This is a genomic window from Gemmatimonadaceae bacterium, from assembly GCA_035533015.1.
GTDB lineage: Bacteria > Gemmatimonadota > Gemmatimonadetes > Gemmatimonadales > Gemmatimonadaceae > JAGWRI01.
The window spans coordinates 57,045-109,387 of record DATLUQ010000058.1; the positions used below are offsets into that span (position 1 = coordinate 57,045).

Annotated in this window: 50 protein-coding genes, 2 tRNA genes, 1 pseudogene and 1 riboswitch (1 of these 54 only partly in view); of the genes and pseudogenes, 3 read left to right on the plus strand and 50 right to left on the minus strand. The window is 68.7% G+C overall.

From position 1 onward, the window contains the following. The 4 genes in view from VNF92_12515 to pyrR are tightly spaced (at most 3 nt apart) and all read right to left on the minus strand, a layout consistent with a single transcriptional unit that may run on beyond the window. On the minus strand, positions 1-9 hold the 5' end (the start) of the coding sequence (locus VNF92_12515) for a class II aldolase/adducin family protein (protein ID HVA58699.1). Its footprint begins 639 nt before the window's first position; only the first 9 of its 648 coding nucleotides appear in the window; the start codon lies at positions 7-9; its stop codon lies beyond the left edge, outside the window. A gap of 3 nt (positions 10-12) precedes the next feature. Continuing rightward, positions 13-1,305, minus strand: coding sequence for a dihydroorotase (locus VNF92_12520; protein HVA58700.1), 1,293 nt, complete (start codon positions 1,303-1,305; stop codon positions 13-15). Then, positions 1,302-2,264, minus strand: coding sequence for an aspartate carbamoyltransferase catalytic subunit (locus tag VNF92_12525; GenBank protein HVA58701.1), 963 nt, complete (start codon positions 2,262-2,264; stop codon positions 1,302-1,304). Before VNF92_12525 ends, VNF92_12520 begins: the two co-directional genes overlap by 4 nt. Continuing rightward, positions 2,261-2,812, minus strand: a complete 552-nt coding sequence (pyrR, locus tag VNF92_12530; GenBank protein HVA58702.1) for a bifunctional pyr operon transcriptional regulator/uracil phosphoribosyltransferase PyrR — start codon at positions 2,810-2,812, stop codon at positions 2,261-2,263. Before pyrR ends, VNF92_12525 begins: the two co-directional genes overlap by 4 nt. A 104-nt stretch (positions 2,813-2,916) precedes the next feature. On the opposite strand from pyrR, the gene VNF92_12535 reads away from it, so the two are divergent. After that, a complete protein-coding gene (locus tag VNF92_12535; protein HVA58703.1) occupies positions 2,917-3,729 on the plus strand; it encodes a DUF3108 domain-containing protein in 813 nt (270 codons plus the stop codon). 32 nt (positions 3,730-3,761) lie between these two features. Here VNF92_12535 and VNF92_12540 read toward each other — a convergent pair. From VNF92_12540 to VNF92_12710, 35 genes are all read right to left on the minus strand, one after another. Continuing rightward, positions 3,762-3,849: transfer RNA gene (locus tag VNF92_12540), tRNA-Ser, on the minus strand. Between the two features lie 58 nt (positions 3,850-3,907). Continuing rightward, positions 3,908-3,994: transfer RNA gene (locus VNF92_12545), tRNA-Ser, on the minus strand. 58 nt (positions 3,995-4,052) lie between these two features. Continuing rightward, positions 4,053-4,556 carry a tRNA adenosine(34) deaminase TadA gene (tadA, locus tag VNF92_12550; protein HVA58704.1) on the minus strand — a complete coding sequence of 168 codons (504 nt, stop codon included), beginning with the start codon at positions 4,554-4,556 and terminating at the stop codon, positions 4,053-4,055. Continuing rightward, positions 4,553-7,168, minus strand: coding sequence for an ATP-dependent chaperone ClpB (gene clpB, locus VNF92_12555; GenBank protein HVA58705.1), 2,616 nt, complete (start codon positions 7,166-7,168; stop codon positions 4,553-4,555). Before clpB ends, tadA begins: the two co-directional genes overlap by 4 nt. Before the next feature lie 227 nt (positions 7,169-7,395). Beyond that, positions 7,396-7,860 (minus strand): hypothetical protein, encoded by a 465-nt coding sequence (locus VNF92_12560; GenBank protein HVA58706.1) that lies wholly within the window; start codon positions 7,858-7,860, stop codon positions 7,396-7,398. Positions 7,861-8,004: 144 nt separating this feature from the next. Further along, positions 8,005-9,861 (minus strand): selenocysteine-specific translation elongation factor, encoded by a 1,857-nt coding sequence (gene selB / locus VNF92_12565; protein HVA58707.1) that lies wholly within the window; start codon positions 9,859-9,861, stop codon positions 8,005-8,007. Then, entirely contained in the window at positions 9,858-10,640 is a 783-nt protein-coding gene (recO, locus tag VNF92_12570; GenBank protein ID HVA58708.1) for a DNA repair protein RecO, read from the minus strand. The genes selB and recO overlap by 4 nt, the downstream gene beginning before the upstream one ends. Positions 10,641-10,655: 15 nt before the next feature. Next, a complete protein-coding gene (locus VNF92_12575; protein ID HVA58709.1) occupies positions 10,656-12,620 on the minus strand; it encodes a TonB-dependent receptor in 1,965 nt (654 codons plus the stop codon). Then, a complete protein-coding gene (locus VNF92_12580; GenBank protein HVA58710.1) occupies positions 12,617-13,441 on the minus strand; it encodes an ABC transporter ATP-binding protein in 825 nt (274 codons plus the stop codon). Before VNF92_12580 ends, VNF92_12575 begins: the two co-directional genes overlap by 4 nt. After that, positions 13,438-14,415 (minus strand): iron ABC transporter permease, encoded by a 978-nt coding sequence (locus tag VNF92_12585; protein HVA58711.1) that lies wholly within the window; start codon positions 14,413-14,415, stop codon positions 13,438-13,440. The genes VNF92_12580 and VNF92_12585 overlap by 4 nt, the downstream gene beginning before the upstream one ends. Next, positions 14,412-15,317, minus strand: coding sequence for a helical backbone metal receptor (locus tag VNF92_12590; protein HVA58712.1), 906 nt, complete (start codon positions 15,315-15,317; stop codon positions 14,412-14,414). The genes VNF92_12585 and VNF92_12590 overlap by 4 nt, the downstream gene beginning before the upstream one ends. Positions 15,318-15,404: 87 nt before the next feature. Continuing rightward, positions 15,405-15,573, minus strand: a riboswitch (cobalamin riboswitch). Between the two features lie 8 nt (positions 15,574-15,581). Next, positions 15,582-16,799 (minus strand): hypothetical protein, encoded by a 1,218-nt coding sequence (locus VNF92_12595; protein HVA58713.1) that lies wholly within the window; start codon positions 16,797-16,799, stop codon positions 15,582-15,584. A gap of 22 nt (positions 16,800-16,821) precedes the next feature. After that, positions 16,822-17,328, minus strand: a complete 507-nt coding sequence (locus tag VNF92_12600; protein ID HVA58714.1) for a bifunctional nuclease family protein — start codon at positions 17,326-17,328, stop codon at positions 16,822-16,824. Between the two features lie 16 nt (positions 17,329-17,344). Then, on the minus strand, positions 17,345-18,517 hold the full coding sequence (gene metK / locus VNF92_12605) for a methionine adenosyltransferase (protein ID HVA58715.1): 1,173 nt from the start codon (positions 18,515-18,517) through the stop codon (positions 17,345-17,347). Positions 18,518-18,615: 98 nt separating this feature from the next. Next, on the minus strand, positions 18,616-20,364 hold the full coding sequence (ptsP, locus tag VNF92_12610) for a phosphoenolpyruvate--protein phosphotransferase (GenBank protein HVA58716.1): 1,749 nt from the start codon (positions 20,362-20,364) through the stop codon (positions 18,616-18,618). Further along, positions 20,364-20,630 (minus strand): HPr family phosphocarrier protein, encoded by a 267-nt coding sequence (locus tag VNF92_12615; GenBank protein ID HVA58717.1) that lies wholly within the window; start codon positions 20,628-20,630, stop codon positions 20,364-20,366. The genes ptsP and VNF92_12615 overlap by 1 nt, the downstream gene beginning before the upstream one ends. Then, complete coding sequence (locus VNF92_12620) at positions 20,630-21,400, minus strand: PTS system mannose/fructose/sorbose family transporter subunit IID (protein HVA58718.1); 771 nt, start codon at positions 21,398-21,400, stop codon at positions 20,630-20,632. Before VNF92_12620 ends, VNF92_12615 begins: the two co-directional genes overlap by 1 nt. After that, positions 21,397-22,080, minus strand: coding sequence for a PTS sugar transporter subunit IIC (locus VNF92_12625; protein ID HVA58719.1), 684 nt, complete (start codon positions 22,078-22,080; stop codon positions 21,397-21,399). The genes VNF92_12620 and VNF92_12625 overlap by 4 nt, the downstream gene beginning before the upstream one ends. Further along, complete coding sequence (locus VNF92_12630; GenBank protein HVA58720.1) at positions 22,077-22,565, minus strand: PTS sugar transporter subunit IIB; 489 nt, start codon at positions 22,563-22,565, stop codon at positions 22,077-22,079. Before VNF92_12630 ends, VNF92_12625 begins: the two co-directional genes overlap by 4 nt. After that, on the minus strand, positions 22,562-22,954 hold the full coding sequence (locus tag VNF92_12635; protein HVA58721.1) for a hypothetical protein: 393 nt from the start codon (positions 22,952-22,954) through the stop codon (positions 22,562-22,564). The genes VNF92_12630 and VNF92_12635 overlap by 4 nt, the downstream gene beginning before the upstream one ends. After that, positions 22,944-23,939 carry an HPr(Ser) kinase/phosphatase gene (gene hprK / locus VNF92_12640; GenBank protein ID HVA58722.1) on the minus strand — a complete coding sequence of 332 codons (996 nt, stop codon included), beginning with the start codon at positions 23,937-23,939 and terminating at the stop codon, positions 22,944-22,946. Before hprK ends, VNF92_12635 begins: the two co-directional genes overlap by 11 nt. Continuing rightward, on the minus strand, positions 23,936-24,241 hold the full coding sequence (locus VNF92_12645) for an HPF/RaiA family ribosome-associated protein (protein HVA58723.1): 306 nt from the start codon (positions 24,239-24,241) through the stop codon (positions 23,936-23,938). The genes hprK and VNF92_12645 overlap by 4 nt, the downstream gene beginning before the upstream one ends. After that, entirely contained in the window at positions 24,241-25,350 is a 1,110-nt protein-coding gene (locus VNF92_12650; GenBank protein HVA58724.1) for a glycosyltransferase family 4 protein, read from the minus strand. Before VNF92_12650 ends, VNF92_12645 begins: the two co-directional genes overlap by 1 nt. After that, entirely contained in the window at positions 25,350-25,760 is a 411-nt protein-coding gene (nusB, locus tag VNF92_12655) for a transcription antitermination factor NusB (GenBank protein HVA58725.1), read from the minus strand. The genes VNF92_12650 and nusB overlap by 1 nt, the downstream gene beginning before the upstream one ends. Further along, a complete protein-coding gene (ribH, locus tag VNF92_12660; protein ID HVA58726.1) occupies positions 25,750-26,229 on the minus strand; it encodes a 6,7-dimethyl-8-ribityllumazine synthase in 480 nt (159 codons plus the stop codon). The genes nusB and ribH overlap by 11 nt, the downstream gene beginning before the upstream one ends. After that, entirely contained in the window at positions 26,230-27,435 is a 1,206-nt protein-coding gene (locus VNF92_12665; protein HVA58727.1) for a bifunctional 3,4-dihydroxy-2-butanone-4-phosphate synthase/GTP cyclohydrolase II, read from the minus strand. It lies immediately after the preceding gene. Next, the gene (locus tag VNF92_12670) at positions 27,432-28,034 is read right to left on the minus strand and encodes a riboflavin synthase (GenBank protein ID HVA58728.1); all 603 of its coding nucleotides are present in this window, start codon (positions 28,032-28,034) and stop codon (positions 27,432-27,434) included. Before VNF92_12670 ends, VNF92_12665 begins: the two co-directional genes overlap by 4 nt. Beyond that, complete coding sequence (gene ribD / locus VNF92_12675; protein HVA58729.1) at positions 28,034-29,122, minus strand: bifunctional diaminohydroxyphosphoribosylaminopyrimidine deaminase/5-amino-6-(5-phosphoribosylamino)uracil reductase RibD; 1,089 nt, start codon at positions 29,120-29,122, stop codon at positions 28,034-28,036. Before ribD ends, VNF92_12670 begins: the two co-directional genes overlap by 1 nt. A 3-nt stretch (positions 29,123-29,125) precedes the next feature. Continuing rightward, positions 29,126-30,106: a hypothetical protein gene (locus VNF92_12680; GenBank protein ID HVA58730.1), complete on the minus strand. Its 981-nt coding sequence runs from the start codon at positions 30,104-30,106 to the stop codon at positions 29,126-29,128. Continuing rightward, on the minus strand, positions 30,103-31,146 hold the full coding sequence (purM, locus tag VNF92_12685) for a phosphoribosylformylglycinamidine cyclo-ligase (protein HVA58731.1): 1,044 nt from the start codon (positions 31,144-31,146) through the stop codon (positions 30,103-30,105). Before purM ends, VNF92_12680 begins: the two co-directional genes overlap by 4 nt. Beyond that, positions 31,143-32,066: a PfkB family carbohydrate kinase gene (locus tag VNF92_12690; GenBank protein HVA58732.1), complete on the minus strand. Its 924-nt coding sequence runs from the start codon at positions 32,064-32,066 to the stop codon at positions 31,143-31,145. The genes purM and VNF92_12690 overlap by 4 nt, the downstream gene beginning before the upstream one ends. Then, on the minus strand, positions 32,063-33,718 hold the full coding sequence (gene argS, locus VNF92_12695) for an arginine--tRNA ligase (GenBank protein ID HVA58733.1): 1,656 nt from the start codon (positions 33,716-33,718) through the stop codon (positions 32,063-32,065). The genes VNF92_12690 and argS overlap by 4 nt, the downstream gene beginning before the upstream one ends. A gap of 485 nt (positions 33,719-34,203) precedes the next feature. Then, a complete protein-coding gene (locus VNF92_12700; protein ID HVA58734.1) occupies positions 34,204-35,805 on the minus strand; it encodes a methylmalonyl-CoA mutase family protein in 1,602 nt (533 codons plus the stop codon). Positions 35,806-35,999: 194 nt separating this feature from the next. Then, a complete protein-coding gene (fbp, locus tag VNF92_12705) occupies positions 36,000-37,163 on the minus strand; it encodes a class 1 fructose-bisphosphatase (protein HVA58735.1) in 1,164 nt (387 codons plus the stop codon). After that, positions 37,160-37,621: an Lrp/AsnC family transcriptional regulator gene (locus VNF92_12710; GenBank protein ID HVA58736.1), complete on the minus strand. Its 462-nt coding sequence runs from the start codon at positions 37,619-37,621 to the stop codon at positions 37,160-37,162. Before VNF92_12710 ends, fbp begins: the two co-directional genes overlap by 4 nt. 82 nt (positions 37,622-37,703) lie before the next feature. Between VNF92_12710 and VNF92_12715 the strand changes: the two genes are divergently transcribed. Beyond that, positions 37,704-38,930 carry a PLP-dependent aspartate aminotransferase family protein gene (locus VNF92_12715; GenBank protein HVA58737.1) on the plus strand — a complete coding sequence of 409 codons (1,227 nt, stop codon included), beginning with the start codon at positions 37,704-37,706 and terminating at the stop codon, positions 38,928-38,930. A 44-nt stretch (positions 38,931-38,974) separates the two neighbouring features. On the opposite strand, the pseudogene VNF92_12720 reads toward VNF92_12715, so the two are convergent. From VNF92_12720 to alr, 10 genes and pseudogenes are all read right to left on the minus strand, one after another. Beyond that, positions 38,975-41,080 (minus strand): annotated as a pseudogene (locus VNF92_12720) (DNA internalization-related competence protein ComEC/Rec2). Positions 41,081-41,125: 45 nt separating this feature from the next. Beyond that, complete coding sequence (locus VNF92_12725; GenBank protein HVA58738.1) at positions 41,126-41,419, minus strand: late competence development ComFB family protein; 294 nt, start codon at positions 41,417-41,419, stop codon at positions 41,126-41,128. Beyond that, on the minus strand, positions 41,416-42,759 hold the full coding sequence (miaB, locus tag VNF92_12730; GenBank protein HVA58739.1) for a tRNA (N6-isopentenyl adenosine(37)-C2)-methylthiotransferase MiaB: 1,344 nt from the start codon (positions 42,757-42,759) through the stop codon (positions 41,416-41,418). The genes VNF92_12725 and miaB overlap by 4 nt, the downstream gene beginning before the upstream one ends. Positions 42,760-42,789: 30 nt before the next feature. Further along, entirely contained in the window at positions 42,790-44,037 is a 1,248-nt protein-coding gene (locus tag VNF92_12735) for a MiaB/RimO family radical SAM methylthiotransferase (GenBank protein ID HVA58740.1), read from the minus strand. Then, the gene (locus tag VNF92_12740; GenBank protein ID HVA58741.1) at positions 44,034-45,236 is read right to left on the minus strand and encodes an ATP-binding protein; all 1,203 of its coding nucleotides are present in this window, start codon (positions 45,234-45,236) and stop codon (positions 44,034-44,036) included. The genes VNF92_12735 and VNF92_12740 overlap by 4 nt, the downstream gene beginning before the upstream one ends. Before the next feature lie 9 nt (positions 45,237-45,245). After that, positions 45,246-46,394, minus strand: coding sequence for a hypothetical protein (locus VNF92_12745; GenBank protein HVA58742.1), 1,149 nt, complete (start codon positions 46,392-46,394; stop codon positions 45,246-45,248). Beyond that, the gene (locus VNF92_12750; protein HVA58743.1) at positions 46,391-47,695 is read right to left on the minus strand and encodes a hypothetical protein; all 1,305 of its coding nucleotides are present in this window, start codon (positions 47,693-47,695) and stop codon (positions 46,391-46,393) included. Before VNF92_12750 ends, VNF92_12745 begins: the two co-directional genes overlap by 4 nt. A 19-nt stretch (positions 47,696-47,714) precedes the next feature. Further along, positions 47,715-48,167, minus strand: a complete 453-nt coding sequence (locus VNF92_12755; protein ID HVA58744.1) for a cytidine deaminase — start codon at positions 48,165-48,167, stop codon at positions 47,715-47,717. Continuing rightward, positions 48,164-49,336, minus strand: a complete 1,173-nt coding sequence (locus VNF92_12760; GenBank protein HVA58745.1) for a phosphopentomutase — start codon at positions 49,334-49,336, stop codon at positions 48,164-48,166. Before VNF92_12760 ends, VNF92_12755 begins: the two co-directional genes overlap by 4 nt. Beyond that, positions 49,333-50,424, minus strand: coding sequence for an alanine racemase (alr, locus tag VNF92_12765; protein HVA58746.1), 1,092 nt, complete (start codon positions 50,422-50,424; stop codon positions 49,333-49,335). Before alr ends, VNF92_12760 begins: the two co-directional genes overlap by 4 nt. Before the next feature lie 53 nt (positions 50,425-50,477). Here alr and mazG point away from each other — a divergent pair, with 53 nt between their 5' ends. Next, positions 50,478-51,251, plus strand: coding sequence for a nucleoside triphosphate pyrophosphohydrolase (gene mazG / locus VNF92_12770; protein ID HVA58747.1), 774 nt, complete (start codon positions 50,478-50,480; stop codon positions 51,249-51,251). Between the two features lie 391 nt (positions 51,252-51,642). Here the strand turns inward: mazG and VNF92_12775 are convergent. Continuing rightward, positions 51,643-52,343 (minus strand): amino acid--tRNA ligase-related protein (locus VNF92_12775; GenBank protein ID HVA58748.1); only part of this gene is annotated, 701 nt, incomplete at its 5' end.

The window sequence follows — 52,343 nt, forward strand, 5'->3', positions numbered from 1 at the left end:
GCCGGCCACCCTTCACCCCGCAATCCGGTGAATCACGCGCCCGTCGACCAGCGTGTAGTGGACCCGGCCGGTGAGGGTCATACCGGCATACGGCGAGTTCCTCCCTTTGGACCGGAACTTGGCCGGGTCGACCGTCCACTCCGCCACGGGATCGAACACCGTGACGTCGGCCGGGCTGCCGCGGCGGAGCGTGCCACCCGGCAGGTGGAAGATGCGCGCCGGTGCCACGGCCATCCGGTCGATGAGCAGGGGCACGTCGATGATGCCGGGCTTCACCAGCCAAGTGACGTTGACGGCGAACGCCGTCTCCAACCCGACGATACCGTTGGGGGCATCGGCGAACTCACGTTCCTTCTCGTCGTAGTGGTGGGGGGCGTGGTCGGTCGCGATGACGTCGATCGTGCCATCGCGCACCGCGTCGCGTAGCGCCTCGACGTCGTCGGCCGTGCGCAGCGGCGGATTCATCTTGGCATTCGTGTTGTACGCCCCGACGGCCTCCTCGGTGAGCGAGATGTGGTGCGGGCACACCTCGGCCGTGACGTTGATGTGGCGCTCCTTCCCCCACCGGATGAGGTCCACCGACCCGCGGGTGCTCATGTGGCACAGATGGATATGGCCGCCGGTGCGGCGGGCCAGCAGAATGTCGCGGATGGCCATGATTTCCTCGGCCTCCGAAGGGATGCCCTTGAGCCCGAGCTTCGCGCTCATGAGTCCTTCGTTCATCGCGCCGCCCTGGGCGAGCGTCGGCTCCTCGCAGTGGTCAGCCACCGGGATGCCGAAGTTGCGGGCGTACTCGAGCGCGGTGCGCATCAGGTGCGCGCTCACCACGGGTTTGCCGTCGTCGCTCACCGCCACCGCGCCGGCGCCCACCATCTCTCCGAACTCGGCGAGCGAGATCCCCTTCTGGCCCACCGAGATGGCGCCGATCGGGTAGACGCGGGCCGCGTCGGCCCGCTGGGACTGGCGAACGATGAACCCGACCGCCGCCTGGTTATCGGTCACCGGATCGGTGTTGGGCATGGCGCAGACGGCGGTGAATCCGCCGACGGCCGCCGCCCGGGCGCCAGTGGTGATCGTCTCCACGTCCTCGCGGCCCGGCTCGCGCAGGTGGCAGTGCACGTCGATGAATCCAGGAGCGACGACCAGTCCAGCGCAGTCCACGATCTCCGCCGAGGGGGCGCCCTCGGCCACCCTCGGCCCAACCTCGGCGATGGTGCCGTCGGCGATCAGCACATCGGCCGTGGCGTCGAGCCGCTGCGACGGATCCACCACGCGGCCACCGCGCAGCAATATCAGTTTACTCATCGGCCGCCCCCGTGCTTGGCGGCTTCGGCCAGCTCCGGGCGACCGCCCGACAGCAGGTAGAGCACGGCCATGCGGACGGCCACGCCGTTGGTCACCTGATTGAGAATCACGCTGAACGGCCCGTCCGCCACGTCGGAGTCGATCTCGACGCCGCGGTTCATGGGGCCGGGGTGGAGGATGAGGATGTCGCGGCCCGCACGCTCCAGCCGCTCGCGCGACACGCCGAACACGCGATTGTACTCGCGCAGCGAGGGGATGTACCCCGCCGTCATGCGCTCGAGCTGCAAGCGAAGGATGTTGAGCGCGTCGGCCCAGCCGATGGCGTCCTCGATGTGATCGAAGATCGTCACGCCCATTTCGTCGATCGCGTTGGGCAGCAGCGACCGCGGGCCGCACACTGCCACTTGGGCGCCCATCTTCGTGAGCCCCCAGATGTTCGACCGCGCGACCCGCGAGTGCAGGACGTCGCCGCAAATGCAGACCTTGAGCCCCTCGAGCTTCTTGAAGTGGTCGCGGAGGGTGAGCAGGTCGAGCAGCCCCTGCGTGGGGTGCTCATGCGTACCGTCGCCGGCATTGATCACGTTGGACTCGATGCGGTCGGCCAGGAACTGGGCGGCCCCAGAAGCCCCGTGGCGGATGACCACCATGTCGATGCGCATCGCCTCGAGGTTCCGCGCCGTGTCGACCAGCGTCTCCCCCTTGGAGACGCTCGATCCCGAGGCCGCCACGTTCACCGTATCGGCCGACAACCGCTTCTCCGCGAATTCAAACGACACGCGCGTACGGGTGGAGGCTTCGAAAAACAGATTGACGATCGTGGCGCCGCGCAGCGTGGGCACTTTCTTGATCGCACGCTCACTGATCTCCTTGAACGGTTCGGCCGTGTCGAGGATCAATGCGATTTGTTCGCCGGTGAGCGGCTCGAGCCCGAGAAGGTCCTTCCCGAGCGGCCCGGTCATGTGCCGGCTTCCGGCCGGATCTGCACGACGGCATCGCGGCCATCGAGTTCGGTCACCATCACGTCAATGCGCCCGCCGGGCGCGACGTCGAGCGTCTTCCCGACGACATCGGCGTGGATCGGCAGCTCGCGGCCGCCCCGGTCGATGAGCACCGCAAGGGCGATGCGCTTGGGCCGCCCGAAGTCGGCCAACTCGTCGAGCGCCGCGCGCACCGTGCGCCCGGTGTACAGCACATCGTCCACGATCACCACGTGTTTGCCATCGATGTCCCACGGAATGTCGGTCGGCCCGACCACGGGTCGGGGCCCCACCGTCTGCAGGTCGTCGCGGTACAGCGTGATGTCGAGCGCGCCCTGCGGGACCGTGACGTGCTCGCGTTCGGCGATCATCGATACGATTCGCGCCGCGAGTTGAACTCCGCGGCGCTGAATACCAACGATGAGCAGATCGTCCGTGCCATCGTTCAACTCGACGATTTCGTCGGCCATTCGACGGAGGGTTCGTTGGAGCGATCGCGCGTCGAGAATGGTGAGAGGGGAGGCGGGCATCGCCACCCAATATGGCGAATCGCCGCGAGAAAATGAAGCGCGGGGGAACATCAAGGGGCCGGACAGGGTTGTTCTGTTGGCACCACTCACTCAGCTTTCTATACATGCGCTGCCGTTACTTGCCGTTCTTCGTCTTCGCCCTGACCGTGCCCGCGGTGATGCAGGCCCAGGCCGCCGGTCCACCCGTCCACGCCGATTCGACCGGCCCGGGGGCGCCCCAACATTGGCCCTTCTCCGTCGGGGAGAAGATGATTTTTCAGGGCAAGTTCGGGTTCCTGCCCGTAGGCCGGGCCGAGGTCGTGCTCGAGGACCGCGACACGGTGCGCGGCCACGAAACCTACCGGGTGCGGTTCTCCGTCAACGGCGGCCCGTCGTGGTTCGGAGTGCACGACAACTATACCAGTTGGTTCGATGATCAGACGCTGGTTTCGTATCGCTACCACCAGGACATCCACGAAGGGCGATACAAGCGCAACACGATGTACGACATCTTCCCAAGTCAGGGAGTCTATACCAAGAACGGCACGGACACGAGCATCACCGTCCCGGCTCCCCTCGACGACCAATCGTTCATCTACTTCGTGCGCACTCTGCCCCTCGCGGTTGGCCAGCACTACGAGTGGAACCGGTACTTCGTGGCCGACAAGAATCCGGTGATCGTGGATGTCGAACGGCGAGAGGAAGTCGAAGTGCCGGCAGGCAAGTTCATGTGCCTGGTGCTCAAGCCCACCATCAAGACTTCGGCGCTGTTCAGTCAAGGCGGCCACGCGGAGATCTGGATCAGCGACGACGACCGCCGGCTGATCGTGCAGATGAAGTCGGGTCTTCCTTTCGGATCGCTCAACCTCTACCTGCAGAGCTTCACCGAGGGCACCGGAAAGCCGACCACCACGGACCCCGGCAAAGCCAAGCCGTAACTCCGCGGCTCACCTGTTCCGGGCGAAGCCTACGGATGGGGTGGGATTCGAACCCACGGTACGCTTTTGACGTACACACACTTTCCAGGCGTGCGCCTTAAACCACTCGGCCACCCATCCAGGAAACGGCGCGCCGGCAGACCTGGGACTGCGGCAGCGCGCCGAGTATTTCGAGCAGCGGACAGGGTGAGATTCGAACTCACGATACCGTTGCCGGTATGCCGGTTTTCGAGACCGGTGCCTTCAGCCACTCGGCCACCTGTCCAAGAGCCTCGAAAAGTAGACCGCAAGTCGCGATGTGTCAACGCGATGCGCCGCGGAATCTACGGCGAGGAGGATCCATCACGCCGGGCCGCGAAGAACTCCCTGAGCATCGCGCCGCACGCGAATTCCTCCACCCCGGCGCGCACCGCCACATGATGGTTCAGCTTGGGATGCCGTACGAGGTCGCCCACAGACCCCACCATGCCGGCTTTCTCATCCCACGCTCCGAACACCAGCCGATCGATGCGCGCCAGCACGAGCGCACCGGCGCACATCGCGCACGGCTCGAGTGTGACGTACAGGGTACAGTCGATCAGCCGCCAGTCGCCGAGGGCCTGGGCGGCCTGGCGAATGGCAAGCACCTCGGCATGCGCCGTCGGATCCTGATCGCGCACCGTGCGATTGCCGGCGCGCGCCACAACCACGCCGCGGCGCACGATCACCGCCCCGACGGGAACGTCGCCCGCTTCGGCGGCCGCCCGCGCCTCGGCCACCGCCTCGTTCATCCAGGATTCGTCCGCTCCCGGCGCGGGGCCGGGCACGCGAGGCGCGTCCGAGTTCACGCGGTCGCGGCGGCCGCGACGACCGGGTGACCGCGCTCGAACGCGATACCGCCGTCGGCTCCCAGCGTGACTACAACCAGATCACCCTCCGCGAACTTGTCTTCGAGCACGGCCATGGCCAGGGGATTCTGCACCAGGCGCTGGATGGCGCGCTTGAGGGGGCGCGCACCGAAGGCCGGGTCGTACCCCTCTTCGGCCAGCAGGCGCTTGGCCTCGGGCGTCACTTCCAGTGTGAGTTTGCGATCGGCGAGGAGCTTTTCGAGGTGGGCCAACTGCAGGTCGACGATGCGCACGATCTGCTCGCGGCCCAGCGGCCGGAACACGACCACATCGTCCACGCGGTTGAGAAACTCGGGGCGGAAGTGCTGCCGTAGCGCCTGGGTCACCTCGCGCTCGGTCTCCGCCCAGTCACCGCCGGTGTGCTCCAGGATGTAATGGCTGCCGATGTTGGACGTCATGATGATCACGGAGTTGCGGAAGTCCACCGTGCGACCCTGCGAATCGGTGAGCCGCCCATCATCGAGGATCTGCAGCAGGATGTTGAAGACGTCGGGATGCGCCTTCTCGATCTCGTCGAACAGGATCACCGAATACGGGCGGCGGCGTACGGCTTCGGTGAGCTGGCCGCCCTCCTCGTACCCCACGTACCCCGGCGGCGCCCCGATGAGCCGCGCCACGGCGTGCTTCTCCATGTACTCGGACATATCGATGCGCACCATCGCGCGCTCGTCGTCGAACAGGAACTCGGCCAGTGCGCGGGCGGTTTCCGTCTTGCCCACGCCGGTGGGACCGAGGAAGATGAACGAGCCGATGGGCCGGTTGGGGTCCTGCAGGCCCGCGCGCGAGCGCCGCACCGCATTGGCCACAGCCTGCACGGCTTCGTCCTGCCCCACGACGCGCTCGGCCAGTTCGTGGTCGAGCTTGGTGAGGCGTTCACGTTCGCTCTCGAGCATGCGCGAAACCGGGATTCCGGTCCAGCGCGCCACGACTTCGGCGATATCGTCGGCCGTCACCTCTTCCTTGAGAAACTGCGGGCGCCCGCCCTGGCTGGCGAGCTTGCCCTCGGCGTCCTTCATGTTGCGTTCGAGTTCGGGAATGCGGCCGTACGTCAGCTCCGCGGCTTTCGTGAGATCGCCGGCGCGCGTGGCCTGCTCGGCGGCCGTGCGCGTCTGTTCGATCTCCTGCTTGATCTTTCCCACGTTGCCGAGCGTCGCCTTCTCCTGCTGCCACTGGGCCTTCATGCCCGAACTCTTCTCCTGTAGATCGGCCAGCTCCCGCTCGATCGCCTCGCGGCGCTCGACGGACGCCTTGTCTTTCTCCTTCTTGAGCGCGGTCCGCTCGATCTGGAGCTGCACGATGCGCCGCTCGACCTCATCGATTTCCTGGGGCATCGAGTCGATCTCGATGCGCAGGCGCGACGCGGCCTCGTCCACGAGGTCGATGGCCTTGTCGGGGAGAAAGCGGTCGCCGATGTAGCGATGGGAGAGCGTGGCGGCGGCGATGACCGCGCCATCGGTGATGCGTACGCCGTGGTGCGCCTCGTAGCGCTCCTTGAGCCCACGCAGGATGGCGATCGTGTTCTCGACACTCGGTTCGCCCACGTACACCGGCTGGAAGCGCCGTTCGAGCGCCGCATCCTTTTCCACGTGCTGGCGGTATTCGTCGAGCGTCGTCGCGCCCACCACGCGCAGTTCGCCGCGGGCGAGCATGGGTTTGAGCATGTTGCCGGCGTCCATCGAGCCCTCGGCTTTGCCGGCCCCGACGAGGTTGTGTAGCTCGTCGATGAACACGACGAACTGCCCTTCGCTCTCCGTGAGTTCCTTGAGCACGGCTTTGAGCCGCTCTTCGAATTCACCGCGGAACTTGGCGCCGGCGATGAGCGCGCCGAGGTCCAGCGCCACGAGCCGCTTGTTCTTGAGTCCCTCGGGCACGTCGCCGTTCACGATCCGTTGCGCCAGGCCTTCGACGATCGCCGTCTTGCCCACGCCCGGTTCGCCGATCAGCACGGGGTTGTTCTTGGTGCGGCGCGACAGGACCTGGATGACGCGGCGGATCTCCTCGTCGCGGCCAATGACCGGATCGAGCTTGCCGCGACGCGCCGCGTCGGTAAGATCGCGTGTGTAGCGCTGCAACGCCTGATACTGGTTCTCCGGACTCTGGTCGGTCACGCGGTGCGTGCCGCGCACCGCGGCCAGCGCCGCGAGCAGTGCGGCTCGCGTGGCACCGGCGGCATTGAGAATGCGCTTGCTCTCGGTACTCTTGGCGTCGGAGAGCGCCACCAGCAGATGCTCGGTGGACACGTATTCGTCGCCGAGCGCCTTGGCTTCGTCCTCCGCCTTGTCGAACACGCTGCTCAACTCGCGCGACACGTTGGGCTGCGCGTCGCTCTGCTTGGGCAGGCGGCCGATCTCCTGCGCGGCCTGTTCGCGGATGGCGGTCACGTTGGCGCCGAGTTTCTGCAGGACGGGCACCACGATTCCCTCATCCTGTGCGAGCAGCGCGATGAGAACGTGCAGATCATACACCACCGGATTGCCCGCCCGTCGCGCATCGGCAACGGCGCTGTTCAATGCTTCGGCGGCTTTGACGGTCAGTCTATCTGGATTGATCATGGCGTGGCGTTCTCCGATGGGGCACCCACATGGCGTGCCACCGAAATCTGATCGCAATCCCGGTGCCGGGTGAACCCGCCATAGAGGCGGGATTTCCCGGGGGGCGTCCGCCAGAGTCGCCGATAGCTGCCGACAGGGCGGACCGCCACGGGCAGAGCCGGCCCGGAATGCAGAAGCGCCCCGGCAGCCGCCGGGGCGCTTCCAAAAACAGAATCGAACTGCAGGACTCATTTCGCGACGAACATCTTCCTCACGAGACGGTCCCCATCAATCACGAGCTCATAGACGTACAGGCCGGACGGGACTTCCGTGTTCGTGTTCATGATCTTCCCGTCCCAGTACGCCGTGTACGCCCCGCAAGTCAACGTCAAGTTGGCCACGGGTCGGCCCACGGCAGCACTGGCGCCAGACGCGGACGAGCCCCCCTGCAGGACCGGCACAGCCACCTGCTGCGCCAGAATGTTGTAGATCCTGAGGGAAACCACGTGTGGCTTGCCACCATCCGAGCATGTCGAGTCGCCGATCATGAACGGGATGGTGGTTTCCGGATTAAAGGGATTTGGGTAGTTCTGCCCCAGACCCCCAGCCTTGCGCCCTCGGGGCACGCCTGACGACTGCTGCCCCGCCGCATACTTTGGCGTGAACGCACAAAGGGCGAGCACGAGCGCAAGTGCTGCCCAGCGGTTCAACATGTGTACTCCGAGCTAACGAGACAGGATGTTCTTCAAGACTCCTGAAAGGGTGGATGACACTCCGGCACTACATCTTAAATAGTAGGTCCCCGTAGCTGAGGTGTCAAGAATTCGCAACCGTGGAACGATTGAAACGACAGAAAGTTACGCTCCTGGCTCTCGCCCGATCCACACCCGCCCCTCCCCGCGCCTCATCGTGAGCCCCGATCGGTCGCAGTATTCCAACAGCGGGATCACGTACTTGCGGCTCAGCCCCAAGGTCTGACGCAACTCGCTGGGCGCAATGTCGCGCCCCCCTGCAAAGGCGGCGCTGACCTTGTCCAGAATCTGGTTTAATGGTGCAGTCGCATAGTACCTATTTGCTTCGACTTGGACCACAAGCTGTTGTCCGGCCGCAATGCGCAGCATCTCCTCGGTCCCAGGTCCGAACTCGACCGTCAATTCCTCCACCGAGGCCGGTTCCCAACCCTGCACCGCGAGCCGGCTAAGGATATTGGTCAGCGTTACCTGCTGAGCCGGCGCGAGCGAGGGGCGCCACCCCCGCCGACGGACCTCGCCGCCCTCGGTCTCGATCTCGCCAGCTTCGGTCCCCCGCCGGACAAGCAGTTCGACGAACTCGGCGGGCACCAGCAGCCTCGTCCGAAGCTCCTGGAGCGATGCGCCGGGAGCGAGCGGATGCGCCAGGTGGTACGCGTCCAGAAACCCAAGCAGCCGCCTCCCGTCAGCGTCCACCGCATGGGACGCCACGAGCCTTTCGCTCCGTGGCGCGCTGACCGCCGCAGCACCGGCAATCGCCCGTTCGATGTCGCCGGCACCACCCCCTAGGCGTACCCGAAGCGATCCCGCGGGCACGCCTCGCGGACCGGCTTCGCGCAGCAACCAGCGCAGGCGCGCCGCCACGTCCACCTTCGCGGCGTCGAATGGCTTTCCGCGGCGAGGGGCCTGCGCGTCGGTCACGACGCCGCCACCGATCGTAGCCAGCGGCGATGCCGTTCGTAGCACGAACCGGTCGCCCCCCCTGGCCACGACTGGCGCATCGAGCACGAGGCGCACGGGACGCGTCTCTCCGGGTGCCAGGGCGCCGCCGGCAGAGACCACCCGCGCCCCGACCTCCGTCGTGCCGAGGTGAAATCGCACGGCCGTTCGTGGCCCGAGCGATCGAGGAGCGACGGCGAGGAGCGTGGCGTCGGCACGCAGGGCGAGCGTGGGCTCCCACGCCGCATCGGCCACGAGGACATCGCCGCGGTGAAGGTCGGCCACATCCACCCCCGCGAGCGCGATCGCCGTGCGCTGGCCGGGGTACGCGCGGTCGCCCGGCACCCCGTGGTTCTGGATGCCCCGCACGCGAGCCACGCGGCCGGAGGGGAGGATGCGCACCTCCGCATCGCGCGCCAGCGATCCGCTCCATGCCGTGCCCGTAACCACGGTGCCCGTGCCGCGTACGCTGAAGACGCGGTCCACGGGCAGCCGGAAGAGATCGTCGGGGTCCCGGGGTGCGGCGGCACGCACCGCGTCCGCGAGGGCCGATCGCAGCGCCGTAAGGGCCGCGTCGTCCCCCGGTTGTACGCGCACGACCGGCGCACCCTCGAACGCGGTGCCGCGCGCCGACACGCGAAGGTCTTCCTCCACGAGATCGATCCAGTCGGCATCCACCAGGTCGCACTTGGTGAGCGCCACGACACCGCCCCGTAGGTCGAGCAGCTCGAGGATCGCGATGTGCTCGCGCGTTTGCGGACGCACGCCGTCATCGGCCGCCACGACGAGAAGCCCAACGTCGATGCCAGCGGCGCCGGCGAGCATGGTACGCACGAACGCCTCGTGCCCGGGCACGTCCACCACTCCGACGGTGCCGATGCCGTCCAGCACCAGGGGCGCGAACCCGAGTTCGATGGTGATGCCGCGCCGTTTCTCTTCCGGCAGCCGATCGGTGTCGACGCCGGTGAGGGCGCGCACGAGCGTGGTCTTGCCGTGGTCGATGTGCCCAGCCGTGCCGATGATCATGCGCCGCTCCAATCTCCCTGCTCCCACAGTTCGAACGCGCGCAACGGGCGCCCATCGACCACGTGGTGCAGCAGGAATTCGCGCAGCAGGCGTTGGTGGGCACGCGCCGGTGCCGCAGCGAGCGGTTCGGCATCGCCGCCCTCGGTCCATGCGCGGAGGGCCATGCGCGCCTCCGGCGGCATGCGGCGCCCCCCGGAAGCGAGTCGCGCGCACCGCGCGCAGAGGACTCCACCCGAGGCGTGGCTGAACATTGCCGTGGCCTCGTCGTCCAGCGGCGCGTGGCACTCGGCGCAGGCGACGAGCGCCGGGGTGAAGCCAAGAGCCGCGATCACGCGCCAGGCGCCACCGAGGGTGGCATCGAGGGCCCGGTCGGACGCCGCCGTGGCGATGGCGTCGAGCGCACCGGCAATGGCGTCGAACAGCGCGGGATCGGCGTGCTCGGTGGAGAAGTGCAACACCAACTCGGCAATCACCGACGCCCCGGCAAACCGGCCCAGGTCCTCCGCCAACCCGGCGCGCGACCCCACCACGTCGAAGCCGGTGAGTGTGTCGAGGTCCCGGCCGGCCTTGGTGGAGAGCTGCGCGCTGCCCTGCGCGAACAGGTCCAGGGCGGTGCCGAACCGGCGCTGGGAGCGTCGGGCTCCCTTGGCAAGCGCCGACCGAACGCCACCCTCTCGCGTGGCGAGCCGTAGAATGCGCGACGATTCGAGATAGTCGAACGCGTGCAGCACGATGGCGTCGCTCACCAGGAGTGGCATGCCGGAAAGATAATCCGGCATGCCACGCCTTCGCCGTTAAAGCATCACCCGAAAGCCGGCGAGGATGGTACGGCCCGGGGCGAGAAAATTGAACACCGACTGATACCGTGCCCCGGTGAGATTCTGAACACGCAGGGTGAGCGTGGTACCGCGATCGCCGGGCAGTGGGGTAACCGGATACGAAGCGCCCAGGTCCACGCGGAGATACGCCGGCATGGTCACCGCCACCGCAGGATACGGCCTGAAGTCGCGATCGGCCCGTCGTCCCACGTATGCGAACTGCACGTCAACCGACCCGTGCGACGCAGAGACGGCCGATAGGGCGGCATTCCAGCTCGTCGCGGGCCGCCGGATGAGCGGCTGACCGAGGTGATAGAGACCGCCGGTGGTGGTGTCGAACCCGGCAGAGAGCACACGGGTGTCGAGGTGGGTGAATCCGAAGGTGGCCGAGAGGAAATGGACGGGCGCCACGACCACCTCGTATTCCACGCCGGCGGCGCGGGCGCGCGCCACGTTGCAGTAGCTGGACCCGCAGGCGGTGGTACCTCCTGTGTAGTCGATCATGTCGCGGAAGACCTGCGAGAATGCGGTCACGCCGAGCGTGAGGCGTCCAGCCAGCACGGGTTGTTCCACGCCGGCCTCCCAGGCCCCGGCGTGCTCGGGCCGGAGCGACGGATTCCCTGTCACATAGCCGGTGGAGAAGTTTTCGTAGAACGTTGGTGCGCGGAAAGCTGTGCCCACGCTCGCGCGCAGTCGCGTACCCGACGCGGTGATGTAGTTGACCCCGGCGCGGTACGTGCCGAAGGCGCCGAAGTCCCGATTGTCGTCCACGCGCGCACCGGCCACGACGGTGAGGCGCGGCACGGCGGTCCAGAGCGCCTGGACGTACGCCGCGTTGGTGCGGCGAGAGGCCGCGAACGTGGACGAGTAGGGCGAAGCGCCGAACGCGCCCTGCATCTGCGATTGTTCGTCGTCGGCCGTTGCCGTGGCGCCGAGGGTGAGCACGCCACGCCCCTGCGGGTCGCGCAGATTCACCCGCGCGTCGGCGCTCCGGCGCCGGATGTTGTCGAGCGACAGGTACAGATTGTCGTCGAGCGCGTCGGGGTATTGGGTTGTACCGCCCGTGGTCTCGTCCGACGTGAGGCTCACGATGAGCGCGGCCGCGCGCGAGAAGGCGCGTCCGTACGTGGCGCCGAGCACCGTCCGATCACCGGAGTCGTACGTGTTGCTGTCCAGCAGTTCGCCGGCGCTGTTCGTAGGGTAATGGTAGCGAGAATCGGAATAGCGGAGCGTGAGGTGAATGCTGTCGTCCGGATCGGGATCGAGGTTGGCGGCTCCGCTCACCACGGTCTCGGCGAACCGATTATTGAACGCGTATACGCCATCTGTCTGGTGGCGCGCGACGGCGAGGGAATACCCCGCCGTGGCGCCGCCCGTGAGCGGGATGCCGCCCCGCAACGACACCGACGCGTCACCGCTGTGGTACGTTCCCCCCCGTGCCTCGACGCTGACCCGCCGAGGGGTATAGCCGCCACGAGTGAAGATCTGCACCACGCCGCTCACGGCGTCGGCGCCATACAGCACGCTGGCGGGCCCGCGGAGGATCTCAATGCGGTCGACGTTGTCGGTCGTGAGCGTGCTCAGGTCGATCGCACCGCCGGGATCGTTGACCGGCACGCCGTCGATGAGCACTTTGACGTAGTCGCTCTGGCCGCCGCGCAGAAAGAGCGAGGTGGCGCCGCCGAACGAGCCGGTCTGCATGATGGCCGCGCTCGGCGTGCCGAGCAGCGCGTCGGCCACCGACATGATCCCGAGCGCCCGCAGCTGCGCGCCGGTGATGACCGTGACGGATGCCGGCACGTCACGTTCGGCTACGGGCATACGCGTGGCGGTGGTGACCATGGGCGTCACGCGGGCCGTGTCCTGCGCCTGCGCCCGGAGCAGCCCGGGGGTGGCCAGCGCGGCGACGAACGGCGCGAGGAATGAACGAATTCGGGTCATGGATCCCTGGAGGAGGAAGCGGCCGGTGGTGGAGCCGCGCGTGCGCGGCCGCGCAGCGGCACGAGGGCAGGCGCCCCCACGGCGGGATCGCGCGTGACCACGAGTGGCCACCCGTACACGCGCTCGAGGATCTCACCCCGCATGACGTCGTCGGGCGTGCCCGATGACGCGACTGTCCCTTCGTGGAGCAGCACCATCCACTCGGCGAACCGCGCCACGAGGTTCAACTGGTGGCTCACCAGCAGTACCGCCATCCCTTCCCGGGTGAGTTGGCCGAGCAATTCGAATGCTTCCATTTCGTGGGCGATGTCGAGGTACGTGGTCGGTTCGTCGAGCACCAGGGATTCCCCGCCTTGGGCGAGGGCGCGCGCGATCCGCACGCGCTGCCACTCGCCGCCCGACAGCGTGTCCACCTCGCGATCGAGCAACGCGCCGACGCCGGCCAGCGCCACCCCGCGTGCGATCGCCTCGCGGTCGGCAGCCACGCTGCCGCGCCATGCGCCGCGGTAGGGAAAGCGCCCGAGCGCCACGTAGTCGCTCACCGGCGTGGGAAACGCCAGCTCCTCGCGCTGCGTGACCACGGCCACCTGGCGAGCGACTTCCTGACGCGACAGGCCGGCCGCGTCGCGCCCATCGACCGTGATGCGCCCCGAACGGAGCGGCTGGCGACCGAGCAGCGCGCGCACCAGTGTGCTCTTGCCGCTGCCGTTCGGTCCGACGATCGCAGTCATGCGACCGCGGGTTGCGTCGAAACTCACGTCGTGCACCGCGTCGCGCTCGGCGTCGCGATAACGGACGACCACGCGTTCGAAGGCAATCACCGGAGCCTCCGCAGTTGGACGAGGAAGAACGGCACGCCGATGATCGCGGTCACCGCACCGAGCGGCAGCTCGGCTGGCGGCAGCGCGGTGCGCGCCGCGACATCCGCCGCCACCACGAGCGCGGCGCCGACGAGCGCGCTCCCCAGGATGACGCCGCGCTGGGCCCCGACGCCCAGCCGCCGCGCGATGTGCGGCACGACGAGCCCCACGAACCCCACCAGCCCGGCAGCCGCGACCGTTGCCGCGGCGAGAAGCGACGCCACGAGATACACCCGGCGTGCCGCGCGATCGGCATCCAATCCGAGACCGGCCGCCGCCTCCTCGCCGAGCGCCAGAATGTCGATCTCGCGCCCCCAGCCAACGAGCAGCGCACCGCCACCGGCCACGTATGCAGCCAGCCATCCCACCTGGGACCAGGTCGCGTCGCTCACCGAACCCATCATCCACCACAGCGCGCCCCGCATGACGTTCGGATTGGCGTTGGCTAGGAGGAGCATGATCGCGGCATTGGCGAACGCACCGACGATCACACCGGCCATGAGCAGCACGCGGGCATCGCCCCGACCCGGAACCGCGTGAGCGACCGCGAACGCCACCGTCACCGCCACCACCGCTCCGGCGAATGCAGCCAGGGGCACGAACCCTGCCCCGGCGCCGAGCGCGACGGCGATCACGGCCCCCACGGCGGCGCCCCCGGACACGCCCAACAGATACGGCTCGGCCAGCGGGTTGCGCATCACGCCTTGGAGCGACGCGCCGCTCATACCGAGTCCCGCACCCACGAGCACGGCCAGCGCCACGCGCGGAACGCGCAGCACGCGCACGATCGTTACCACGTTGGGGTCCCCCTGTCCCAACAGCGCGCGGAACGATTCGTCGAGCGTGAGGCGCACGCTCCCCAGCGCGACGCCGAGCAGCGCGAACAACACCAGGACGCCGGCCGCCGCCGTCCACCGCCACGCGCGGCGGGTCACGGATGGATCCCCGGATGCAGCAGGCGGGCGAGCGAGACGGCGGCCGCGCCGAGCACGACCGACGGGCGTCCGACCACCGTGGTGTCGAACGCCAGTACGCGCCCCTGTCGTACGGCGCGCAGCGCGCGCCAGCGCGGATCGGCGAGTATGCGCGCCCGCATCTCCGGGCTCGTCAGCACGACGTCGGGATCGCGGGCCACAACGTCTTCCAGCGTCACCGTTGGCGACGGGGCCGCGACGTCGGCATAGATGTTCCGGCCGCCGGCGATCTCAATCAGTTCATCGAGAAAGCTGCCCCCACCAATGGCGATGACCGGCTGATCCCACGCCGGCATGAAGACGCGCGCCCGCGGCAGTCCCGCCGTCGCCTCGCGGACGCGCGCCAGCGTAGCGTTCACCGAGTCCAGCACGGCTGCGGCGCGGGCGGAATCGCCGAGCAATGCGCCAAGATCGTGTGTGGCCCGCTCGAAGTCGGCGATGCGATCGATGCGCAGCGCCGCGACCGTGATGCCCGCCGAGCGGAACCGCTCCGCGGCGGGACGATCGTCGGCGCTCCCGTAGAGCAGCACGAGATCGGGGTGTACGGCGAGCACAGCCTCGACGTTTGGGCGCACGGCGGGGCCCAGCGCCGGCACCCGCCGGGCGGCGTCGGGCCAGCTGTCCCACTGCGAGCGCCCAACGAGCCGGCCGCCGGCTCCGATGGCGAACACGATCTCGGTGGTGGTGGGATTGAGCGAGACAACGCGCGCCGGCGCGGTGTTCGGCACCCGCAGCGTGTCGCCGAAGTCGTCGACGTCGACCACGGCGCCGTGTGTGCGCGCGGCGTCCCGCTGCGGGGCGGCACACCCCGAAACGGCCAGGCACGCGAGGGCAAGTGAGGCACAGAATCGCAAGACGGACATCCCGTGGTCGAGGCAGGATGTCCGCAGTGCCGGGTCAAACGCAGGATGCGCCGCCGCCGGAGCCGCCACAGGTCCTCCCCCGAGAACCGATGATCGTGGCGCGAGGGCAGGTCGTCTCCTGGCTCCGGGCCGTCGCGCTCGCCTTCCCGACTCTCGTCAGTGGCGTCGTCAGCGCACGTCTATTGCCCGTTACAGTGGCGGGGCCGCACCGGCATCGCACCGGTTTCCGTGTCCCACCCTCGCGTTTCAATTGTAAGGGCGAATCTACGGGGCGCGGCGTTCCTCGGCAAGCGCGTCGGCGATCCGTGTCTCGAGCGCCGCGCGGTCGGCGCGATGGCGCGCCGTGCGGGCCTCGTCGGCCAAGCCTTCGCCGGCGAACGCCGCGTCGAGCCGCGCGAGTTCGAAACGGAGTTGTTCTGCTCGCGTCGCCCCGATCAGCACGGGCGCCACCGCCGCGACCGGGGCAGGCCCCGACCTGCCGCCGGCCCTTCGACCACGGCGACGGAGGGCGAACACGAGGGCGGCCAGCATGAGCGCGGCCATGGCCAGGGCGACGCCAGCCACGAACCGCGTACGGCCGGAATCGGAGACGGCCGACACGTCGATGCGGAGCACCGAACCCGCCGGAACATTCTGGGCCAGGTAGCGCTTGAACGCGCGCCCCTGCGCCGTGACCGACGCCTGTTGCGCCAGGCCATCGAGAACCGGGGTGGCCGTCGGCTCTTCGAGCAGGACCTCGAGCGCCGCGGCCCCGGTGGGCAGCGCCAGTCGGAGGGGAAACGCGTCGGCCGGCATCCCGTAGCTCACGGCGAGCTGCCGCACGCCGGGACTTACCGGCGCGAACATCCGGATCTCGTTGTCGTCGAAGGACACGGCGCCGGGAGCCACGTCGCCCCCATCCACCGCCGGCGAGATCGCGCCGGCGGGCAGCGGCGCCGTCCATAGAGGGGTCAGCGAGTCCCGGGTGATGAGCGTCTTGTTGCTGTCGTTGCCGAGGTCGAACACCTCGGCCACAGTCCGCACTCCGTCGGCCCCGGGCGCGCCCACCACGACGTGCCGGCCCGCGAGGCGGAGGGTGATCCCGGTGCTGGCCGTGTCGAACACCACGATGTCGGCGTCGGCGCCGCTCACGTGCGGCGTCTGGAACGGCGCCGTGAAGTACGCGATGCCGGCGAAACGGGTCGATGCGAAATAGACGGCGTCGGGGGCGCCGCTGGTCTTATATGTAAAATAATATGCTCCCGCGGCGTCGGTGCGCACGGAATCGATGGGGCCGGCATGGTCCTGGCCCACCCGATGCAGCACCACGACCTGGTGCGCCAGCGGCAGCGCCGCGTTCGCCGCGCCGGGCCGCTGCACATGGCCATTTGCCGTGCGCACCTGGCCCAGGGGAACGACCTCGCCGGTCTGCGCAGCGGCCGGCGCCGCGAGGAGCACCAGCGCCGCGGCGAACGTGGGCCACCAGCGCCGAGGGTTGGTCAACACCACGGTCCGCACCCCGCTCTCACGGGTTGAATTTACCGAAGTCCTCGGGGCGCAACCCCTCGAGGTACGCCTTGAGCCGCTCGGCCGAGAGGTCGGCCGGTTCAGGAGGCGGTGAGGTGGCCCCAGGCTCCCAATCGTCGCTGCTATCGTTGAGCAGCGCGTCGTCAGCGAAGATGGGAGCGCCGAATCGCAGCGCGATCGCGATGCTGTCGGAGGGACGGGCATCCACGGTCATCCGCTCCGCTCCGCGCACCAGGTGCATCTCCGCGAAGTACGTACGCTCCTCCATGCGCGTGATCTCGACCCGTGCCAGATCAGCGCCGAGCGTGGTGATGAGGCTCCGGCACAGGTCGTGCGTGAGCGGGCGCGTCCGCACGATCTGGTGCATCTCGATGATGATCGACTCGGCCTCCGGCTGGCCGATCCAGATCGGCAGTACGCGGTCACCGCCTTTCTCTTGCAGGATGACCACGTACGCCCGCGTCGATGCATCGACTGCCAGCTTGGCTACGACGACTTCGACCATTCGCTCCTCGCGTGCGTCACCGCACTGCGCGTCGCAGGTCCGCGGCGCGATCGACGCGCTCCCACGTGAACGTCGTGCGCCGGGTCCTGCCCCGCCCCAGCTTTTCGGGCGGGCGTCCGAAGTGACCATAGGCCGAGGTGGCCGAGAAGATCGGCTTGCGGAGATCGAGGGCGTGAATGATGCCGCGCGGCGTGAGGTCGAAGCTGTCGACCACGGCGCGGCGGATCACCTGGTCGTTCACCCGGCCGGTACCGAAGGTATCGACCATCACCGACACCGGCTCGGCCACCCCGATCGCGTAGGCGAGCTGCACTTCACACCGCGCGGCGAGCTTGGCGGCCACGATGTTCTTGGCCACCCACCGCGCCGCGTACGACCCGGACCGATCGACCTTGGACGGATCCTTGCCGCTGAACGCGCCGCCGCCGTGGCGGCCCATGCCGCCGTAGGTATCGACGATGATCTTGCGCCCAGTGAGCCCGGCGTCACCCTGCGGTCCACCGACGACGAACCGGCCCGTGGGATTGATATGGTACTTGGGCCGTTTGACGCGCAGCTCGGCGGGGATCACCGGTTCGATGATGCCGTCGAGGATCTCGCTCCGGATGCGACGGTTCGACACCCCGGGCGCATGCTGCGTGGAGACGACGACCGTGTCCACCGCCACCGGCCGGTGATCGTCGTAGATCACCGTGACCTGCGACTTGCCGTCGGGACGCAGCCACGGCATGGCCCCGCTCTTCCGCGCCTCGGCCAGTGCCCGCGTCAGGCGGTGGGCGAGCATGATCGGCATCGGCATCAGTTCGTCCGTTTCGTCCGACGCGTAGCCGAACATCATGCCCTGGTCGCCCGCCCCGCCCGTGTCCACCCCGAGCGCGATGTCCGGCGACTGGCGGTCGATCGTACTGAGTACCGAACAGGTGTGGGAATCGAATCCATAGCCGGCGTCCGTGTATCCGATGTCGTGGATCGTGGCGCGGACGATGTCGGGGATGTGGACGTAGGTGTTCGTCGTGATCTCCCCGGCCACGCACGCCATCCCCGTGGTGACCAGCGTCTCGCAGGCCACGCGCGCGTTGGTGTCATCGGCGAGGATGGCGTCGAGGATGGCGTCGGAGATCGCGTCGGCCACCTTGTCGGGATGGCCTTCGGTGACGGACTCGGAGGTGAACGGATGGCGATCGCGCACAGGCGGCTCGGTCGAAGGTAGAGGGCACAGGCGGCGCGCCCGCATGCGCCGCGAGACTTGGAGAATAAGGGGAACGCGCTTGCCCCGGCAACCCGCGATCAGTGAAACGCGAGATCGCCGATGGCCTCGCGCAGGCGCCGCACGAGTTCTTCCTCGGCCGCTTCGGCCGTATCGGCGTGGAGGGCGGCGGTCGCCGCCACCTCGGCATCGCGCACGCTGATGCTCCGCACGATGCGCTTGACCAGCGGCAGCGATCGCGCCGCGACGCTCAATTTGCGAACGCCGAGCCCGAGCAGGGCATACGCCATGATGGGCTGCGACGCCATCTCGCCACACACCGCGACCTCGAGACCAGCCTGATCCCCCATATCGACGATGCGGCGGATGAGGCGGAGCACGGCCGGATGCAGCGGCGTGAACCGATTGGCGAGGTTCGCGTTCCCGCGGTCCACCGCCAGGGTGTACTGCACGAGGTCGTTGGTGCCGATACTGAGAAACGCGACCTCGCGGGTGAACGTATCAGCGGCGACCGCAGCGGCCGGTGTCTCGACCATCACGCCCAACGGAATATCGCGCTTGAATTCCACGCCGCGTGCAGCCAGTTCCTGCTCCGCCTCGGCGAGCAGGACGCGGGACTGGCGCACCTCGGCCACTGACACGACCAGCGGAAGCATGATGCGCAGATCGCCGTGTACTCCCGCGCGCAGCAGCGCCCGGAGTTGCGTGCGGAAGATCGCCGGTTGATCGAGGCACATGCGGATGGCGCGCCAGCCGAGGAACGGATTCGCTTCCGTGGGGAACCCGCCTACGGGCAGCTTGTCGCCGCCGATGTCGAACGTGCGAATCACCACTGGCATGCCGGCGAACGCCTCGATCACGCGCCGGTAGCTGCGGTACTGTTCTTCCTCGTCGGGCATCGTGGCGCGACCCATGACCAGGAATTCGGTGCGCATGAGCCCCACGCCCTCGGCCCCGCTGTCGCGCGCCGCGTCGGCGTCCTCGGGCAGATCGACGTTGGCGTGCAGCAGGATCGACACGCCGTCGAGCGTCACGCTCTCCAGCTTGGCCAGCCGGCGGAGCTCGCCCTCGACCACCTCTTCCTGGCGGGCACGCTCGCGGTATTGTTCGATCTCGACATCGGTGGGGCTGACGGTGATCGTGCCCGCACTCCCATCGAGGATGGCACGCTCGCCGCCGACGAGCGACTTGGCCGCCGTGCGCAACCCGACCACGGCCGGCAAGTGCAGCGACCGCGCGAGGATGGCGACGTGCGAGGTCCTGGTACCGGCGTCGGTGGCGATCCCGACAATCGCTTCGCGGTCGAGTTGCACCGTGAGGCCTGGAGTGAGGTCGTGCGTGACGAGAATGACGCGAGCGCCGCGTGGCAGGTCCACGGGGTCGTGGTCGGGCAGTTCGAGGAGGAGCGACAGTACGCGGATGTGCACGTCCGTGAGGTCACTCACCCGCTCGCGCAGCATCGCCACCGAGTGACGGGCGAACCGCTGGCGCCATTCGAGCATGACGAGATCGAACGCCTTCTCGGCGGCCAGCTGCTGGCGGATGAATTCCTCCACCCCCGACAGGAGTTCGGTGTCTTCGAGAATCGAGTGCTGCACGTCGAAGATCGCCGCTTCCTCGCGGCCGGCCACGGCCTCGACCCGCACCCGCACCTGGTTCAGCCGCTCCTTGGCACGGTCGATGGCCGCGTGAAACCGCCGGAGCTCGGAGGGGATCTGGTCTTCTGGAATCAGGCGATGCGGTACGTCCGGCACCTCCCACCGCAGCAGGTGGATGGTACCGACGGCGATGCCGGGTGACGCGGGGATGCCGGCCAGAGTGCGGTCCACTAGGGCTCTCCGAATCCGTCGGCGATGAGCTGGGAGAGCGCGACCAGCGCGGCGTCGGCATCGGGGCCCTCGGCACGCAGCACGAGCTTGGCGCCGCGCTCAGCGGCCAACATCATCACGCCCATGATGCTCTTCGCGTTCACCTCGAGGTCCTCGCGCGCGAGGGTGATGTCGCTCTTGAACCGGGAGGCGAGCTTCACGATCTGCGCGGCCGGCCGCGCATGCAGGCCCACCTGGTTGACGATCGTCGCGGTGCATTCAGGCATCAGCGGATCACCGAGAAGAGGACGACGGCGGTCACCACAAGAAGGGCGAACCGCCAGCCTTCGAGTTTGGCCTGCGCCTTGACCACGACCACGGCGCCTACGAGCGCCGCCAGCAGAATTTCGCTCAACTGAGTGCGCTGCGCACCCACGAGACGGGCGAGGGCAAGCGGAATGCCCACACCAGCGGCGAGGGCGGCCGCGCGGCCCAGGATCGTCGGCCCCCGACGCAGCACCGGGTGCCCCAGTCCGGCGGCGACACCCAGCCCCTGGTCCCACCCCGTACGCAACCCCCATACCAGGAGCGCCACGTGGCCCACGTTGTACAGAAGCAGAAATGTGATCACAACGACTGCAGCCGACGCGTGCCACCCGAACAGCCCCAGCGCGACCCAGGACGACAGTGGCAGCCAACCGGCCCACACGAGCTGGTCGCCCACGCTGCCCAACGGGCCGCACAGCGCGCCGCGGAATCGCTCGATGCGCTCCGGGGCCTCGCCGTCGAGTTCGACGCGGGCCAGCGCCCCCACGGCGAACGCGGCCAGGTACGGGTGCGCATTGAAATACCGATTCTGGCGGGCCAGCGCCTCCTTGAATCGCGGCCCGCGCACGCCGCCGGGGAGCGACCGGAGCGCCGGCTCAAGGCAGAACGCCATGCCGTTGCCCATCAGTGTTTCATAATTCCAGGAGCCCTGAATGGCGAACAGGCGCAGGAGCATCGCGGCGCGGACGCGCGACGGGAGACGTGGACGCGCGGGGGCAGGCCCCGTCATCGCAGCCCCAGGGCCAGGAGCCCAAGCCCCAGGCCACCGATGAAGAACCAGCGGGCCCAGGTCGTGGAGTGGAAGAGCTTCCACGTGGCAGCGGCCGCCACACTGGCGGCCGTGGCCACGAGGGCAGCGCGCGACCCCTGTTCGGAGAGCGTCCAGTGGGCGAGCACGGCCCGTTCAGCAGGAAGGAGCACGGCATAGGCAACGCCGCTCAAGGCGACGCCGCGCACGAGATCGGCGGTCAGCCCCGCTAACTGCACGCCCATCACCGCGCCCGGCGCCCCAGCGTCGAGCGCGGCCTGGTGGGCCCTGGCCACGACCGCGTTGCGCTGCCGCACCTTCACCATCGTCCAGCCACCGAGCCAAGCCACGATCAGCCCGCCCAGCACGGCCACGGTGAGCGCGCCGACCGCCGAATCGGCGCTGGCCCCGAAGAGGCTGCCCGCCACGACCGACGCCGAGCCCCATTCGGGATACCGTGATGCGCCCACGGGAAGCGTCTCGAGAGCGATCAACTCGAGCACGGCGCCCACGAGCAGCCCTGGCCCCGGAGCGCCAACGAGGGCGCCGCCCAGCGTGGCCGCCACGAGCGGCCGCGAGATCATCACCTGGGGAAAGCTCACCGTATCCAGCCCGGCGATGCCGCCCAGGAGGGCGATGGGGAGCAGGCCGGCGAGCGTCACGGCGCGCCGCCCGCAGCCAGGATCTCGTCCAAGGGAACAGCCCGCGCCGACGGTACGTCCTGCGCCGTCACGACGACGCCACGCGCCGCGATCTCGCGCAGCGCCTCCGCTTCGTCCGGTGACAGGAACAGGTAGCGCAGCCGCTGGACGCGGTCGCGGCGGTGGTGGATGCCTCCCAGGTTCACCGCGGGGATCCCGTCACCCGCAACGAGCGCGCGCATGGTGTGCACATCGCCGGTGAGCAGGATGCCGTGGCGGGGATCGGCACGATAGCCACCGAGCACCACGGCGCACTCGGCGGCCGTATGGAAGTAGACGTCCACGCCAGGCGGCACGGCCATGCGGTACAGGTCGCGCTCCCATTCGCTGCCAGCCACGCCGTCGTCGACGAGTACGATGAAACCGACGTCGAGCGGCTGGCCCCACCCCAGCACCACCTGTCCGTGGATCAGCCGGTCGTCGATGCGGTACAACACAAGCGTCACGGGGTGCCCTCGACGGCGTCGATGGACGCCCGCCCGCGGTCGGCGGCATGGCGCGCAGCGGTAACGGCGGTCTCAGCGTCGGCGAACGCAAAATCGAGCAGCGCCGGTAGATTGGCGCCGGAGACGAGCACGGCGCTCGGCATGCCGCGCAGAATGCGGCGCGCGGCCATCGTGCAGCTGCCTGCGCGCAGATCGGTGAACAGCACGTGCACGCCGGTGCGCTCCATCGTATCACGGAGCAGCGCCTCGATATCGGTGGCGCTCAACTCGGTCACCGCCACGGGGTGAAACAGGTGGCCGCGCCCGGTGATGACTTCCACCGCCGACACGAGACCGGCAGCGAAGTCGCCGTGCCCGGCGACGATGGCACGGGGTTGGTTATTCGTCATCTTCCTGGAGATATCGTTTGACGTCGGCGGCTGCACGCAGGTGCCCGATGAGCCGGGCGTTGAATCGCTCGGCGGGATCGAACCCGCTGTACTTGAGCAGATGGTTCATCGCGATCACCTCGGCGACCACCGTGATATTCTTGCCCGGGTTGAGCGGGACCGTGATCTGCGGCAGTTCGACATCGAGGATCGTCGTCGACTCGCCGTCGAGGCCGGTACGGTCGATCGGCATGTCCTGATGCCACTCCGCCAACTGCACCACGACCTCGATGCGTTTCTGCTGACGCACGGCCCGGACGCCGAACACCGCCGGCACGTCCACGAGCCCCACCCCGCGGATCTCCATGCAATGGCGCTGCATTTCGTGGCCGCTCCCGATGAGCACGTCCGTGCCGCGACGTTTGACGAACACGAGGTCGTCGGCCACCAACCGGTGCCCTCGTTCCACGAGGTCGAGGACGCATTCCGATTTGCCGATACCGCTGCGCCCGATGAACAGCAGGCCCACGCCGAACACGTCGGCCACGGAACCGTGGATCGTGGTGGTGGGCGCGAATTCGTCCTCGAGCCACGGCTTGATGCGCGTGTAGAACTCGTTGGTCTTGAGGGCCGACGTGAACACCGGAACGCCGGCCGCGCGCGCCGCCTCGACGCCGGCGGCCGGGAGCGCCAATCCCTTGGTCACGAACACGCACGGAATGGCGTGCGAGAAGAACAACTGGAGCACCCGCGCGCGCTCTCCCGGCTCTCGCGTGTCGAGGTACGTGACCTCGGTCTCGCCGAGCACCTGCAGGCGGTGACCGGGAAAGCGCTCGGTGTACCCGGCGAGCACGAGTCCCGGGCTCGAGATGTTGGGGCTCGTGATGACCCGTTCGAGCGACCCCGTGCCTTCGACGAGCGTCAGTTCCAGGGTGTCGCGCATACGCTCCAGCAGCCGCCCCGCCGTGAGTGGCGGCTTGGTCGCGCCCTTCGCCGACGGGCTCATGCGCGGACGACGCGGCGCGCGAGGCGTTGGCGGCGCACCCGGGCGACCTGCGCACCCAGACGGTCGAGCGCCTGGCTCAGCGCCGTGCCGGTGTAGCGGGCACGGGCGTCGGCGATGATCGGCTTCTGGCGCGGAGAGTGGAGCGTGATCTCGACGCGTCGGGCGGGCCCGTCCTCCTCGAAGCGAACGATCGCGTCCACGGGACGGCCCAGGCGGCGTGCCAGCTTGCTCACGCCCTCCCGGGCCCGGCGCGTCAATCGGGGAGACATGGGCGCGCGGTGCCCATGAAAAATGATCTCCATCAGACGGGAACCTCCATCGCGAGGACGCGGGTCAGGTGCTGCTCGGTCTGGTCGGCAGCCCGTTCCCACGTGAAGCTTTCGGCAAAGCGTCGCGCCTGCACCCCCAGAGACTCGACGAGCATCGGATCCGCGGCCAGCCGGTCCATCGCGGCCGCCATGGCTTCGATGTCACCGTGCGGCACGAGAAACCCGGTCTCGCCGTGGCGCACCGATTCGCGAATTCCCGGCGAATTCGAAGCGACCACGGGCGTGGCGCACGCCGCGGCCTCCAGATTCGTGATCCCCCACCCCTCCTTGGGCGATGCGAAGGCGAGCGCCCACGACCGGCGCAGCAACGCCAGCTTCTCCTCGTCGCTGATACGCCCAAGAAACCGCACGCGCGAGCCCAGGTCAAGCGACGCCGCCAACCGTTCCAGCCGCGCGCGGTAGTCTCCCGCCCCGGCGATTTCCAACACCGCGTTCCGGTGCTGCATGGCGGCGAAGGCGCGGATCACCAAATGCACGCCCTTGTAGTGCTTGAGGCGTCCCAGATACGAGAACGTCGGCACCGCCGCGCGCGCGCCGGGCGCCGGCGTGTACGCCGCGCTGTCGATGCCGGGATAGATCACCTCGACCTGCATCGGGTCAATTCCCCGGTGGGCCAGGTCTTCCTTGGTGCTCTCGCTGATCGCTTCGAACGGCACGCGGCGGTAGACGCGCCCCAGCGGCCGCTCCGCGAGCCACACGGCCGCGGCCAACGGCGCCGCAAACTCCCGGAATGCCGTGGCGCCGAACAGGTGCGGCACGAGGGTCATCACCCGCTGCGCTCCCCAGCGAGGCGTGTACAGCGGGATCTTGTTCACGTCCTCGACCAGCACGTCGGACGTGCCAGCGAGATGCCGCGCGTAGTACCGGCGGGCCAGGAATGGGAACGTGTGCCGCGTGCCCACCCGGTGCACAGCGATGCCGTCGAGCACCGTACGCGGCGGAGCGCCGGACCAGCCGCCGCAGAGCAGCACGACCTGGTGTCCCTTGAGCACGAGGCGGCCGAAGATCTCGTGCAGATGTATCTCCGCGCCCCCGGCCAGCGGATTCTCCCGGTCCTGCCAGTTGACGAGCAGGATACGCACTAGAGGCGTCCCATGCGCCGGGCAAGCGCGTCAACCACGCCGTTCACGAACCGCGCGCTCTGCTCACTCCCGTACCGCTCGGCCAGGCGGATGGCCTCCTGGATCACGACGCGGGCCGGTGTCTCCCCGCGGTGCAGTTCGGCGGCGGCCACGCGCAGCACGGTGCGTTCAATGACCCCCAGCCGCTCCAATCGCCAGTTCGTGGTGACGGCGGCCAGTTCGCGATCGATCTCGTCCCCGTGGTCGATGATCTCGCGCACGAGCAGGCCGGCGAGACGGCGTTCGTCGGGCGCGATGGCCAGGTCGTCCCAGACCGCCGTGGCCACCCGGTCCAGATCGGCCGTGCCGCGAAGGTCCCACGCGTACACCGCCTGCAGCGCCCGGGCCCGGGCGCGCGTCTCAACCCTCATCCGGCACGTCCAGGCGATCCAGGAGGTCGATCATTTCCAGCGCAGCGAGCGCCGCGTCCCAACCTTTATTGCCGTGAGCGCCGCCGGCGCGCGCCTCGGCCTGCTCCACCGTATCGCACGTGAGCAGCCCGAATCCAACCGGCGTCTCGAATTCTGCCGACGCCAGGGCCAGTCCGCGCGATGCCTCGCCCGCCACGTAGTCGAAATGCGGGGTCTCGCCGCGGATCACCGCGCCCACCGCGACGATGGCGTCGTAGCGGTCGCCGGCCATGAGCCGTCGCGCGGCGATCGGCAGCTCCCACGCGCCCGGGACCCATACGAGGTCCACATCGGCCGCGGCCACCCCGTGGCGCACGAGGGCATCCATGGCCCCGTCGGCCAGCCTGGTGGTGATCGAGTCGTTGAACCGACTGGCCAGCACCGCCACCCGGCGGCCGTGGCCCGAAGGCGTTCCCGTGAATTCAGCCATTTAGGAGACGAGGAGATGTCCGAGCTTTTCGCGCTTCGTCTTCATGTAGTCGGCGTTCTCGTCCTGTGCCGGCTGAACGATCGGTACGCGCTCCTCGACGCGCAGCCCGTAGCCTTCCAGTCCGACCATCTTACGCGGATTGTTGGTGATCGGCCGAATGGACCTGAGCCCTATATCAAGCAGGATCTGAGCGCCGATGCCGTAGTTGCGGAGGTCGGGTTTGAACCCGAGTCGCTCGTTCGCCTCGACGGTGTCAATGCCGGTGTCCTGCAGTTCGTAGGCCTTGAGCTTGTTGAGCAGCCCGATGCCGCGCCCCTCCTGGTCGAGGTACACGATCACGCCGCGCCCCTCTTCGGAGATCATGCGCATGGCGGTGTCCAGCTGCCAGCCGCAGTCGCAACGTTTAGAGTGGAACACGTCGCCGGTGAGGCACTTGGAGTGCATGCGCACCAGCACGTTCTCGCCCTCGGTCACGTCGCCGTAGATGAGGGCGACGTGTTCGTGCGGGTCGACGTCGTTGCGGTACCCGACGATGCGCCACGTGCCGTATTCGGTGGGCAGACGCGCTTCGGCCACGCGGTGTACCAGCCGTTCGTGCTTGAGTCGGTGGGCCACGAGCTGCGCGACGGTGATGAATGTGAGCCCCCGCGTTTCGGCGAACTGCTCCAGGCTCTCGCGCCGCGCAGCGCTGCCGTCGGCGTTGAGGATCTCGCAGATCACGCCGGCCGGGTAGAGCCCGGCCAGTCGCGCCAGATCCACCGCGGCCTCCGTGTGGCCGACGCGCTGCAGCACACCACCTTCGCGCGCCCGCAGGGGGAACACGTGCCCGCCGTGCCGCAGGTCGGCCGGAGCCGTGGCCGGATCGACGGCCACCCGAATGGTCGTGGCGCGGTCCTGAGCGCTGATGCCCGTGGTCACGCCGAACCGTGCGCTGGCGTCAACGCTCACCGTGTACGCGGTGCGGTACTCGTCGGGGTTGGTCTCGCTCATCGGAGCGAGGTCGAGCTGGTCCACGCGCTCCGGCGGCAGCGCCAGGCAGACGAGACCGCCGGCGTTCCGGATCATGAAGTTCACCATGTCCGGCGTCACCAACTGCGCCGCGCAGATGAGGTCGCCCTCGTTCTCGCGGTCTTCATCGTCGGCGACGATCACGAACTTGCCGGCCTTGATGTCGGCGATCGCCTGGTCTACCGTGCCAAAGGTCATATAGCTTGCGTCCGGTAGGACGCCGTCAGTCGCTGTATGTACTTACCGATCACGTCCGCTTCCACGTGAACCTCGTCAGCTTCGCGCAACGCGCCGAGGGTGGTGTGGCGCAGCGTGTACTCGATCAGGGAAATCTGCGCGGTCTCGCCGACCGGAAGGGCATTCACCGTGAGGCTCACGCCATCCACCGTGAGGGAGCCCTGCGGCACCAGAAGTTCAGCGACCTCCACCGGCAGGGCAAGATCGACGAGCCGCGCGTCGCCGCGCTGCGCGACGTTCTGCACGCGCCCCACGCCGTCCACGTGGCCGAGTACCAGGTGCCCTCCCAAGCGATCCCCCAGTCGCAGCGCGCGCTCGAGGTTCACGCGCCGGCCGACCTGCCAACCGGCGAGCGTCGTGCGCCCCATGGTGGTGGACACAGCGGCCACGGTGAACCAACCCGGTCCATGTGCGCGCACCGTCAAACAGGCCCCGTTGACGGCGATGCTCTCGCCGTCCGTGAGGTCGTCGTAGCCACAGAGGATGCGGAACTCGCGTCCCGCCTCCGTTTCGGCCACGCGATCGAGGGATCCGACGCTGTCAACCAGCCCGCTGAACACTAAGGCGCTCCCAGCGCATAGGTCGTCATGACGTCCGCACCCAGCACACGGCGTTCCAGCACGCGCAACCGCTCCAAGCGCGCGACGTCGGCCGGCGGCGCGAAGGCAAAGGCATTGAGCGCGCCCTCCCCCAACACCACCGGCGCCCGAAAGATAATCAACCGGTCGGCGGCGGCGTTCGCGAGGAAGGTGCCGGCCAACCGGGCCCCACCCTCCACAAGGAGCGACCCGATGCCCCGTTCGGCGAGGGCGAGCAGCGCTTCGGTGAACCCCGGGGCTTCCACAACGACGACTCCGGCGCCTTCGAGCGCACGCGCCCGGGCCGGATCGGGGGCACGCGCCACGAGCACCACGGGCGTCTCGCGCGCCGTGCGCACCAGCGCGGACTCGAGGGGCGTGCGGAGCGTCGAATCGAAGACCACGCGCGTGAGCGGCACGCGCGGCGGGTCCCAGTGACGCACCGTGAGCTGCGGATCGTCGGCCAGCACCGTGCCCACGCCGACGGCGATCGCGTCGTGGCCGGCCCGCAGGCGGTGTACCTCGCGCCGCGATTCCGGCCCGGTGAGGAACGTGGTCGTGCTCCGGTCGGCGGCGGCGATCGCGGTATCGATCGACACGGCGAGTTTGAGCGTGACGAACGGGCGCTCGCCGTGCGCCAATCGATGGAAGTACGCGGCGTTCAGCTCACGGGCCTCGGTGGCGCCGTGGCCGATGTCGACGCCGATGCCCGCAGCGCGCAGGCGGTCGGCGCCGCCTGCCGCCTGCGGATGGGGATCGCGGGTGGCGATCACCACGCGGGTCACACCCGCGGTGATGATTGCCTCGACGCACGGAGGTGTCTTGCCGTGATGCGTGCACGGTTCGAGGGTGACGTACATGGTGGCACCCTGCGCGCGCCCCCCGGCTGCCGCCAGCGCCGCCACCTCGGCGTGCGCTTCGCCGTACCGTGCGTGACAGCCTTCTCCCACGACCGCCCCGTCGCGGACGACGACGGCGCCGACCATCGGGTTCGGCGCCGTCTGCCCCCAGCCAGTGCGGGCGAGTTCCAGTGCCCGGCGCATGAACGCCGAGCCGTCACGATCGGTCATGCGCTACCAGCCAAGGCGGAGCCCAACGGAGCCGTAGAGGCGTGAGGCGTTGGCGTCCTTCGAGAACTGATTGTACGTGCTCACCGAGCCACCCGACACCTGGCCCACTTCGCCGACCAATGTGAGGATCGGCAGGTTGAGGGACAGATCGGCGAACATGTTGGTGCGGGTCACATCCTGCGACAGCGACACCGTCGGTGACGTCTGCCCCAGCACCGTGGCCTGCACGTCCGCTGACTGGCTGTACTTGTCCTGGCCCACGCCGGCAGCCAGTCCGAATACCACGAAGTGTTTGCTCGCCACCAGTCGGTACGCCGTCGTGCCGATGTTGACGTTGGATACCATGAACGTGGTGAAGCCCGACGCGCCTTCGAGGGTCACCGCCGGCAGGTCGCGCTTGAGGTACGTGACCGCGACGCCGGGGAGGGCGATCGACTCCTGGATGATCCCCACGCGCACGCCGTAGCCGAACTTGAGGGACCCGTTGGGAGCCTTCACGCTCAGGCCGTTCTGGGTGACGTCCGGGATATAGGCCACGTTCACCAACGCGTCGACTCCGCCCACATTCGTGACGCCTACTGGAATGCCGCTCCAGAGGCCGATCGCCGCGTCGGCTACGGGCATCGGAAGCGGTTGATTGTCTTTCGTGGGCAGCGTTTGCCGCTGCGCGCCAGTCACGCTCTGCTGGAATGCGTCCACCTGCGGAAGCGTGGCCGCTACCACATTCGCGCGCACGCCGACCGAGAAGTGCCCGAACCCGCCCAACGTGCCACCCTGCCCCAGCGTGGCATTGCCGCCCGCGACCGCCGCTCCGAGTTGGGGGGCCATGTACTGGAACACGTCCACGGCCTGCTGGCACGCGTCCTGACTCACCTGCGTCGCCGTACCCTGAGCACCAGACGGACACGCCGACGACTGTGCGCGGGCCGCGCCGGCGCCAACCACCGTGAGCGTCACCGCCATCACGAACCATGAACCCTTCATACCGCCTCCGCGTGTTGGATGTGCACGCGACCGGAACCGCGGACAACGCGACCGAGCTGCCATCCCGCCAGCCCGGCCGCCGCCGCATCCGTCAGCACCGTTTCCGCTTCGCCCCGGGCCGCGATCGCTACCATACCGACGCCCATGTTGAACGCGCGGAACATTTCGTCGGCGGTCACCCCCCCCGCCCGCTGCAGCTGCGCGAAGACATTCGGCACGGTCCACGTGCGGGCATCGACCTCGGCATCGAGGGTGTCAGGGAGCGCGCGATTCAAATTGCCGGGAAGTCCACCTCCCGTGATGTGCGCCATCGCACGAATGCGGCCGAGCAGCGAGCGCAGGGCCGGAAGGTACGAACGGTGCACGCGCAGCAGCACATCAGCCACCGACCCAGCCTCCCCCGGAAACGGATCGGCCACCCCGAGGCCCATGCGTTCCGATACGATGCGGCGGGCCAGCGAGTAGCCGTTGGTGTGCAGCCCGCTGCTCGGGAAGCCGAGGAGCACGTCGCCCTCACGTACGCGTTCGGCGCCGAGCACGGCGTCCTCGTCCACGTAGCCGACGATGAACCCCGCGAGGTCGTAGTCCGGCGGAGTGTAGAGGCCCGGCATCTCGGCCGTCTCACCGCCCATGAGGGCACACCCGTTCTCGCGGCAGCCGGCGGCCACGCCGGCCACCACGCGTTCAACGACGCTCGGTACCAGCCTTCCGAACGCCACGTAATCGAGGAAGAACAGCGGGACCGCGCCCTGTACGAGGATGTCGTTCACGCAGTGGTTCACGAGATCGTGGCCCACCGTGTCGTGGCGGTCCGCTTCGATGGCCACCTTGATCTTGGTGCCCACGCCGTCGGCGCTGGACACGAGCAGGGGGCGCCGGGCGTCGGCGGGCATGCGGAACAGGCCACCGAACCCGCCGAACTTGCCCGCCGCGCCGGCCGTGAACGTGGATTCGACCAGACGCTGGATGCGGTGTTTGGCGTCGTCCGCCGCCGCGATGTCGACGCCCGCCGAGCGGTAGTCCAGCGGCCGCTCGCTCACGGGGCGAGCTCCGACTCGAAGGTCACGAGACGATGGAATTCGCGCACGCGCCGTTCCAGGTCGACATTCGTAATTTCTAATAGGCGCTCGACCGAGAACTTCTCCACGGCGAACGACCCCATGGCGCTGCCATACACCACGGCACGGCGCAGGCTGACCTCGTCGAGGTCGCCGGTGTGCGCCAGATAGCCCATGAAGCCGCCGGCGAACGAGTCGCCGGCGCCCGTGGGGTCGAACACCTCTTCCAGCGGATACGCCGGGGCGAAGAACACCGACGACGGCGTGAACATGAACGCGCCGTGCTCGCCCTTCTTGATGATCACGAGCCGGGGTCCGCGATCCATGATCCAACGGGCCGCCCGGACGAGGTTGAACTGTTCGGTGAGCTGCCGCGCCTCGCCATCGTTGAGCGTGATGGCGTCCACCCGTCCGAGGAGGGTCAACAGCTCGGGCCGGCGGCTCTCGATCCAGAAGTTCATCGTATCGCAGGCCACCAGCTTGGGTTCGCGCACCTGTTCGAGCACGTCCAACTGGAGCCGCGGATCGATGTTCCCGAGAAAGACGAACGGGGCGTCGCGGAACTGCTCGGGGATCTTCGGATGGAAGTTGGAGAACACGCCCAGGTGCGTCTCGAGTGTCTCCGCCACGTTGAGGTCGTGACGGTACCGGCCGCGCCAGCGGAACGACGCTCCGTCGGCCTGCTCCACCCCTGCAAAGTCGACACCGCGCTTGATCAGCGGCGCCAGCTGATCCAGCGGATAATCGTTGCCCACCACCCCGACCACCTGCACGGGGGCGAGGTGGCTCGCTGCCGCAGCGAAGAAGTTGGCCGAGCCGCCGATCACGTTGTCGGCCTTGCCGAACGGGGTCTCGACGGAGTCGAGCGCGACCGAACCCACGACCAGCACGGCGCGCGTCACATGCGCTCCGGCGCGGTGATGCCGAGTACGGCGAGTCCGTTCTGCAGCACGATCTGCGCGGCACGGGCCAGGACCAGCCGGGCGTTCATGACGGGGTCCGGTTCGTTGAGCACGTGCGCCGTGTGATACCAGAGGTGCACCTTGCCCGCCGTGTCGTGCAGGTAGGTGGCCAGGCGGTGCGGCTCGAGCGCCGCCGCTGCGCCCGACAGCAGCGCCGGATAGTCGAGCAAGGCCTTGATCAGTTCCTGCTCCTCGGGGCGAGACAGCTGCGCGAAGTCCACGCCATCGCTCGACACGGTCGCGGGGTCGATCTCGCCGACGCGGAAGATGCCGGACAGGCGCGCGTGCGCCATCTGGATGTAGTACACCGGATTCTCTTCCGACTGCGCGCGCGCCAGATCGACGTCGAACTGGAGCTGCGAATCGCCCTTCCGCATGAGAAAGAAATAGCGAACCGCATCGCGCCCCACCTCGTCGATCAGGTCTCGCACCGTCACGTAGCTGCCCGCGCGCTTGGAGATCTTCACTTCCGCCCCACCCTTCATCACGGTGACCATCTGGTGAAGGACGTACTCGGGATACCCTTCGGGAATCCCCAAGTCGAGCGCTTGGAGTCCGATCCGCACCCGGGTCACGGTACTGTGGTGGTCGGAACCCTGGACGTTGATGGCCCGATGGAACCCGCGCTCCCACTTGGTCACGTGATACGCCACGTCGGGAACGAAATAGGTCGGCTCGCCGCCCTTGTCCGGGCTGCGCACCATCACACGGTCCTTGTCATCGCCGAAATCCGTGGTCTTGAGCCAGAGCGCGCCGTCCTTCTCGTACGTGTGGCCGGCGGCAACGAGACGGCGGATGGTCTCGTCCACCTTGCCATCGGCGTAGAGCGACGATTCCAGAAAGTAGACATCGAACTTCACGCCGAACGCCTGCAAATCGCGGTCCTGCTCCCCGCGCAGCTCCTGGACCGAGAACTGGCGCACGCCGTCGAGGTCGGCCCCCTCGGCGTCGGTCGGGTGCAGTTCCACGTACCGCTGGGCGATCTCGCGGATGTACTCCCCGTGGTAGCCACCCTCGGGGATCGCCACGTCGCGGCCACGGAACTCCGCGATTCGCGCCTGCACGCTGACCGCGAGATTGGCGATCTGGGCGCCGGCGTCGTTGTAATAGAATTCCCGCGTCACCTTCCAGCCCGTCGCTTCGAGCAGCGATGAGATCGCATCGCCCAAGGCCGCCTGGCGCCCGTGCCCCACGTGCAACGGCCCCGTCGGATTAGCCGACACGAACTCCACGTTCACCGGCTGCCCGCGGCCGGTGTCGTCGCGGCCATAGTCCCCCGCCAGGGCGAGCAGCCGTTCGAGGCCGTGCGCCAACGTGTCGACGGCCACACGGAAATTGATGAACCCGGGCCCCGCGATCTCCGCCGAACTCACGCCGGCACGCGCCAGGTTCAGCCCATCGATGATCTGCTGCGCGAGTTCACGCGGCTTCTGTCCCACGCCCTTGGCCAGCACCATGGCGAGATTGGTGGCCCAATCGCCAAACGACGGGTCGCGCGGGCGTTCGAGCACCGGGATCATGTCATCGGGTGCACCCAAGGCTCGCGCCGTCCGCGTGAGTTCGGCGCGGAGCCGGTCTTCACCGGACGTCATGCGTCTCTCTTCGGGGGATTCTTGGGAGCGCTCGACGTGCCGCCACTCGAGTCGGCCGCTGGTGCCGGAGTCGGCGAGTTGCCGTCGGACGCCGGCTTGGCCGCACCCTCGCTCGTCTGCCCCTTCGACGTGTCTGAATCAGACGTGGAAGGCCTTGTGCCACCACGTGTTGCGTGGGCATTCTTCCCGTAATCCGTGAGGTAGAATCCGGAGCCCTTGAACACGAGCCCACCACCGGCCGACATGCGCCGGTGTGCCACCGCCCCGCATTGTGGGCACGCGACTTCCAACTCGGACGAGCTGATCGTCCGATAGAATTTCTCGAAGTCGTGACCGTTGGGACAGCGATACTCGTAAGTAGGCATTTCGTTGGCACTTAAGACAGCGAAAGCTACCCCCCGCGCGAGGGGCGTACAAGTGCGCGACGTGCGCCCAGCGCCGAACGCGAAAGCGCGGTGTGCGAGGGTTTCGGTCGCGAACCAGCGCTACGCCGGCCGGTACTCGCCCCACTGAGCGCGCAGGGCATCGGAGATCTCGCCGACGGTGGCCCGGGCCCGCACCGCGTCGATGATCCGCGGCATGAGGGCCGGGCGGCTCGCCGGCGCGCCGCCCTTGGCGTACGGCGCCGCGGTCGCGCCTAGGGCTTCCACGGCGCGAGCGGTGGCCCGCGCATCGCGCCGGGCTCTGGTCTGCGTCAGGCGCGCCACCTGACCGCGCTCGAGTTCGCGGTAGTCGGGCGCCGGGATCACGAGGGGCGGCGCGGCGTCGGCAAACGTGTTGACGCCGATTACCGGGGTGTCGCCGCGCTCCACCGCCACCTGATATTCGTACGCGCTGCGGGCGATCTCTTCCTGGAAGAACCGCGCCTCGATGGCGCGTGCCGCACCGCCGCGCTCGGCCACCTGCGCCATGAGTTCGGTGGCCGCCCTCTCCAGCTCGTTGGTCAGCCGCTCCACGTGGTAGCTCCCAGCCAGCGGATCGGCCGTCAGCGCCACGCCGGACTCGTAGCCGATGATCTGCTGCGTGCGGAGGGCGAGCGTGGCCGCCTGCTCGGTGGGAAGGGCGAGCGCTTCGTCGTACCCATTGGTGTGCAGCGACTGCGTGCCGCCCAGCACCGCGGCGAGGGCCTGCACCGCCACGCGCACCACGTTGTTGAGGGGCTGTTGGGCCTGGAGCGTGACGCCGCCCGTCTGCGTGTGGAAGCGCAGGCGGCAGCTCCGGTCGTCGGCGCCAAACCGGTCGCGCATGAGCCGCGCGTAGAGCCGGCGCGCGGCGCGGAACTTGGCCACTTCCTCGAACAGGTCGTTGTGGGCCGCGAAGAAGTAGGAGAGCCTGGGCGCGAACGCGTTCACGTCGAGGCCGGCCGCGACGGCACGTTGCACGTATTCCACCGCGTTGGCAAAGGTGAACGCCAGCTCCTGCACCGCCGTGGCCCCCGCCTCGCGCATGTGGTAGCCGGAGATCGAGATCGGATTCCAGTTCGGCACCTCGTCGGCACAGAACCGGAACACGTCGGCGATCAGGGCCAGCGACGGCTCGGGCGGGAAGATGTAGGTGCCGCGCGCGATGTACTCCTTGAGGATGTCGTTCTGAATGGTGCCACTGAGCTCGCTGCGCGCGAGCCCTCGCTCCTCGGCGACCACGATGTACATGGCCAGCAGCATGGATGCCGTGGCATTGATGGTCATCGAGGTGGACACACGATCGAGCGGCAGGTCGGCGAGCAGTGTGTGCATATCATCCACCGTGTCGATCGCCACACCCACGCGGCCGACCTCGCCGAGCGCACGCGCGGAATCAGAATCGATCCCCATCTGCGTGGGCAGATCGAACGCGACCGACAGCCCCGTCTGCCCGGCGTCGAGCAATAGCCGAAAGCGGGCGTTGGTCTCGGCCGCCGTTCCGAAGCCCGCATACTGCCGCATGGTCCAGAGCCGGCCACGGTACATGTCCGGTTGGATCCCGCGGGTGAACGGAAATTGGCCGGGATCACCGAGGTCGCGGGCATAGTCGAGCGGGACCGCCGGCGGACGGACGACCGGGGGAACCGGGAGACCGGAGGGAGTGGAGTTCGGCAAGGAAGGCATGGGATCGAAACAGAGGAACAGCGCAGCGCCGATACTACGCAGGAGCGGAAGTGGGCGGCGGGTTGAGAATGGCGGGCGATGGAGGCAGAGGATGGTGCCCTAAGCGAAAGAGACGACGTGGCTCCGAATGTAGCTGGTTCTCGCGGGAACGGCCGCATCGTTCTCCCATCACGAGCACCAGAGCGTCTTGGCCGTCACGCCGTCGCCATCTCGCCCCGCAACACCCGCTCCGCCAACTCCACATCCGCTCGGCTCCCGATATACAACGGCGTCCGCTGGTGCAGCTCGGTGGGCTGCACGTCGAGGATCCGCTGCACCCCATCGCTGGCCAGTCCGCCGGCCTGCTCCACGATGAACGCGAGCGGATTCGCCTCATACAGCAGCCGCAGCTTGCCGGCCGGCGACTCGCGATTGCGCGGATAGGCGAAGATGCCGCCGCCGAGCAGATTGCGGTGAAAGTCGGCCACCAGCGACCCGACGTAGCGAATGCTCAGCGGCTTGCGGTCGCCCTCGATTCCACGGTAGCGCCGCATGATCGCGCGCACGTCCTCGTCCCAGAGTTGCGAGTACGAATCGTTCACCGACAGATAGCGGCCGGCCTGCGGGATCTGGATGTTGGGATGGGAAAGCAGGAACTCGCCGATCGAGGGATCCAGCGTGAACCCGTGCGCCCCCTGGCCAGTGGTGTACACGAGCATCGTGCTCGACCCGTAGATGACGTAGCCGGCGGCCACCTGGCGGCGGCCCGGCTGCAGCATGTCCTCCATCACGCCGTCGCGTCCGCGCGTGATCTTCGGTACCACGGAGAAGATCGTCCCCACGGGGACGTTGACGTCGATGTTCGACGAACCGTCGAGCGGATCGAACAGCAGCGCGTACTTCCCGGTGCGGAACTCGGGCGGGATGGGAATGATCCCGGCTTCCTCCTCCGAGGCCATGGCGCACAGGCGTCCGGTATGATCCATCGCCTTCACGATCGTCTCGTTGGCGAAGAGGTCGAGCTTCTGCTGGATCTCCCCCTGCACGTTCTCCGTGCTCGCCGAGCCGAGGATGTCTACCAGGCCGGCGCTGCGCACCTTGTTGGCGATCATCTTGGCCGCGAGTGCGAGATCGTACAGGATGTTGGACAGATCCCCGCTCGCGTCGGGATGCAGCCGTTCCTGCTCGATGATGAACCGCTCGATCGTGACGACCGAAGTCGACGTGTGATTGACCACGAACCCGTCCTCGGTGAGGGAGGGACTGAAAAGGAACTTGAGGGCCGAGTGGCGCGGCGGGCAAGTCCGGAGATTCCGCAGTACGTCGCCGCCACCCCCGCACCACACGGCGGGACTCGACGGCACCGGCGGCGCCGTCACGCACGGACCAGCGGGCGCACGTGATCGAAGATCAGCTCGGTCTCGATGTGCCCCACTTCCTTGCGCGACAGGAACCGGTCGAGCGCCAGATCGCGAAGGTGCTGCGCATCGCGCGCCACGACGTGGACGAGGAAATCGATCTCTCCGCTCACGTGGTACACATCGACGACTTCGGGAATCGTGATCACATAGGCGCGGAACCGCTCGAAATTCTCGCGCGAATGCTGCGGAATGCGCACGGCGATCATGGCCTCGATGCCATAGCCGAGCACGGCCGGATTGACGTCGGCATGAAAGCCCTGCACCGCCCCGGTCGCGACCAGTCGTCGCACGCGCTCGTGGCAGCTGGAAGGGGCCAGGCCCACGCGCGCCGCCAGTTCCTTATTCGAGAGCCGAGCATTGTTCGCGAGGAGGGCCAGAAGCTGGTGATCCGTTTGGTCGAGCGGTCGATTTTCCATATGATTGCCGAAAAGTATTCGTTAGACAATCCGGGCGTCCGAACACTATTCTACTAGCATGGCCCACACGGAAGCAAATTCCATGATCCAGCGCTCGATCGACACCACCGGCGTCCATGCAGGACGCGAGGACTTCCGACAGCTCGGGGTCCACGCTCCGCCCCTCGACCTGTCCACGACCTACCCGATCGGCGAACTCAGCGAGGCCATCCATGACATCGATGCGATGATTGCCGGCGACCGTCCCGAGCGGAACGCCATCTACGCCCGACTCGCCAATCCCACCGTCGACCGCTTCGAACGCGCATTTGCCCAACTCGAGGCCGCCGACGACGCCGTGAGCTATGGTTCCGGCATGGCGGCGGTCACGGCTGCGCTCCTCGTGGCTCGCCAGCGCGGATCGCACGTGGTGGCCGTGCGCCCGCTGTATGGCGGCACCGACCACCTGCTCGCGTCCCGTCTCCTATCGCTGGAAGTGACCTGGGCCGCGGCCGACGGGGTGGCCGCGGCGATCCGCCCCGACACATCACTCGTCGTCATCGAGACCCCGGGCAATCCCACCCTCGCCCTCGTCGATATCGCTGACGTCGTGCGCCAGGCCGGACGCGTGCCCGTGCTCGTCGATTCGACGTTCGCCACCCCCGTGCTCCAGCAGCCCCTGACGCTGGGCGCCACGCTCTCCCTGCACAGCGCCACCAAGTATCTGGGGGGCCACGGCGACGTGATGGCCGGAGTCATCGCCACCAACGACGATTGGGCGGGCGCGCTTCGCCAGGTCCGCATCCTCACTGGCGCCGTGCTGCACCCCATGGGGGCGTACCTGCTGCACCGCGGGCTCCAGACCCTGGCCGTGCGCGTGCGCACGGCCCAGGCCGGCGCGATCACGATCGCCAAGCGCCTGGCGGCCGACCCGGCCGTCGAACGCGTGTACTTTCCCGGCCTTCCGGGCGGCGATCCACGAGGGCTCCTGGGACGACAGATGCGCGGCCCGGGCGCGATGATCAGCTTCGACATGGCCGGCGGTTTCGACGCGGCCGCCGCCGTGCTCCGCGACGTCCAACTCATCACGCCCGCCGTGAGTCTCGGCTCCACCGATACGTTGATTCAGCATCCGGCGGGGCTCACGCACCGAGTGATCGGCGAAGCGGCGCGCTTGGAAGAGGGGCTCAGCCCCGGCATGCTGCGCCTCAGCATTGGCCTCGAGTCGCCCGACGACATCTGGGCCGACCTCACGCGCGCGCTGACCGCCGCGCTGCCTGCAACCGTCACCGGCCATTCGTCGTCACCTGCCTGGACCGTGACCGTGTGACCGTCCGTCCGCACCACCAGGGTGGACAAGCGATCGGTGCGCAGCACCTGAGCGCCGGAGGCGGCCAGGCGCCGCATGACGGAGGAGCTGGGATGCCCGTAGATGTTCCCTGCGCCCACTGACACGAGCGCCACGCGGGGCGTTACGGCATCGAGGAACTCGGGCGTCGTGCTGGTGGAGCTGCCGTGGTGCCCTACCTTGAGCACGTCGGCATCGAGATACCGGCGCTCGTGCGTCAGCAGCCAGTCCTCCTCTCCGCGCTCGGCGTCGCCCACGAGGAGCATGCGCACCTCGCCCACGCGCACGAGCACGATGGCACTCGCTTCGTTGGCGTCGCGCAGCCCTGACGTCCAGGCGGAATCGGGGCCGAGAAAGGTGAGGGTCGCCTCGTCCACAACCAGAGAATCGCCGGGGTGCACGCGGTGCCAGATCGTGCCGTCGCGGCGCGCTTCGAGCAGGGACGCCCGGTACGCCTGGCCGGCCCGCGTGTACGCCGCATCGTAGTAGTCGCGCGGGCGCAGGGCGCGCAGGACACTCGCCGCGCCGCCGACGTGATCGTCGTGCGGATGTGAGAGGATGAACGCCGCCAGCGTTCCCCCGCGGTGCGCGAGGTACGGCACGACCGTCGACCGCCCGGCATCGCCCCCGCGCCAGACGCGGCCCGCGTCCATCAGCACCCAGTGGCCGCGCGCCGTACGCAGCGCGATGGCGTCGCCCTGCCCGACGTCGATCACGTGCAGTTCGGTGCGCCCATTCCCTGCGGGCGCCAAGGGCGCCCACGCGATCACGCCCAGCGCCCCGGCCGCGACCGTCGCGGCGCGCGCCGGAAAGCGACTCACGCAAGCCACGACGAGCGCGACGGCAAACACAACGCCGAATGCCGCCGCCAGTGCGGACGGGGCCACGGCGACCGCTGCGCCGGGCACACCCGCCGCCGTCGAGGCGACGTACTCGAAGGCGCGCAACGCTGGGTGGGCAGCGTCGGCGAACCACCGCGCCACGACCGGAACCGGCGCGAGCGCGAGAGCCAGGAACATCATCGGCTGTGCCAGCGCGATCACCGGCGCCGCGAAGACGTTCGCGACGGGCCCGATGAGGCTGACCCGGCCAAAGCTCCAGGCGACGAGGGGCGCGGTGACCACGGTGGCCATGGTCGAGCCGAGCACGATGCCGGTCACCGCGCGCACGCTGGAGTGGCCGGCTCGCAGCCGCGGCCAGCGATGCGAGAGCGCACCGGCGGCCACGAGTGCCGCGACCCCCGCGATGCTCAACTGATACCCCACGTCGGCGACGGCCCGCGGGTCGCCCAGCGGAACGGCGGCCCCCAGCGCGAGCACCGACCAGGGGGACACGGGACGCTGCCAACGGCGAGATACGACGACCACGCCGAGCATCACCGCCGAGCGCAGCGCCGGCGGCGGTGCGCCGAGCATGGCCACGTACGCGCCGATCACCGCCAGGGTGGCGACGTCGGCACGCCGCCGCGATAGACGCAAGAGCTGGAACACGAGATCCGCGGCCACGGCGATGAGAGCGACGTGCAAGCCGGAAATCGAGAGCATATGGGCGAGGCCGGCGGCAGCGTACCGATCGCGCATCTCGGCGGGAATGCCGCGCTGGTCGGCCACGAGCAGAGCGCGGGCGAGTGGCGCGTCGGACCCGAACAGCGCATCCACGCGTCGTCCGGCGCGATCGCGCCAGCGCACGAGCATCGACCCGGGCTGCGGCGCCCGGAGCCGCGCGCCCTGCACCAGCAGCCCGCGGCGCGAGCGGACGACGGTGCCGAACGCCGTTACGATGGAGCCGCCGTTGGCCCTTCCCTGCTGCACGGCCAGCGACACGTTCGCGTGGCAAGCGATCGCGGTGCCACGCGCCAAGGCGCCTGGCTCGGCTGCGTCCAACAACTCCACGCGGAACTCGCGCCGCGCAGCGAGGGTGTCGACGCATCGGGCATCGTCACGCGCCGTCGCGCCCGCGACCAGGACGCCCGCCGCCAGGAGTACGGCGCCGCCGGCGATGTCGAGGCGCCGGGCGCACCAGGCCACGATGCCGGCTGCCGTCGCGAGGATCGCGGCAGCGGCGCCCAGGCCGGCGAAGCCGATGTGCAGGCCGGCCGCGTAAAGAACGACCCCGGTTGCGAACAGAGGCATGGCGCAGCGGGAACAGGGGCGGCCCCTTTCCCGCTGCGCGGGACGTCAGCCGGCGGCGGGTGGGGTGACCTTGTGGGACGGGTCGTGCCTGGGAGACGCCGCCACGCGCTTCATGGCGTCGAGTACCCAGACCGCGAGCTCCGCGCGGCCCTGGTCGCTGCGCAATTCGAGATTGGCCAGCGCCCAGCCCGTGCCGGTGTTCGCGTATCGCGGGCGAAGATGGTTGAGCACCCACGCCGACACGTCATCAGCGCACTGCGGACAGGCGCAAAAATCCTCGCCCTTGGCGAGCAGTTGGGCGTGAATCTCGCGCACCACTTCCTCGACGAGGTTCTTCATCCGGCCAGGGGGAGCGGCTGGCGCTCGGTGACGATGGCCCCCGTGAACGTGGAGCCGGTGGTGCCGGTGAGTTCGACGGTGAGGTACTGGCCGAGCAGCGCCGCATCGCCGGGTACGAGCACCGTCTTGAAGTCGCGGGTGCGCGCCTGGAGCAGGTCGCCGCCGCGCCGCGCCTCCTTCTCCACGAGCACCTCCACGCGGCGGCCGAGGCGCTCGAGATTCCGTGCGCGCGAACCGCCGCGTACAGTGTCGACCAGCCGCGCCAACCGATCGCTCGCCACCGCGTCGGTGACCGTATCGCTGGCCGGCAGCCGCGTGGCCGGAGTGCCTTCGCGCAATGAGAACTTGAACGTGAAGGCGTCGGCGAAGCCGATCGCGCGCACGGCGCTCAGGGTCTCGTCGAAGTCGGCGTCGGTCTCTCCCGGAAACCCGACGATGACGTCGGTCGTGAGGCTGAGCCCGGGGATCGCGGCGTGCAGTCGCTCGACGCACGCGAAGTACCCCTCGCGCGTGTACCGGCGAAGCATGCGTTTGAGCACGCGCGTACTGCCCGACTGCATCGGGAGGTGGACGTGCTCGCAGACCGCGGGCACCTCGGCCATCGCGCTGATCACCCGGTCGCTGAAGTCGTTGGGATGCGGGCTGGTAAATCGCAGGCGGCGGATGCCGGGCACCGTGCCCACGGCGCGGAGCAGGTCGGCGAAGTCGTGCGTGCCGTCATGGTACGAGTTCACGGTCTGCCCCAGGAGCACGATCTCGGTCATGCCCTCGGCCACGACGTCGGCCGCCTCGCGCACGACGTCGGCGAGTTGCCGGCTGCGCTCGGGACCGCGCGTGGTGGGCACGATGCAGTAGGTACAACGGTAGTCGCACCCCCGCTGCACAGGGATCCAGGCCTTGACCTTGTCGAACCGGCGCGGCCTGAAGTCCTCGTAGTGCTCCTCGAGATCGAACGTCGTGGCGGTGGCGCGCTCGCCATGGCGGGCCCGGTCGACCAGCGCCGCCAGCGCCCGGTAGCCGTCGGGGCCTATGACGAAACTCACATGGCGCGCCGATTCGAGGAGGCGGGGGCCCAATCGCTGGGCCATGCACCCGGTGACCCCGACCACGGCCCCCGGCTTCATATCGCGTTTGAGTTCACCGAGCCGCCCGATCACCCGCTGCTCGGCATGCTCGCGAATGGCGCATGTGTTGACGAGGATCACGTCGGCGGTCCGCGGATCGGCCGCCTCGCCGTAGCCGTGCGCGCCGAGCGATCCGAGCATCAGCTCGGAATCGCTCACGTTCATCTGGCAGCCGTAGGTCTCGATGTAAACGGTCGGACGGGCGTCGGAACTCATTTCGGCGGCGGTTGGGCGTCTCGAGGGACGTTAAAGATAGCGGTGGGCAGCAGCCACGAGCGAGCCGCCAGCGCCGGCGCCCAGCCGACCGACGAACCGGTGCCCTCTTGGCAACGTCGGGTCGGCCAGGCGAACGGTCAAATAGTCCTCGGTCAGTCCCGAGCGGTCTGGTCCCCTGCCCACGACGATCACGTCCGCGCGGGCGCCGGCGCGCGATGCGGCATACGCCGTTTGCTTGCACGCGGCCAGTAGCCGCAGCTCGGCCGCACGCGCGCGCGCCACCGGTGGCGCGACCGGATCGGGCAGCCGCACGGCGGGGGTGCCCGGGCGGCCCGAGAACGGGAAGACGTGCAGGTAGGTGAAGGGCAGCCGCTCGCAGAGGGCCACGGTGCGCGCGTGATCCTCGTCGGTTTCACCGGGAAATCCCGTGATGACGTCAGCACCCAATCCGAAGGCCGGGCGCCCGGCCGTGAGTCGCTCGATGCGCACGGCATACTGCTCGGGGGTGTACCAGTGCCGACCCATCCGCCGGAGCAGGCGCCCCGACCCCGACTGGAGGGGGGAGTGCAGGAACGGGGCCACACGGTCGCCACCGCCGGTGAGCAGCGCGCCAATCCGGTCGTCCACCTCGGTGGCCTCAACCGACGACAGACGAAAGCGCACGAGCGGCACCTCACGGACCAGCCGCTCGAGCAAGGCGCCGAGCGAGGTCCCAAGGTCGACGCCGTAGGTGCCGATATGGATCCCCGTGAGGACGATTTCAGGATGGTGCTCGGCGAGCCGGGCCGCTTCGCGGACGAGTTCGTCGGCCGGGCGGCTGCGATTGGCTCCGCGCGCCATCGTAGTGGCGCAAAAGGTGCAGTGCTCGTCGCAGCCGTCCTGGATGCGGAGCAGCGCGCGCGTGCCCTGTTGCCGTGCGCCAGCGGACGGACGCACGGCATCGATGCCGAGCGCGCGGGCCACGGCGTCGGCGTCTCCCCCAGGGACCACGTGCGTCACGCCGGGTAGCGCCGCGAGGGCGGGCCGGCGGTCGTCGAGCCCGGCCACGCAGCCCATCACGACCGTGCGCAACCGGGGCGCCTCCCGCGCGGCGCGCCGCACGGCGTGGCGCACGTCGGCTTCGGCCTGCGCCGTGACGGCGCAGGAATTGAACACGGCCGCGTCGGCGCCCTCGGAAGTGCCGACCACCTCGTGTCCGGCAGCCGTGATGATGGCGCGCACCGCTTCGGTGTCGGCGTGGTTGGCGCGGCAGCCGAACGTGCGCAGGTAAACCCTCACGGGACAGCCGGCCCGGATCCCGGCGGGAGGAGTGCGGGCGCGGGAGGATGCACGGGAAGGGTGAAGTGGAAGGCGCTGCCCTGGCCCGCTCCACCGCTCCGTACCCAGATCCTGCCGCCGTGCGCGCCCACCACCAGCTTGCAGAAGGCAAGGCCGAGCCCCGACCCGCCGAGGTGCGGCGCGTTAGGGCTGTGCACCTGTTCGAACTTGCGGAAGATGATGTCCTGATACTCGGGCGGGATACCTGGACCGTTATCGGCCACGGTGAACAGGATGCCGTCGCCCTCCCGCCGCGCCGTGAGCTGAATGGCCACGGCGGTGGCGGAGTGGGTGACGGCGTTCTGCACGAGGTTGCCGAACACGCGGCGGAGAAGTGCCTTGTCGGCTTCGATCACCGGCGCGTCGTCGGTCACGTCCACCGTTGCGGTGGCGCCGGCCTGCCGCAGTCGGGTGGCCCACTCGTAGACGACTTCGTTGAGTATCGCCGCGGGTGCGATCGGCTCGAGCTTGAGCGCCACCGTCGTTTCTTCGATCCGCCGGATCTCGAGCAGGTCCTCGATGAGCGAGAGCAGATCCTCGGCCTTGCCCTCGGCCTCGACGAGGGCGCTCCGCTGCGGCTCGAGCAGCGAGCCGAAGTCCTCGTCGAGGAGCATCTCCAGCGTGGCCAGGACGGCGGTGAGCGGCGACTTGAGGTCGTGTACGATCATCTTCATAAGATCGTCGCGCAGTTTCTCGAGCTCGCGCAGCTTGCGCGAACTCTCCTCCAGCGCGTCCATGGCGCTTTTGAGCCGCAGTAGACTGCGCACGCGCGCACCGAGCACCAGGCGATTGTGCGGCTTGGTGAGAAAATCGTCCCCGCCGGCCTCGATCCCCTTCACGCGGTCGGTCGTGTCGTTGAGCGCCGTGACGAAGATGACGGGCACGCGAGCGGTGCGCGGATCGCGCTTGATGCGCCGGCAAACCTCGAACCCGGTGTCGCGGTCGTCGCAGCCGAGATCGCCGGCCGGCATCGCGACGTCGAGAATGCACAGATCCGGGTGATGAGCGAACGCGGCGGCAAGCGCCCCAGGCCCGTCGGTGGCGGCGATGGCGCGAAAGCCCAACACGTGGAGCTGGTCGAACAGCAGCTCGACGTTGGCCTCGACGTCGTCGGCGACGAGGATCAGAGGAGCATCAGCCGATTCCGCGCCCGTCTCCACGTCGCGGGATCACGGCCGAATGGTGAGACCGGCGTTCATCGTCCATGCCGACTCGGAAATGCCGATGCCCGCGCTGCGCGTCATGCGGACCAACCCGAGATCGAAACTGGCGTGGCCCTGCGCCATGCTGAAGCCGAGCCCCCCGGCCAGCGACGCCTCGCGCACCTGGTGGCCATCGGCGGGAAACGGCAGGTCACGCCAGCGGCTGCCCACCCGCAAGGCCACCGGGAGTTCCCCGAGCCTGGGCCCGGTGAACTCCACGCCCACGGACGAATCCCACGAGTTCATGGCGGTGCCGCTGGCCGAGTCCATCGTACCAAGCCGCGACCAGCTATCGTATGCGGTGCGGAACGCCAGCACGGTGCCGGTGAAGCCGGTGTACACGAGGCCCAGCCCGAACTCGTCGGGCACGTTGGCCCTGGCGATGAGCGTGTCCCCCACGGTCTGCTCGAACGGCCCGCCTCGCCGGAACGACACCGCCAGCCCGCCGAGCGATGGCTCGACCAATTCGGCGCCGACCGACAGCGCGTTGCCGGTGAAGGTGTTGGTGATCGGCAGGACGCTGTTCCCGTACCGCACGGTGTCGGCGAAGCTCAGTCGCGTTGTCACGATGTCGCGGCCGTTGATCGCATGGGCGGCAACGCCGAGCCGCAGCCAGCTGACGGGCATGTACGCGGCGGTGAAGGCGATATCGTTCACCGAGCCGTCGCTCGTCGTCGTCGAATTGAAGTCCACGGTGTCGCCGTTCAGGATCTGCTGCTGCGGCGAGGTGGTCTGCCAGGACCGGTCGAGCAGAGTGGACGACGACACGCCGACGATGAACTTGTCGCTGAATGGCAGCGCGCCGATGAACACCGGGAACCGCTGGGTGCTCGAACTGGCAGTGTTGTTCCCATCGGTCACGCGGCGGAATTCGGGGGCCATCTGAACCGACACGGCGGCACTCCCGAATTCGAGCAGGGCCGCCGGGTTCACCGGAGAGGCCGGGTCGAACTCGGCGAGCGCGCCACCGGTCCCCATGGCCCGGGCACTGAACTGGCCCGGCGGGTAGCCCAGCCCCTGCACGCTGAGGCTGCCCTGCGCACGCACGGCGCACGGGGCAACGACGAGGACCAGCACGACGAGCGCCCCAGCCCATGGCGACATGCGGCTCTTCATGGCGTGATCCCGGTAATCTGATTCGGCGAATAGACGATGCGGATGCGCGGCCGGAGGCTCGGCGCACCGGAAGAGGGCGTGAACCAATACTGCGCGCCCGAGGCGCCTTCGAGCTGGGCGACCAACGCGACGGCTCGCGGATCGCTGGTGCCGAGCGCCGTGTGCCAGAGGCGCACGAGCTGGACCATCTCGAACTGCCGCTGTCCACTGTCGGCCGGCGCGAATCGTTCCAGTGTATCGAGGCCCAGCGTACCGACCGTCGAGAGCAGCCCGAGCGCGCGATACAGATCTGTCACGGCGGTCGTCGCCAGCACTGCCTGCGGCCAGACCGCCATCGTATCGTGGGCGTCGGGGGACAATGGGTTTGGCACCTGATTGAGCAGCAGGGTCGCCCGAACTACGGTGGTTGAATCGACGATTCCCGACGGCAGACTGAAGCGGATATACACCCGTTGGCCAGGCAAGCCGCCGACGCGCAGCAGCGGGGCCGAGACCGGCGGCGTCCCGTGCACTACGATGAGGTAGTCGGAGAGGTCGGTGAGCAGCGGGCTGCCTGCCGGCGTACGCGTCATCGGGAACACGGTGGAGAAGGTAACCCCGGTCGTGTCGCCCGCTGCCGCCGGCTTGAACATGATACCCGCGATCGAGGTCAGCGACGTCCCCACGCGGATCTCGGCGCGCGACGGCCCCGTGACCTGTACGCCCAGCCGCAACCGCTTGTTCGCCCTGATATACGCCAGGAGCGAATCGTTCGAGATGGGAATCTTCAGGCTATCGGGGCCCAGGGAGTCGGGGGCGTAGGTCTGGGAGCCGAGCAGCCGGTCGGGTGAGAACAAAGGCGCGAGGACGGCCACCGCCGTGTCGGTCGCGGTGCTGTCCTGATTGCCCGTGTCGACGTCGTACACGTTGACCGTGATCGGCGCGCCCGGCAGCGTGAGCGACGTGTCCCGGCGCAGCACCAGGAACGCACTGTCCACCGCCTGGATGGACGAATCAACGACGGCGGTGCCGCGCCGCCACGTGGTGGGCAGCGAGTCGAAGCGGAGGATCGCGCGCGTGTCGATCGTGTCGCCGCGCGTCGAAATCAGCATGTACCGCTCCTGCCCGATGGCCGGGAATCCGGTCACCGTGGTATCGACCACCACCGCGTCGATCACCGTATCGCGCATGGTGATGGCCTGACCCGGGCAGAGCGACGGGCAGGCCGCGTTCGATTCGAGATTATCACTGCACGCCCCGATCACGGCAATCGTAACCGCCGCGATGAGGAGCGAGACCCTTCGGCTACGGGGCAGGAACACTGACACCATCCACGTGTGGCTAGTGACGACTGTGATCGAGAGAATGCGGCGTGAAGGCGTGCGGTAGCAGTTCGGCCAGGGTCCAGCGCGCCTCGCGCCCACCCCGCGTGACGCTCAGCACGACGAGGTCAGGGCTGAATTCGACAAGTGCCTGGCGGCAGATGCCGCACGGCGGCGTGGGCTCGGCCGCTTCGGTGGCGATGGCCAACGCGAGGAACTGGCGATACCCCCGCACTACCGCGGAGCCGAGGGCGACGCGCTCGGCGCATACGCCCCCCGGGTACGACGCGTTCTCGACGTTGCATCCCGCGACAATGATCGCGTCGGGCGTGAGAAGCGCCGCGCCCACGCGGAACCCGGAGTAGGGGGCATACGCCGCTTCCATGGCCCGCGCCGCCTCGTCGCGCAACGCGCCGAGCGTGCGCGCCACCAGCGCGTCGGAATCGGGCGGGGCTACCGCACGGGGAGTCACGACGCCACCAACTCCGGCAGGAACGAAGTGCCGCGGCCGCGGAATGCCACCCCCAGCCACTCGGCCACCGTGGCCCCCAGATCCGAAAACGTGCTCCGCCGCCCCAGATCGCGCGGGTGCACCCGCGGCCCGCACGCCAACAGCGGCACGCACTCGCGCGCGTGATCGGTGGATGCCGTGGTGGGGTCGTTCCCGTGGTCGGCGGTGATGAACAGCAGGTCGTCCTCGCGGAGGGCGGACAATAGTGCGGGAAGCGCTGCGTCGAACTGGCGCAGCGCCCCATAAAACCCCGGAACGTCGTTCCGGTGCCCGAATTGCTGGTCGAAATCTAGCAGGTTGGCGAACAGGAACCCATCGGCGCTCCCGTCGATCCACTCGCCGATGGCGGTCAATCCCTCAGCGTTGTCCGCGAAATGCCGCGACGTGATCCCCCGTCCGGCGAACAGATCGTCCACCTTTCCCACCCCGGTGCTGGGGATCCCCGCCTGCGCCAGTGCGTCGAGCAGCGTCTCCCCCGGCGGTTGGATGGAGTAATCCCGGCGGCTCTTCGTGCGCGTGTAGGCACCGGGCGTCCCCACGAATGGCCGGGCGATCACCCGCGACACATCGTGCGGCGGCACCAGCATCCGCCGCGCGGCCTCGCACCCGCCGTACAGCTCGTCGAGCGGAATCGTGCCCTCGTGGGCCGCGATCTGGAAAACGGAATCGGCCGACGTGTAGAGGATCCATTTACCGGTTCGCTGCTGCTCGGGGCCGAAGCGATCGATGACCGCGGTGCCGCTGCCCACGACGTTGCCGAGCACCGCCCGACCCGTGAGGCGTGCGAACTCGTCCACGACCTCGGGTGGGAATCCGTGGGGATACGTCGGAAACGGCCGCGCGAGGTGCAGTCCGGCAATCTCCCAGTGCCCGGTCGTGCTGTCCTTGCCGGCCGATTTCGGTTCCATCAGCCCCCAGGCGCACGTGGCATGGCGCGTGGGTCCGAGACCGGCCAGTGCGGCGATGTTGCCCATCCCGGCCGCCTGGAGATGGGGCAGGTCGAACCCGCCCGGCACAGCGCGCGCGAGATTGCCCAGCGTGTCGCTGCCGACGTCGCCATAGGCCGCCGCGTCGGGCGCCGCACCGATACCGACGCCGTCCAGAACGACGATCGCGGCGCGCTTGGTCACTCGTGGTCCCCGTAGATGCGCGGAAGACGCGAATGCAGTTCGGTGAGCAGCTCGTACGGCGACAGGTGTCCGAACCGCGCCACGTCCTGCACGGTAAGCAGGTCGTCGCCGTCGCGTCCGATGAGTGTCACCACGTCGCCCACCGCGCAGGGCACGTCGGTGACGTCGACCATCGTCATGTCCATGGTCACCGCGCCCGCCACCGGCACGCGGCGTCCCCGGACCAGTGCCCAGCCCCGGTTGCCCAGCGCCCGACGGTAGCCGTCGGCGTAGCCGAGCGGGAGAGTGGCAATGCGCCGCGGCCAGTCGTCCGGGTGTGACCCCGGGGGCGGATAGGTGGCCCCATAGCTCACCGTGTCGCCGTCGCGGATGGCGCGCAGCTCGACGATCCGCGCCCGTACCGCGACCACGGGTTCTGGATCGAGTCCCGCCTCGGTTCCCACGCCATAGAGAAAGATCCCGGGACGCGCGAGATCCCACTGGGACGGCCCTTCGTTGTGCTCGATGGCGGCCGACGATTCCGCGTGCAGCAGCGCGGGCCGGTGCGTGAGTTGTGCCAACGCCTCCTGGAACCGCTGGGTCTGCACGGCCACCGACGCGCGATCTCTGAGCACCGAGTGATAGTGCGTGAACGCGCCTTCGGGCGGGAACCGGGCCAGCAGGTCGCGACTGGCGCCGATCTCACGCCACGGGATGCCGGCGCGGTTCATGCCGGTATCGATGGAGAGGTGCCACGGCGCCCCGCTCGGCCCCCAGGCAGCGATCGCCGCGCGATCGCCGAGCGCTGGACGGAGACCCGCGGCGCGTGCGGCGTCGAAGGTCTCGGGCAGGATTGGCGTGAGCACGAGGATCGGGCGCACGATGCCGGCGGCGCGGAGCTCTTCTCCCTCGTCGATGGTCCCCACGCCATAGCCCCAGGGCGCGGTCGCTTCGAGCGCGCGCGCCACGCCCACGGCGCCCAGTCCATAGGCGTCGGCTTTGACCATCGGCAGCAACGGAACGCGTGCGGCCGCGGCAATCTTGTCGGTGTTGCGCTTGAGCGCGCCGAGGTCGATTTCGAGCCAGGCGCGCGTCGTGGCCCGAGTCATTGAGCTATCATTCGCAGGGCGGGTAGTATATCGGACGCACGGAGGCGAGGCAAGTGACACGGCCACTTGAAGATACGCTCGAATTGATGAAGGATCTGCGCAAGCGCTGCGAATGGGACGCGGCACAGACGCACGAGTCGTTGCGGCCCTATCTGATCGAGGAAGCCCATGAAGTGGACGATGCGATCCGCTCGGGAGACGACCCGCTGCTGCGGGAGGAGTTGGGTGACCTCCTACTCCAGGTGCTGTTTCACTCGGTGGTGGCCGAGGAGCGCGGCGCGTTCACGTTTGACGATGTGGCCGAGACGTTCATCACGAAGATGAAGGGACGGCATCCGCATCTGTACGGCGATGGGGTGCGGGAACCATGGGAGCAGCAGAAGGCGAAGCGGCGCGGGAGCATCGTGGACGGGCTGCCGGTGGGGCTGCCAAGTCTGCACAAGGCATTTCGCCTTCAGGATCGCGCCGCGGGCGTGGGGTTCGATTGGCCCGACGTGGGCGGGCCGCTGGCCAAAGTCGAGGAGGAGCTGGGTGAGGTGCGCGACGAGTTGGCGCGGATGCCGGCGCGTCCGGCGCACGGACCGCTATACGATCATGCTCATGGCCGGCTGGAAGGCGAACTGGGGGATCTGCTCTTCGCGGTGGTGAACCTGTGCCGGAAGGCGGGCGTGCACCCGGCGCTGGCGCTGGACAGAGCGAACGACAAGTTCGTGCGGCGGTTTCGGGGGATCGAGGAGAAGGCGAAGGCGCGTGGCGTGGACGTGGGAACGGCTGGGTTGGAGGCGTTGGACTTGTTGTGGGACGAGGTGAAGGGGGACGAACGGTAGACAGTGCCGCAGCGCTCCGGCCTGATCCGAGCCCCGGTAAGGCGAGCCGCGGCGCGTCAGCGCACGGGTCCGCAGGCGAAGGGGTCGCAGAACTTCGGGGCGCGCAGGAATGCGGAATCGGCCAGCGCTTCTCGGATTGCATGCATGGCCGAGCCCTCCGTCGGGAAAGCACAGGTACGCCTGGCTTCGCACGGAGCGACGGTATCTTGCCAGCGTCACCAAATCGTCTACCGGGCCGACCGCCCCGGCATCCCACCTGGGCCGTTCGCCTCGCCGCCGCCAGAGCTCGGGCGCGCCACTTCTCCTGGCCTTCAACCACTCTCCCGTGAACGCCAACGGCGCCCCGATCCTGGGACGCCGTGCTCACCGCTCCCGTGTGCCCCCTCCGGCCCTATGGCCGCAACCGGTACATCATGCGCGGGAACGCGATGACCTCGCGAATGTGCGGCAACCCGCAGATCCACGCCACCGTCCGTTCCAGTCCGAGGCCGAATCCGGCGTGCGGGAACGTGCCGTACTTTCGCAAATCCAAATACCACCCGTAGGCATCCATCGGCAGCCCTTCGTCCGTGATCCGCTGCACCAGCCGGTCGTAGTCGTCCTCACGTTGCGACCCACCGATGATCTCGCCGTATCCCTCGGGGGCCAGGCAATCGTCGCACAGCACCGTGCGCGGATCGTCGGGATTCTCCTTCATGTAGAACGCCTTGGCTTCCTTGGGATAATTGATCACGAATACCGGGCGGTCGTAGTCCTCGACGAGCAACGCTTCGTCGTCCGCCCCCAGGTCATCCCCCCACTTCACGGTGCTGCCCTTCCGCTGGAGCGTGGCCACCGCGTCGGTATAGTTGAGGCGCGGAAAGGGCGGCTTCACCGACGCCAGCTTGGCGACGTCGCGTTCCAATTCGTGCAATTCGGCCTGGCGCCGTTCCAGGCACCGCGCCACGAGATACGACACGAAGTCCTCCTGCAACTTCATGTTGTCCTCGGAGTCGTTCCATGCCACCTCCGGCTCGATCATCCAGAACTCGGTGAGGTGCCGCCGCGTCTTGGACTTCTCGGCGCGGAAGGTGGGCCCGAACGTGTAGATCT

What these genes read in the sequence shown, in the direction of transcription:
- ribH (HVA58726.1), bottom strand. Translation starts at nt 26,229, where the DNA reads ATGGCTGAATTCACGGGAACGCCTTCGGGCCACGGCCGCCGGGTGGCG.
- VNF92_12710 (HVA58736.1), bottom strand. Translation starts at nt 37,621, where the DNA reads ATGGAAAATCGACCGCTCGACCAAACGGATCACCAGCTTCTGGCCCTC.
- miaB (HVA58739.1), bottom strand. Translation starts at nt 42,759, where the DNA reads ATGAGTTCCGACGCCCGTCCGACCGTTTACATCGAGACCTACGGCTGC.
- VNF92_12725 (HVA58738.1), bottom strand. Translation starts at nt 41,419, where the DNA reads ATGAAGAACCTCGTCGAGGAAGTGGTGCGCGAGATTCACGCCCAACTG.
- VNF92_12700 (HVA58734.1), bottom strand. Translation starts at nt 35,805, where the DNA reads ATGCCTTCCTTGCCGAACTCCACTCCCTCCGGTCTCCCGGTTCCCCCG.
- alr (HVA58746.1), bottom strand. Translation starts at nt 50,424, where the DNA reads ATGACTCGGGCCACGACGCGCGCCTGGCTCGAAATCGACCTCGGCGCG.
- VNF92_12635 (HVA58721.1), bottom strand. Translation starts at nt 22,954, where the DNA reads ATGACGAATAACCAACCCCGTGCCATCGTCGCCGGGCACGGCGACTTC.
- recO (HVA58708.1), bottom strand. Translation starts at nt 10,640, where the DNA reads ATGCCGGATTATCTTTCCGGCATGCCACTCCTGGTGAGCGACGCCATC.
- hprK (HVA58722.1), bottom strand. Translation starts at nt 23,939, where the DNA reads ATGAGCCCGTCGGCGAAGGGCGCGACCAAGCCGCCACTCACGGCGGGG.
- VNF92_12645 (HVA58723.1), bottom strand. Translation starts at nt 24,241, where the DNA reads ATGGAGATCATTTTTCATGGGCACCGCGCGCCCATGTCTCCCCGATTG.
- VNF92_12615 (HVA58717.1), bottom strand. Translation starts at nt 20,630, where the DNA reads ATGCCTGAATGCACCGCGACGATCGTCAACCAGGTGGGCCTGCATGCG.
- VNF92_12525 (HVA58701.1), bottom strand. Translation starts at nt 2,264, where the DNA reads ATGACCGGGCCGCTCGGGAAGGACCTTCTCGGGCTCGAGCCGCTCACC.
- clpB (HVA58705.1), bottom strand. Translation starts at nt 7,168, where the DNA reads ATGATCAATCCAGATAGACTGACCGTCAAAGCCGCCGAAGCATTGAAC.
- argS (HVA58733.1), bottom strand. Translation starts at nt 33,718, where the DNA reads ATGACGTCCGGTGAAGACCGGCTCCGCGCCGAACTCACGCGGACGGCG.
- VNF92_12745 (HVA58742.1), bottom strand. Translation starts at nt 46,394, where the DNA reads ATGAAGAGCCGCATGTCGCCATGGGCTGGGGCGCTCGTCGTGCTGGTC.
- VNF92_12560 (HVA58706.1), bottom strand. Translation starts at nt 7,860, where the DNA reads ATGTTGAACCGCTGGGCAGCACTTGCGCTCGTGCTCGCCCTTTGTGCG.
- VNF92_12520 (HVA58700.1), bottom strand. Translation starts at nt 1,305, where the DNA reads ATGAGTAAACTGATATTGCTGCGCGGTGGCCGCGTGGTGGATCCGTCG.
- pyrR (HVA58702.1), bottom strand. Translation starts at nt 2,812, where the DNA reads ATGCCCGCCTCCCCTCTCACCATTCTCGACGCGCGATCGCTCCAACGA.
- ribD (HVA58729.1), bottom strand. Translation starts at nt 29,122, where the DNA reads ATGACCGATCGTGACGGCTCGGCGTTCATGCGCCGGGCACTGGAACTC.
- VNF92_12535 (HVA58703.1), top strand. Translation starts at nt 2,917, where the DNA reads ATGCGCTGCCGTTACTTGCCGTTCTTCGTCTTCGCCCTGACCGTGCCC.
- VNF92_12590 (HVA58712.1), bottom strand. Translation starts at nt 15,317, where the DNA reads ATGTCCGTCTTGCGATTCTGTGCCTCACTTGCCCTCGCGTGCCTGGCC.
- nusB (HVA58725.1), bottom strand. Translation starts at nt 25,760, where the DNA reads ATGAGGGTTGAGACGCGCGCCCGGGCCCGGGCGCTGCAGGCGGTGTAC.
- selB (HVA58707.1), bottom strand. Translation starts at nt 9,861, where the DNA reads ATGATCATCGGCACGGCTGGGCACATCGACCACGGCAAGACCACGCTC.
- VNF92_12680 (HVA58730.1), bottom strand. Translation starts at nt 30,106, where the DNA reads ATGAAGGGTTCATGGTTCGTGATGGCGGTGACGCTCACGGTGGTTGGC.
- VNF92_12715 (HVA58737.1), top strand. Translation starts at nt 37,704, where the DNA reads ATGATCCAGCGCTCGATCGACACCACCGGCGTCCATGCAGGACGCGAG.
- VNF92_12575 (HVA58709.1), bottom strand. Translation starts at nt 12,620, where the DNA reads ATGACCCGAATTCGTTCATTCCTCGCGCCGTTCGTCGCCGCGCTGGCC.
- VNF92_12600 (HVA58714.1), bottom strand. Translation starts at nt 17,328, where the DNA reads ATGGTCGAAGTCGTCGTAGCCAAGCTGGCAGTCGATGCATCGACGCGG.
- VNF92_12620 (HVA58718.1), bottom strand. Translation starts at nt 21,400, where the DNA reads ATGACGGGGCCTGCCCCCGCGCGTCCACGTCTCCCGTCGCGCGTCCGC.
- VNF92_12665 (HVA58727.1), bottom strand. Translation starts at nt 27,435, where the DNA reads ATGACCTTTGGCACGGTAGACCAGGCGATCGCCGACATCAAGGCCGGC.